Below are 57,671 nucleotides of genomic sequence, written 5' to 3'. Positions count from 1 at the left end.
GTCTATTTCGCTATTTGTTTGATTTTGGGTAGCACGCTCCAAGGCGTTTTCGTTAGCAGTTATCATTTTGTTTGTTATTTGGTGTGAAAAAAAGTCAAATGGGCGCGTTTTTTTTGTTAAGTTGGGAACTGTTGTTTAAAAGCTCGTTTAATTTAATAACGTGGTCGCTTGGAAGGCTTCAATAGATGTTTGAAGTTATTTTGCATTTGTCAAACTTACTGATGGTGGTTGCATTTCTCGTACGCTCCATCCTGCCCTTGCGTTTACTAGCCATTGCCGGTGGGTTAACCGGAATAATCTATGACTGGCACATAGGAGAAATGGGAATGGTTGCCTGGGAAGGTCTGTTTACGCTTGTTAATGTTGTCCAGGGAGGGATCCTGATCTACGAAAAGCAACGAGCTAAACTCACGGCGGAAGAAAAGATTCTCCACCAGACTCAATTCAGCAAGCTTAATGTGGTTGACTTTTACCGATTAATTCGGATTGGGAAATGGGTTACATCCGGAGCCGGAGATATTTTGACAATACAAGGTAAGCCGGTTGAAAAAATCATGTTGCTTACTGACGGAGCTTCGTCTGTAGAAATCGACGGCAGAATCGCAGCCTACTGTAAGCAGGGTGATTTTGTTGGGGAGATGGCGTTTGTTTCGGGTAATCCTGCTTCGGCGACTGTTCAGACTGTTGTACCGTCACGCTACCTTATGTGGAACTTTAATGACCTAAAACATCTATTAAAGAAATATCCGGAGCTCACTAGTGCACTCCAGGGAGTTTTTACAAGTAATTTGGTAGATAAATTGCTACGAGATCAGACTACAAACAATGTTTCTGCCGGGTGAGGTTTTTGTTCCACTTAATTTTAAACCCTAAATGAACATAGTTCCACTTAAAGGTCCATTGGCGTTAACGAATTCAGGAGCACTGGAAGTAGTTTTTCTGGGAACGGGAACAGCGTTTGCGTCAGAACTCAACCAGACCAACTTTTTAATTATCAAGGGTGATACTCATATTTTGGTTGATTTAGGCATGACCGGACCTAAAGCCCTGGCAGAAGTCGGGTTAAAGGCTGAAGATATTACAACGATTTTGCCCACACATTCGCATGCTGACCATATAGGCGGTATTGAATATTTGGCATTGAGAAACCGGTATGTTGCTATTCCCAGTGGCCGCCCGAAGATCACCATGGTTTCAACGGATGAATACCATACAATCTTATGGAATGAAAGTCTTCGTGGCGGACTGGAGTATAACGAAATAACATCAGAAGGTAAACGATTAACTCTGGAAGACTACTTTAACCTGCAGCTGGCCACTCCCGTGCCGGGAACTCTGAACCGTCCGCTATATCGGATTGAATATGGAGAGATTGCACTTGAGTTATTCCATACCAATCACATACCGGGAGCAGCTGAATTTACACGGGATGCATTTATTACCTACGGTTTAATGATTGATGACCGGGTGTTTGTTAGCGGGGATACAAAGTTCGACACTGACCTGATAGAGCACTATGGCCCTAAAGCTGAATTTATTTTCCATGATGCGAGCTTAATGCCCAACGCAGTCCATGCTTCGATAAACGATCTGAAAACTTTGCCAAAATCTATCAGGGAAAAGATGATGCTCATGCATTATCAGGACGAAACCCGGGATGAACATGCCTCGGATTTCTCGGGACTTGCAAAACAGCAGGTGCGCTATATCTTCCCGTAATAGTTTGGTTTGTTGTTATTTGCCTTGAGTGAGTGCATCATACATGGCTTCGTACATCGGTACAATCGTGCTGCTGTCGAAATTTCGTACCGCACGCTCCCGTGCAGCCGTTTTAAAAGCTTGCATCTTGCGTTTACTGGTGAGCAGGTCAAGACAATATTTGGCCATCCGCTGGACGTCACCCAACTCTGCAAGGTAGCCGCATTCTCCGTGCTTAACAACTTCGCCAATACCACCAATGTTAGTGGCCACAACAGGAACACCGCATGCCATTGCCTCAAGGGCCGACAAACCAAAGCTTTCCTGCTGTGAAGGAAGAAGGAAAATATCAGCAGTACTGAGGAGCTGAGGCAAGGCACTTTGTTTTCCCAAGAATGTAACGTGGTCCGCCACTCCCAATTCTCTTGATAAGCGCTCAACCTCACTCCGTTCCGGGCCGTCACCTACAAGTACAAGGCGTACATTTACAGTTGCAAGTAACAGTGCAAGTACCCGAACACAATCCTGAACCCTTTTTACTGAACGAAAGTTCGATACATGCATCAATACAAACTGGGAATCCCGCTTAATTTGCCTTGATAAATCAGTGCAGGAGTCCGGCTTATAAACTTGTGTATCAACAAAGTTTGGTATAATTTGAATTGATAAATCAGCTCCAAAATTCTGAGTGGTTCGCTCAGCAAGGAAATTTGATACCGCTGTAATTCCATCAGATTTCTCCAGTGCAAACTGGATAAGCGGATGGTAGGATGGATCAAGGCCAACCAAGGTGATATCGGTTCCGTGCAGCGTGGTGAGAAGCTTGAACGGATATTTATCCTTCAGAATAAGCGAGGCTAAAAATCCGCTTACAGCATGAGGGATTGCGTAATGAACATGCACTACGTCGAGAGATTCATATTTTGCAACGTCGATAATCTTCCCTGCAAGGGAAAGAGTGTATAAGTTGAATTCGAATAACGGATATTGAGGTGACTCTACTTCATGGTAGTAAATGTTTTCCTGATAATTATCAAGCCGCATTGGTTGTGCATACGTTATAAAATGCACATGGTGTCCACGCCTTGCTAAATGCGTTCCCAGTTCTGTTGCAAGTACACCACTACCACCATAGGTGGGATAACAAACCATTCCAATATTCACGTATGAATCTCCATTATTAAAACTATGAGTACAGGCAAGCAGCCATTAATAACTCTGGATACAATCACGGAGCAGGTTTCAGCCACTCTCGAGGTTCGCCGTTCGTTATTTATCACGTACTTAGCACCTGTTCAGAACAAGGAAAGTGCACTCCAATATCTTGAAACACTACGAAAAAAGCATTGGGACGCAGCTCACCATTGTTATGCATGGCGGCTTGGACATCTTGGACAAGACTACCGTCTTGCAGACGATGGCGAGCCGGCCGGAACTGCTGGAAAACCAATCCTGTTCGTGCTACAACAGGGCAATTTTACCAATATTATCGCAGTTACTGTGCGATACTTTGGTGGCGTGAAGCTTGGAAAGGGTCCGTTGGCCCGTGCATATGCAGATTCCGTCCGCGAATCAGTAAGTATGGTTACAAGATTACCCGTAGTGGTCCAGGAAAATATCGTTGTACATTGCCTGTATGACGATGTTAGCCGTGTTATTCCGTTGCTTGAAGAGGTTCAAGCTGAATTTTCAACCGAATATTCTGACAGCGTACGCTTTCACGTCCAAATTGCCAAGCCAAAGCTGGAGTATCTCGTGACTGAGCTTACAACCAGAACAAATGCCCGTGCGGGCTATTCAAAAATCTCCACCAAGGGAGAATAAATAATACGGACTTGACATTCCACCTGTGGGCTCATGGCGCCAAGCCACGTCAAAGCGTAATGGTAATCCAAGTGCAAGGCTTCTAATACCAAATCCTGTGCTATACAGTATTGGGTCAGGTGCTGCTATTCGAATATTGTCGACACTAACTCCAGGGATACCATTATTGTCCCATGCACCACCTGCATCAAAAAAAATCTGACCTTGCAATCCCTGAAGAAGTGATGGTAAGGGGCCTGCCTGAAATGCAAAGAACAGTGGAAACCGAAGCTCGGCATTGGCCACAAAATACTGCGAACCATTTCGTTCGTTCAGGGCATACCCACGCAATGGCCAACCTGGTCTGGTAAAAGCAAAATCCTCGGGATTTTGAAAGGGCCAGCCGGCACTGCTAAAAAACCGGTTGAACCAATTGTCAACACCACCAATAAAAAACTTCTGTGGATCACGTCCTAAGCTGTATCCCCCGCTTCCGCGCAATGCAAGGGTGTACATCCCCCCAAGATGCATATACTGCCGTGCATCGGTTCTTAGGGTCCCAAACGATAAACCGGTTGTTCCAATCTGTGGTGACCCCTCCAGAGTAACATTAAAACGCGTACCTTTTATCGGGGCCCAGAACCCCCAAATTGCATCGTCAACAACGTAGGATACCGAGGGTACCGTAACAAATCGGGTTAAGCCGGGCATTCGCGGATCATCAATGTTTTCACGGCTCATTGCCTGGACTTGTAAACCAAAATCGATGCGGCTGTATCTACTGAAGGGAACCGACATCGATGAATACATGCCGTAGGTTCTAAACCTGTTCAGATATAGATACGATGCATTTGCAACGTACGAGTACCCCGCATTATGGAATACTGCGAGGCTGTAGTCAACTACTAACGGTTTATAGTTATACTGAACGTAGAAGTTACTGTTCTCTAAATCCAAAAACAGGTTAAGCATTACGTAGAGTTCGTGGTCACCCAGCATATCAGAAAACAACATCTGCGCTACTCCCTGTGCGCCGAACCAGTTACTGTAACCTGCAGCACCGGTTATGATGTCCGGAGAGAAAGCCACCTTGTAATCCTTAGCGGTAAAATCCACTGTGCTATCCTGAACACTAGAGTCAGCTGGCAAAGGCTGGATAACACGTGTGTTGGGTTGAACGGTATTTCCGGTGCCAAAGTCAACGTCGAACGTACCGTAGGCAAATTCGGCCGTGTTGGTTGTATCCGCCTGGTGATCCATAATTGCTGCCAAGGAGTTCTTTTCTTCAAGCTGCAGACTCCTGTACTTTGTTAAGGGTAATGTATCATGCTGTGGTAAATCAAATGGAAAGGTGACCAGGAACAAATCATAACCAACACGGTTCTGTGATGAAAAAAGAAGTTTTGTCCCATCACTACTGAGCGATATTTGACTTACTTCCTGAAGTGAGTTGGAGCGTGCCCTTCGTTCACCAGTGGTAAGGTTTATTTCCCACAGGTTTGTGATACCATTGTAGTCGGCGGTATAAAGGAGCGACGCGTTATCAGGGGCAACGGCAAGTGAGTACTTACCTACTGTGGGGTCGGTGGTAATACGCTGTAATGAATCGCCATTTACAGAGATAGAGTAAATGTCTTTTTGTGCAACATCGTAGTCCCACATTTTAAAGTTTTCTGAGGTTTCGGTACCGGAGAGTCGACTGCCTCTGTCCGATAAAAAATAAACTCTCTTACCATCTGGAGACCAGACTGGTTCCGTGTCGGTAAAAATATCGTTGGTAAGCTGCCGAACGTCACCTGTAGCAAGAGTGTACAGAAAAATATCGTTTTGCACGTTCTTAAATGTTGCGTCGAACGCCAGATATTGTCCGTCTGGTGACCAGTGAACACCGCCAATGGTGTTGAATCCAAGAGAGAGTGTAGTATAGGTGTTAGTCTTAGTATCAAAAATGTAAATTGCATCTTGCCCGCCGGCTTTTGCTCCCACGGCCAGTTTTGTGCCTTCCGGGTTCCAGGAAATTCCTGGTGTCAGAAAATTCAGTTCTTCAAAGTCGGTAGTTCGGTTACTACTGACCAGTTTTTTAACATCCTTGGTAGCAAGGTTCATTACATACAAACCAAAAACACCATCTGAACGATCACTGATAAACGCAACCTGCTCGCCATCGGGTGATATGGCGGGAGAGGTATTGTAAAAATTCTCTTCCTTTTGATGATTTGTTAACCGTGTAGCCCAGTCTTCAACGTATTCGTAGCGGTCAACATCCGGGAAATAAAACTTCTTGGTATCCTTGGCCCACTGGTCTGACATGTCTTCGAAATTTAATCCAAATGCCGCAACAAAGGTCTGGTTTACATCTCCAAGAGTGCGGAAGCGGTTTAATACCTCACCAACTTTTTCAGGGCCGTATTTCTGAGCTACGTAACTCCAAAATGCTTGTCCACCGCGGTAGGCAAAGTATCCGTTTAATTGTTGGAGCCCTTTTAGATATTCGCTAACAGCAACATCGCGCATGAACTGATCGGTTTTTACATCAAGGCCACCAACGCTACTGTATTCCGCAAAGCCTTCATTCATCCATAAAGGCAGCATGGCTCTTGGGTTATTACTTACAAGGGACTGCACAGACCCACCGTAGAACATGTCGTTAATAACAGCATGAACAAGCTCGTGGTGAATCACGTGAGCAAATTTCGCGTAGTCTCCCTCGAACGGGATTACAATTCTGTTTTTGAAGAGCTCGGTTACGCCACCGATACCCTCGGACATAAATTCGTCAATGACATTTGTTTGTTCGAACTGATTATGTGATCCGTACACAATAAAAGCAATTCGCTTAGTGATTGAAAACGATAGTTCATGCTGGATTTTACGTAGGGCTTGTTCGGCCATCATTGCTGTGAATCTGGCTGTATAATCACCGTTTTCATGAAAGTATACGTCAAAATTGTCCGACTGGATATATTTCCAGCGGAACCGTTCATATTGAACTTTATTCTTGCCAAAGGCCAGTTCACCGGAGAACTGTGCACTCCCGGATGTTGTAGTCAGTAAAAGCAGGATCACAGAAATCGTGCGGAGCAGAGGTCGGGTACCGAGTATATACATTGTGTTTAGAAGACGTTGAAAAGGAACTTCTGTTACACGGCTCCTCGATTTAGTTTTCTGTCCTTGGACTGAGTAGCCTTTGCTGTAAATACCTCCAGGGCCTGCTTCGCGGCATGCTGTTCGGCCTCTTTTTTATTCCGACCACTACCAACTCCAAGGGATTTTTCAGCAACAATTACCTCGACTGTAAACGTTTTATCGTGGTCCGGACCAGATTCCGCAATCACGTTATACCGAGGCCCTGCTGTACCGGTTCGCTGCACAGCTTCCAGAAGTAAACTTTTATAATTAGTGTCATGAATCAGGCTTTCGCGCACCATTATTGGCAGCAGCTTATCAACGATAAATTTGCGAGCCTCATCGAACCCCGAGTCCAGATACACAGCTGCAATAATCGCTTCCAAGGCATCGGCCAGCAAACCATCATTCCCGTTATCAAGTGACTGACGTGCGCTGTAGCTTAGAAATATCAGCTTGTCAATTTCGAGTGACCGGGCACAGATTGCCAGTGATTTCTTATTGACCAGCCAGGAGCGCATTTTGGTTAGCTCACCTTCGAGCACCTGCTTATGGTTATAAAAAAGGTACTCAGCGGTAATAAAGCCAAGGATGGCGTCGCCAAGGAATTCGAGTCGCTCGTTTGAGCGATTCCCGCCCTGATGAACAACCTGAAGATAGGATCGGTGGGTCAGGGCCTGTTCGTAGAGGGCTCGATTTTCAATGGCAATACCCAACAACTCTTCAATCCGCTCTGCTCCTTCATCATTCAGGATGTTTAGAGGCGGGAAGAGTTCCCTCATTTCCTGGAGTTCACCAGACGTACGCTGACCTGTAAGCCGAAGGAGATTGTCGTATAGATTCCGTACTAAGTCACGCATCGGCTAACCGATTAATCTGTGTATTACGGCTCAAAAGCTTTAAAGCAGAGTGTTGCATTATGACCACCAAAACCAAATGTATTGCTCAGTGCTGCGCGAATCGGGCGTGCCTTGGGAACCATGGGTACGTAGTCCAGGTCACAGTCCGGATCAGGAGTAATTTGGTTGATTGTTGGCGGAGCTGTTTGGTGATGTATTGCAAGGGATGTTGCAATTGCTTCAATGGCACCGGCAGCACCCAGAAGATGGCCTGTCATAGATTTTGTTGAAGACATACTGAGCTTAAAAGCATGATCGCCAAAAACGGTATGTACGGCAGCGGTTTCACTCTTGTCATTATACGGAGTGCTTGTTCCATGGGCATTGATATAGTCAATGTCGGCAAAGTCCAATCCTGCATCTTGGACTGCAAGACGCATTGAGCGGACAGCTCCTTCACCGCCTGGTGCAGGTTGGGTTATATGGAAGGCATCATCCGTTAGCCCCAGCCCAACAATTTCGGCATAAATTTTGGCACCTCTGTTCATTGCATGTTCTAGGGTTTCGAGCACTAGAATCCCACCGCCCTCGCCCATCACAAAGCCGTCTCTGCCAAGGTCAAATGGGCGGCTTGCAGTGGCCGGGTCATCATTGCGGGTAGAAAGAGCCTTCATTGCATTAAAGCCCCCTATCCCCATTGGACAAACAACGGCCTCTGCTCCTCCTGCCAGCATCATATCAGCCATGCCACGCTGCATGAGCATGAACGCATCACCAATTGCATGTGACGATGTTGCACATGCCGAAACAGTTGCATAATTAGGTCCCTTCAAACCATACCGAATCGCAATGTGGCCGGCGGCTATATCTGAAATCAGCATGGGTACAAAAAACGGAGAGATGCGGTCAGGTTTGCCCCCTCGCTCATACAAATTCTGCTGCTGATGGTGGTACGTCCACATACCCCCTATTCCGGATCCAAAAACAACGCCGGACCGTTCATGGTTGATTTGGTCAGGATTGATTCCCGAATCGTCAACGGCCATAACAGCAGCCGACATAGCAAACTGAGTAAAGAGGTCCATTCTCTGAACTTCTTTCCTCGTGATATGTTGAAGTGGATCGTACCCTTTCACTTCACATGCAAACCTGGTATCAAAATCAGTTGCATCAAATCGTGTGATCAGATCAGCTCCGCTTTTGCCCTGCATCATACCTTCCCAAAACTCGGTAACCGTGTTACCAATTGGGGTTACAGCTCCAAGGCCTGTTATTACGATTCGTGGTCGTACCATAGAAACAATATTAATGGAGGTTATGCTTTTTTCGATTCAATATAGGTTATTGCGTCGCCTACAGTTTGAATTTTCTCTGCATCCGAATCGTCAATCGTTAGATCAAATGCTTTTTCAAACTCCATGATAAGTTCTACGGTGTCGAGCGAGTCTGCATTTAAGTCATTGGTAAACGAAGCTGCTGCTGTTACCTTCGAAGCCTCAACCCCAAGTTTGTTTACGATGATTTCCGTGACCTGTTCGGCAATTGTTGACATACAGTGTTCCTTAAAAAATAAAATAAGTAATTGATTTCAAAAGAGTTAAACAGCAAGTCCGCCATCGACATTAATTACCTGACCCGTGATGTACGATGATGAATCACTAAGAAAAAACGAAACAACACCGGCAATCTCAGAGGCATGTGCCGGTCTCTGCAAGGGGATCGTGCTGAAATACGCCTTTTTTTGTTCTTCTGTTAGTTTATCTGTCATTTCGGTTTCAACAAAGCCCGGAGCTAAGCAATTTACTAAAACGTTCCGACTGGCAAGCTCCTTGGCTAAAGACCTGGTTAGCCCAACCACACCGGCCTTGGCAGCACTGTAGTTCACCTGCCCGGCATTCCCGGCAAGTCCTACGATGCTCCCAATATTAAGTATTCTGCCATGTTTTTGCCGTACCATGACCTTTGCAGCAGCTCTGCACATATAGAACACTCCGGAAAGGTTGGTGTTTACAACGTCATGCCAGTCCTTTGTTTGCATGCGCAATATTAGCCCATCCCGGGTTATTCCCGCATTATTTACCACACCATGTATGGTGTTTGCAGCTTCACGAACGCGTTCGAACAATGTTTCCACATCCGTCTCACGTGTGATATCGGATTTTACATAGGTTACCGCTCCGCCACCCTCAGTTATCTCGCGTGTCAGGCTGGCCGCCCTTTCATCCGATGAGTTATACGTTGCGAAAACGGTAGCCCCCTGACTACATAAAAGGCGGACAATGGCTTCACCGATGCCTCGGGAACCACCGGTGACGATAAATGTTTTTCCGGTATGAGTATTATTCATGGTTCTCCCTGCTAGCGATATAGCGTTCACAGTCTGATACCTTGTCGATACCCTCTGTTATCACGTCTGTTAGAGTTCTCTTTGCCAGACCTTGAAGCACGGTTTGCGGTCCAACTTCCACAAAGTGCGTAATACCTGTCTTAAACATGTTTTGCATTGTTTGAGTCCACAACACCGGACTTGTCATCTGCTCAATTATCGCACGCCTGAGTTCCTGTCTGTCAGTCGTTGCCTTAGCCGAAACATTGACATAAACCGGAACGTGCGGATCGTTAAACTGAGTTGCATTGACGGCAGATGTCCATTCATCCTGAACATTTAACAGCAGGGGGCTATGAAATGCGCCACTAACCTGCAGTTCCTTCACCATTCGAGCCCCTTTTTCCTTAAATACGGGAAGAATGCTCCGCAGTAGTTCACGAGATCCCGAAATCACGACTTGGCCTGGTGAGTTGTAATTCGCAGGTACCACAATGTGGTTGTCTTGCCTTCCAAACTCTTGGCAAATGTTGGCAACCACGTCGTCGTCTAACCCAATTACAGCTGCCATCGTACCAGGAGTTGACTCACCGGAGGCAAACATGAGTTCACCGCGAATCTTTACAAGGTTCAACCCATCGGCAAATGATAACACTCCTGCGGCATACAAAGCACTAAATTCTCCGAGAGAGTGTCCGGCAACTGCCTGCACCGTCTGCTGGATATTTGTTACTTCTAATACCATTGCTTCGTGCAAGAACAAAGCAGGCTGTGTGATTTTTGTTTGAGTAAGGAGATCTGCCGGGCCCGACGACATAATTTTAAGCAGGTCATACCCTAAAATTCCGTTTGCATGCAGAGCTAATTCACGGGCTCCCGGAAATGCACCTGCAACGTCGGCACCCATACCCACGTACTGCGAACCTTGGCCGGAAAATAGAATCGCTTTCATGAATTCTGTACCTCGAATGACCAGCGTATCAGGATACTCCCCCAGGTAAAGCCTGCGCCAAAGGATGACAGTACAATCAAGTCACCTTTTTTAAGTTTACCCTGCAACAGGAGTTCCGACAAGCAGATTGGTATTGTTCCGGCAGTCGTATTCCCATATTTGTCAATGTTGACCATTACTTTTTCGGGAGACAAATTCATGCGTTTTGCCGTGGCATCGATAATGCGGAGGTTGGCTTGATGAGGGACAAGCCAAGCAACGTCGTTACCCGACAAACCGTTTCGTTCAAGGATTTCGTAACTCACATCAGCCATTCCAACAACCGCAGCTTTAAACACAGGCTGACCATCTTGGAAAATATAGTGTTCCCGATTGGCTACAGTTTCAGCTGTGGGCGGAAACATACTGCCTCCGGCTTTTTGGTGCAGGTACTGCTCACCGTTACCATCCATTCGCAAAATAAAATCCAGAATACCCAGTGATTCGTCAGTGCTTGGTTCTACGAGCACGGCACCTGCTCCATCTCCGAAGAGGACTGCAGTTGCCCTGTCCTGAAAATCAACAATCGCACTCATTTTGTCGCCGCTGCACAGCAATACGTTTCGTACGGCCCCACTTTCTACTAACTTAGCTGCCGTGATGAGTGCATTCAGAAAACCTGAGCATGCAGCAGCAAGGTCAAAACCCCAGGCGTTTTTCGCACCCAATTTACGCTGAACAATTGCGGCTGTTGACGGAAATATCCTGTCGGCCGTAACCGTAGCAACGATAATGCAGTCAATTTCTTCGGGTGCTAGTCCACGCTGCTGCAGGCACTTTTGGGCTGCAGGAACCAGCATTTCGCTTACTCCCCCTTCGCGCAGGAAACGTCGTTCCTTTATCCCGGTTCGCGTCTGAATCCATTCATCCGAAGTATCGAGCCTTGATTCGAACCAATGATTATCATATACATCATCAGGTAGAAAGTGTGATACTGCTGAAATGGTTGCTCTCATTGTGCGTGGCTTTCCTGTTGTTGTGGCATTAGGGCCTGACGGATGTTTCCGTTAACATCATTTCTGACAACTTCGAATGCTTTAATAATCATGTTTTTAATTGCTACCGGTGACGACGATCCGTGTCCGATTACCACAACGCCATTAACACCTAAGAGAGGAACGCCACCATAGGTTTGGTAATCCATATCTTTCAGAACAGATTTCAATACTGGCTTTAGTGCGGCCATTCTAAGTTTATTGACGAGTCCCTTATTGGCGTAATTCATAAATCGATGTCGCAAAAATCCGAGGACGCTTTCCGCGAATTTCAGGATAATATTACCCTCGAAGCCGTCACACACAACAATATGTACCTTCCCGTTAAGGATGTCCCGACCTTCAACATTTCCTGCAAAATTGATATTGGCAGACTCAAGGAGGCTGAACGTCTCCTTCACCGTATCGGTGCCTTTCCCATGTTCTTCTCCAACGTTAAGCAGCCCTACAGTTGGCGAGGGTTCGTTCATCATTAGCCGGTAGTACACACTTCCCATCACGGCATAGTCATGCAGGAATCGCGCCTTGCTTCCAACGTTGGCTCCAACGTCGAGGACCAAGGTTGGATGGCTCCCGGACGTTGGGAAAAACGATCCAATCGTTGGACGGCTTACCCCTTCAATTCTACCGCACAGCATGGTTGCCGTTGCCATAACAGCCCCTGTATTTCCGGCAGAAACAAAGGCCTGTGCTTTTCCGGCACGTACCATGTCTAACCCCACATACAGCGATGACTCTTTGCGTGACTTTACAATCGTTGATGGTTCATCGTCCATCGTTATCACATCGGGTGCGTGGACAATGGTCAGGTCAGGAGGAGCATCAGGTAGCTCCATTTTTAAATTGTCTTCCTTTCCAACCAGCACGATTCTGGCCTTACCGCGCAATTCACCGATAGCAAGTAATGCTCCCTGAACTTCAGGGTGCGGTGCTTGATCGCCTCCCATCGCGTCAAGGACAATAGTTGGGAGTGCAGACTCGTTGTAGCCTGGTAACTGGGCGTTCATCGGGCGCAATCGCACGACTGCGGCGGCATTAGTCAATATTTAAAATCTTACGCCCGTTATAGTAGCCGCACGTATGGCAAACCACGTGTGGTTGTTTTGATGAACCACAGTTAGGACATGCTGTTACCGTTGGTGCGGAGGCTTTGTAGTGGGTGCGTCGTTTGGCACCGCGTGTTTTGGAATGTCGTCTTTTAGGATTTGGCATTTGTGTTCCTCTGCTCTTTTATGCTATTTTTTTAATTGTATTTTCTGTAATGATGCCCACCGCTCGTCAATTTCACTTCCGGAATCCGGCGTGGTATATTCCCGAGGAAGTTCGGTTTCCCGAAACTGTGGTGCCACCCTTTTCATCGGAAGTGCCACCACAAGATCCTGGCGCACATCATCTGTTATGTCAATCTCCTGGGCATCATCTCTGAGCCCCCTAACATCATCCGGATCAAGTTCTAATCCTTTTTGCTGAAAGAACAAATCTGAATCTAACACATAGTTTAATTCTGTGTTTACCGTGATTTGCTCATCGTACTCCTCCACAGACCGGTCGCAAACCAAGCGTGCAATTGTAGAGACCGTATAGGTGACATGCAATTTTCTGCCTCGCTTTAGCACTTTTCCATACACATGGATCGGTGACATGTACTCTGCAACCAGGTCAGGTATTTCTGTACTTTCAACGTGAAGATCGAACTCACGCTCGCCTGTTTCCATGCCAGCAATCCATACGGTAATGCCGGGTAGTTTCCGTGAACTCATTTCCACAAGACTACAAATATACGGTCAGATAATCGAAAAATAGCGAACAACTGAGGGAATGGTAAGGGGCTGAAGCAATTCCTATCGAGTCAGTTCCGGTTTAGCAGCCAAGGGCTTTCAGATTTTTCCTGGCTGTATCGTTGTTGGAATCAATTTTCAGAACTTCCTTATACCATTTGCAGGCAGCATTAGTGTCGCCGCTACCCTGATAGCCGATGGCAAGGTAGAGGTTCAACCACTGATTTTTGCCGTCAATTTCAAGGCCTGCCTTGCTCCGCGTGATAATAGCATCAAAATTCTTTGCAGTTAAATCAAATCCGTTAAGCCTCAATATCGCCTGAACTGCTCCTTGTTTGTCTGCAGTTGAGGCACCCGGAGCTGCACCGGCAGTAATCACACGTTCATAAATGGTTCTGGCCTGTTGTTCATCTGCCAGTGCCGTGAATGTTTCTGCAAGCCTGTTCAGCGTGTAGGGAGCCGGATCAAGGTTTACCGACTTTTCGTAGTAAACCCGTGCGCTGTCAAGAACGCTGTCAGCATAAAAGTTATTACCAAGGAACAGATACACCTTTGCGTCAAGTGAATCCGAGCAGTTCAGTAAACGCTGTCGAAAGATTTGATTTGAATGTTCTCTCATGTTTTTGCCCGACAGCAGCAAACCAAACCTGAACATAAAGCTGCAGTTACCAGGCTCCTTTTGAGAAGCTTCAGTCATGACGGAAATTGCTTTTGACGTATCGCCGGCCATGACAAGGGCGGTACCAAAGTACCACAGGTCGGTAGGTTCCCATTGGTTAAGGGAACGCCCGGCTGTAACCGCCTGGTTATACGAGTTCACGGCAGCAGACCAGTCTTTGGAATAGACACCACACTTACCTAACATCATGTAAGCATTGGGTTTGAGTGTATCAATTGACTCAATAACCTGGTTTAAATAGACCGTTGCCGAATCAAAGAGATGGAGCTCAAAGAAAGCGTCACCAAGGTACCAGTTTGTAATAGAGTTCCCAGTTTTGCCTGGTCGCAGCTCCTTATACCGCTGGAGCGCTCCAACTGATTCACGGAACTTCTTTGCCAGGTATAGGATTTTTCCTTGTTCAAACCAGGCACGTGCATTACGAGGGTCGAGTTGCCCTACCTTATTCCACTCCAGCAGACACCGCTTAAACAGTTCATTGCTTAGGTCCTGATCAGATTCACGGTTGGCCATCCTCCAGTAAACCTGAGCCAAGGCGAAGTGGGCATCAAGATTGTTTTCCTCCAACTCGATGGTTTTTTCAAGATTGTCCTTAGCCAGTTCATACACTGGCTGAGGTTTGTACTTCATGTATAACAACCCTACGGCCAGGTAGGCATCAGGACTCTTGGGGTAATTCTTCTTTGCTGTTGTGGCTACCAGTTCAGCAGCCTGGATACTATCGGCTTCCACGAGGGCTTCCACAAGGGAGAGCGACGTCTCAACATCTGCGTTTTTCTGTGTGATTTTCCGTAGGATCCGTACGGCTTCAGTTGGATTACCAGCGCGAATAAGTGCAGTAGCATAGGTACGAACGGCAGAGGGAGTCGAGGCATTCTGTTCGTACAAACGTCGGCCGTACAGAACTGCAGTATCAAGAATCTCAAGTTCAGTGTAAATACGTGTTGCTAACTCGAGTACTTCTTCGTCCTTAGGCTTCTCACTTACAGCAAGCCTGATTAGGCGCCCTGCTTCTACGTAGTCTGATACGGAGGCAGAAGCTTTTGCCTTTTCAAAATAATCTTCGGACCTGCCGTTGGATGGTAAAGTTGCTAAAACAACGGCAACACAAATAATTAATCGAATCATGTTCTATTCAGGAGTGTGAATAACAATCTTGGCGAACCCAGGTTCAATCCCCGCATCAAAGAATGAGCGCTGAGCCTTACCGTCACGTGCAAGATAGAGTGCAAATCCGCTTGGCAGACTGTACTGGTTTGCACGATCGCGTAATACAACGTATATGGGGACGGGAAATGGATACAATCCTTGTACGAGATTACCGGCATGAACCAGCCGGGGAAACTGATATTGTCCGGTAGAGTCGGTCCAGCTCAGCCGTAACATTTTAACCGAGGTATCTCTTACCAGCCCGGATAAATAGCCAACGCCGATGTAATGAACGTTTCCATGAACACCGGCTTTAACAGAATCAGTGGTGCCTAGTGAATGAATGCAGTCAGTGCAGGGCTCTGTGCCATTCAAAACAACAGTGCGCAGATTGCCATAGACCGACGACGCAGAACCCGGAACAATCAGAATAGGCTTCTTTTTCAGTTGAGGATAGGAAGAAAGTGGGAACTTCCCCGTTCGGACCCATTCACGAATATGATCTGCATGCATCGTATCGTACGGAAAATCCTTGTTTGCATAAAAAACAAGGGCGTCACGTGCTATTAACGTACGGGGGTATCCATCATCACCCTTGGTTGCTTCTGCTTCCTGTCGTTCCTCAGGGAACCAGTCTCTGGCAACCACAATGGCACGTGCCTTGTGTTGCATAAGCTGCAATACGGCTTCATTGGCAGGAACTGGAACCAGTGTTATTGTTGCCTTGGGGGTTACGCTGTCAAAAAGTCGTTGTGCTGGTTGTATCAGGTTAACAACTTCAGCATCGCACAAAACCTCAGCCTGACCAGAGATAGCCGTTTCTGCGTTCTGGTTTGTTTGTTCGGCCGGGTTACACGCAGCCAGAACACAACAAACAAACAGGAGAAGGACAATGTTCATTGATGGTACTTTTTTTTAGCCTGGTAAAACATCAAAAGTCGGTATATGCCAAACAGAATGCACAGAGCACCAAATACCTCTCTGATTGGTGATGAGATTCCTGCTCCCAATCCGGTAAAGAGTATGCCAAAACCAAGAAGAAGTACTGCTGAGCGTATGGCAACATTGAGTATCGTAAAGAACACGATTACCGAAGTTTAAATGCAATTGGAATACGTACCCACACTCTGACAGGAACACCGTTATTTACTGCCGGGGTGAAAATGGTTTCTTTTACTGCATTCACAGCACTTGCATTAAGTATTTCGTTCTCTGAGTCAATTATCTGGGTTTTTTCAACCCGTCCATCCTTGCCAACCAATGCTGCAACAAGCACCTGACCCTCGATACCATTTTTTAGAGCAAGCTCAGGGTATTTAACTCTACGCTGCAGGGCTGCATAATCAAAGTCAGGTTCCTTTTCTACTGCAATAAAATCTTCAACATTCGGCTCTTCTTCCTTGGTTTGAATGTTCAGGGTGCCAACATCATGTCCGATATTACTTGCAAAGTCTCCGAAATTCGATCCGTCTCCGCCAACGGCAGATGCCACATTGATGTCCTTAACAGTAGCAAAATCCTTTAGGTCCTCAGGGAGTAATGCGTCGGGTACGGCCACCGGCATTCCGGCTCTGACGGCCGGGCCGCTAACAGGTGGAACAACGGTAGGTGGTGGTGGAGGCGGCACATCCTGATTTTCAGAGGGCGGCGGTGCCAACATATCCAGGCTTACCTTGGCAAGCTTTACTCTAACCACCTGTGGTGGAGGGAACATCCAGTTTTCGATGTAACGATACGAACAGGACGACATCCCAAATAGAAGCAGAATGACAAGTGTTGTATAAAATGCCTTTCGGGTATTCTTCCGTATCAGGTCCTTAAACGCTGAAGCGCCAAAGCCAGGAAGCGTTGCAGGGGTCTGTGCTACTGCTGTTGTCATAGTCCATTTACCTCCTTAGCATCGTCCGCAGTAAATGGTGAAACTGTGAAAATTCGCTTTCGTTCATTGATTCCGGCTCTACGTAATCCGTCGATGATCAGCGGTTCTGCCTGGTTGAGGAGGTCCAAGACTTCAACTGCTAAACCATACGGAGCATTATCTGCCGTTTTGAGGGTTACAATGCAGCGATTTTTAAGTGCCACGTTTTGATCAACAACCACCTTCAGTAATTCGTCCTTTTTCACAACTGCTGTTGGTTCGTCTTTCCCGATGTTATAAAAAATCTTGCCATCGTTTCGTATACGAATCGTAAACAGTTCAGACTCACGTACTTCTACCGGTTTATCGATTTCAGGCGGAACAAACATCTCCATGGTTTGCGGTGTAATCATGGATGTTGTCAGCATGAAAAATGTTAGCAGCAGGAATGTGATATCCACCAGGGGCGTCATATCCATTCTGAAACCAAGACGCTTTCGCGCCTTTCTTTTTCCGGCTTTCCCGCGTTTTTGTTTTGCGCCTCCTCCAAGCGCTTCACCACCGCCTGCCATTGTAATCTCCTTTTAAGTAGGCACTAAGGCTGAGACGCACTGTAGTGCTTTTTAGTTACAAGTTATTGTCGCTTTTCGGTTACGAAGTTGAACGTCGTTGCCCTCTTCTTGCGCAATTCGTTTATGGTTTTATCAATCCACCAATACCTGAGACCTCTGTCAGCATCAATAGCGTACCGAGCTTGAGTATTGATAATGCGAGTGCGTTCAATGATCTTGCCCAGCCACGTTGTGTCAGTGATCTTGAAGCTGACCGACGACTCATTTGCATTTGGATAGTCCATAGCCATCATCGCCTTGGACAACTCGGCAACATCCTCTTCGTTTAACATCGATACATACCAAGCCGTATCGCGTGCAACTGAGTCAACGCCAATCTTAATGAGAACAAGATCTTTCTCTGGAAGTTTTGCAGTATCAGCAACAGTCTGTGGACGTTTAATAGTAAATTTCTGCTCGCTTTCGGCTTCACTTCGAAATTTAGCTGTAAACATGAAGAACGTCAGTAGCAGGAATGTAATGTCCACCAAAGGCGTCATATCCATCACAAAGCCAACGCGTTTCTTTTTGATTTTAGGCATAGGATGTACTTCCAGTTACAGGAATTATGCTTTCGAACCTAAACGAATGCTGAACGTTTCATTTAAACTTAGAATTGCCTCATCCATTTGATAGGTGAAGTTATCAACCATTGTTGTAAACATGTTATATGCAACAATGGAAATAATGGCGGCCAGCAGTCCGCCTGCCGTATTATACAATGCTTCTGAAATCCCGATTGAAAGCTGCTGTGCACTTACAGTGCCACCGGCTCCGAGAGCTGCAAAGGCACGGATCATCCCAACGGTCGTGCCAAGCAAGCCGATCATCGTTGAAATCGAGGCTACGGTTGACAAGATTACCAGGTTTTTCTCAAGCAACGGAGTTTCCAGATTCATGTTCTCATCAATAATCCGCTGAACTTCGCCCAAGCGTTGCTCAACGTTCATTGACGAGTCGTTCTCAACGTGCTGAAACCTGAGAATTGCTTCGCGAAGAACATTGGCAAGGCTTCCTCTCTGATTTTCACATGCTTTTACGGCATCCCCCAACTTATTACCTTCGACCAACTTTACAACTTCTTTTGCAAATACATCCATACTTGCCTTGCCCTTAGCTTTAGATATTGAGAGCCAGCGTTCAACGGCATACGTAATTGCTAAAAGCACACAGGCGATAAGCAGGCCTACAAGAGGACCACCCGTAAAAACCATTCCCATAGCATTCTGTGGGTTATGGAAATCCACAACTCCGGTTTTGGGGTCAGTGAAGTTTGCATCGGCACCCAAGACCATATAGAAGAATACATAGGCCACAATCAGGCAAAGTGTGATTATGAGAAGATTGGTTAGGTTCTTCATACTAAATCCAGTTGGTAAAAAAAGTTGTTCAAATTCAAAAAGTCAATGCCCGATTATCTGATTTAGACACTGACTGGTTTAATCAATAACTGAGTCAAGAATTGCTGGTCTTAACAAATCATCAAATTCAAGTTACTGATAAATCGAGCCGAAACTACAAAAAAGTACACACAAAACGGGGTATAGTTGCTTTGGGTTGGCATAATTTACGGCCCTGCTCTGCTTATGACGGCTATTCGCGGGATCCTGTCAAGATCTTCGATAACTGAAACACCCCATGCTGGTGCAAAAAGATCTACAACCTTCGTAAGCAAACCATGGCCAAGTTCAATAATGCACAGCCCCTTTTCTTCCATTAGTCCTTCCAGGTTCTGAGAAAGCCATCGGTAGAACGTCATACCGTCAGCATCGTCGGTAAGCGCCTGATGGGGTTCGTAATCCCGGACATTGGGATCAAGGTGCGAGACTTCGCTGGCAGGGATATATGGTGGGTTCATCACGATTAGTCTAAAACGTCCTTCGGGTATGGATTTCAGAATATTGCCGTGCATCCATGTACAACGGTCGTCAACACCGTGGGTGCGTGCATTAGAGCTGGCAACTGCTAAAGCTTTTGCCGAAGAGTCGGCACACGTCCACTGAGTGGTTGGTGTATGTACGGCAATGCTGATAGCTATACAACCGCTGCCGGTGCCAATATCCAGACAGTGGAATGCTCCGGACTCCCCTTTTGACGTTTCATCTTGAACAAACTGAATTGCCTGTTCTACAAGGAATTCTGTTTCCGGGCGTGGAATAAGCACATCAGGTGTAACTGCGAATCTCAGACTGTAGAAGTTTGCGTAGCCAAGTACGTATTGCAAGGGTTCGTTATGAGCTAAACGTTTCACCATGGTTCGCAGACGTGCCAGTTCAGGTGGTAACAATGGACGGTCGAACTCAGAATACAGCTTGATTCTTGTAACGGCAAGTACATCACACAGGCACAGCTCCATTGTAAGACGCGGACTCTCGATCTCCCGTTCGCGGAAATACTCAGTTCCCCATTTGATAAGGTCGATCACCGTCCACACTCTATCAGCATTGTTCTTGGCCATACCTGTAGGGTGTACTAGGCGGTCGACACCGCGTCTGCGTAGTGTGATTGTAGCGATTGTACAGTAGTAGTACCAGTCCTCAGTGCCTTTATTCCGTGTAACGAAGCCTCAGCGGCAGCAATGGTAGTAAAAAATGGTACGGTGTACCGCATTGCAGTTCTTCCCATGATGGCTTCGTCATACCGGGCACTCTCACCCAATGGGGTGTTAATGGCCAGTTGGATTTTACCGTCAGCAATTAAGTCAATGATACTTGGTCGTCCTTCGTAGTGTTTAAGAACACGTTGGGCTTGTACACCGTTGTCTTCCAGGAACGTAGCCGTCCCACCGGTTGCCATGATTGTAAATCCAAGGCTGGCATAGCCCCTTGCCAAATCAATTGCACGCTGAGTTTTATCATACGAGCTAAGCGATATAAAAACATTGCCTTCCAGTGGCAAGGTATTTCCGGCTGAAATATGACTCTTAATGATGGCTTCACCAAAACTGCGGTCCATTCCCATTACTTCACCGGTTGACCTCATTTCAGGTCCCAGGAACAAACTTGCATGTGGGAACTTCATAAATGGAAAGACCGATTCCTTAATGGCAACTCTGCGGTTCATTTCCGGCTTCTCAGGAAACTCGTCCGGGTTTAGTGGTTCACCCGCCATCACGCGTGCTGCAACCTGTGCCAAGCGTATTCCGGTTGCTTTAGAAACAAAGGGGACGGTGCGTGAAGCACGCGGATTAACTTCCAGGACGTAAACAACACCATTCTGTACAGCAAATTGCAGGTTAATTAAACCCACGACGTTTAACTTCAGGGCCAGCATTCTGGTGTACCTGATCATGGTTTCCAAAACCTCTTCAGAGATATCGTACGGAGGCAACACACTCGACGAGTCACCGCTATGTACGCCTGCTTCCTCGATATGCTGCATAATGCCTCCGATAACAACGGTTGTGCCGTCGCTGACCGCATCAACATCAAATTCGGAAGCATTTTCAAGAAAATGATCAATGAGTACCGGGCGCGTTGGATCCTGGGTGATAGCCTCTTCGATATATTCTCGAAGGCGCTCCTCCCGAAAGCATATCTGCATGGCACGTCCACCAAGTACGTACGATGGGCGTACCAATACCGGGTATCCAATCCGACGAGCAATGTTGGCTGCTTCATCGGTGGAAAGTGTTGTTCCCCAAGGTGGACACGGGATGCCAAGACGGGAAAGGAGATCTCCGAAGCGTTGGCGATCCTCGGCAAGATCAATGCCATCGGGCGATGTTCCAATGATTGGAACACCAGCATCAGCCAGGCGTTGTGCAAGTTTAAGGGGCGTCTGACCTCCGAAGGTTACAACAACACCGTAGGGTTTTTCAAGGTCAACAATATGCATGATGTCTTCGAACGTAAGCGGTTCAAAGTACAGTTTGTCAGTAGTGTCATAATCAGTGGAAACCGTCTCGGGATTGCAATTAATCATAATTGTTTCAAATCCCATTGCTTTCAAGGCGAAAACCCCCTGAACACAGCAGTAGTCAAATTCAATGCCCTGCCCAATACGATTGGGTCCGCTGCCGAGAATAATAATTTTTTTTCGGTCAGTAACGGCAGACTCATTCTCTTGTTCGTAGGTGGAATAATGATACGGTGTTGAGGATTCGAACTCAGCAGCACATGTGTCAACGGTTTTGAAAACCGGGATTACACCAAGCAATCGGCGATGACCTGCAACAGCCGCCTCGGTTGTATTATACAGAACTGCAAGCTGAACGTCACTAAAACCCATGCGTTTCAGGTGGCGCATCGTGGCAGCATCTACCTGCTGGAGTGTGGTCCCGGTGTTTGATGCTTCTATGATACTGTGCGCCGTATCAACAATTTCCTTGCACTGGTGTACAAACCAGGCATTATAGCCCGTGATCCGTGAAATTTCGTCAACAGGGATACCAAACCGCAGAGCATCGCATAAATCAAAAATCGATTCACTGTGTCTGATACGGAGTTGTTGTTTTAACGGGACAAGCTCCTCTTCGGTACGGTGTTCGATCTGACGATATGAATGGCTGTCGAACCCAAAACCATAACGTCCGCGCTCAATCGATCGCAATGCCTTTTGCAGGGCTTCCTTGTAATTTCTACCAAAGGCCATTGCCTCGCCGACTGACTTCATTTGGACGCCCAACGTTGTATTGTGTTCATGGAATTTCTCAAAATCCCAACGTGGTACTTTGGCAACAACGTAGTCAATAGCAGGTTCAAAGCAGGCGGGTGTTTTCTTTGTAATGTCATTAGTCAACTCATCAAGAGTATAGCCTACGGCAAGGAGTGCTGCGATTTTGGCAATCGGGAAGCCGGTAGCTTTAGAGGCTAGTGCAGATGATCGCGACACTCGTGGGTTCATCTCAATGACAACCATCCGTGCCGTTTCGGGATGGAGTGCAAACTGAATATTCGAGCCACCAGTTTCAACGCCAATCTCCCTGATGATTGCCAGTGCAGCAGTACGCATTTTCTGATATTCGGCATCAGTAAGTGTCTGTGAGGGGGCAACCGTAATAGAGTCGCCGGTATGCACTCCCATTGGGTCAACGTTTTCGATACTACAGACGATCACCACATTATCGTTTGAATCACGCATTACCTCCAGTTCAAGCTCTTTCCAGCCGATAATACTTTCTTCCACAAGAACCCGGTGTACAGGACTTGCCAAAAGACCGCTCCTGAGCAGTTCACGGTATTCTTGCATGTTGTAGGCAATGCCGCCCCCGGTACCTCCAAGAGTAAAGCTTGGTCGGATAATCGCCGGGAATCCCACGGTGTCAATTATCTCCATGCCGCCTTCTTCTGAATGGACAAACCCACCCCGTGGCATGTCCATTCCAATCCTCTTCATAGCATGCATGAAGCTCTCTCGATCTTCAGCTTTTTGAATTGAATCAATCTGTGACCCAATCAGTTCGATATTATATTTCTTTAGGATGCCGCTCTCATGCAATGCAACAGCAGCGTTTAAAGCTACCTGGCCGCCCATTGTTGGAAGAATTGCATCCGGCTTTTCGATTTGGATTATTTTCTCAATGTACTCAGTTGTTATCGGTTCTACGTAGGTAGCATCAGCTGTTTCGGGGTCCGTCATGATGGTAGCCGGATTGCTGTTTACCAACACCACCCGATATCCCTCCTGCTTTAGCACCTTGCATGCCTGTGTACCGGAATAATCAAACTCGCATGCCTGTCCGATTACAATTGGGCCTGATCCAATAACCAGTATGGTGTGTATGTCTGTTCTTTTGGGCATAATTATTAGCTTAACATGTGTTGCAAAACAGCCATCCGTACAGCCACTCCATGAGTAACCTGCCGGTGTATCAGTACATTTTTGTGGGTTAACAACTCACCATCGATTTCTACTCCTTCGTTAACCGGGCCTGGATGGATTACTAAGGTAGATGTCAACTCTGCAAGGTGCTGTGATGTAAGTGCGTACTGCCTACGGTAATGTTCTATACCGGGAACAGCGTCTGTACCAAGCCGTTCATGCTGGATTCGTAGCATACTCACCACAGTACCCCATTCAAGAGCATCAGAGACAGACTCGAGTGTAGGGATGTCTCTGAACACTTCATCGTTGGCAAGGGGCTGAAATTCCGGTGGTGCGCACAGCGCTACCGTCGCCCCCAGACGAATAAAAAGTTCAGCCTGCGAGCGGGCTACTCTGGAATGGCGCACGTCGCCTACGATGACTATACGTTCCCCATGGAGGGAAGAGCCGCGTGCTTCCATTATGGCTGACGCATCCAGCAGCGCCTGAGTTGGATGAGTGACGGTGGTTTCGCCACCACTCAGTACGGGTGTAGTGCCCAGGGTTGCGGCATAATCAGTTAATCCGTCCAGAGCACTACGGATCACCAACAGGTCAAATCCCATGTGCGAAACAGTGGCAACAGTTTCGTTTGCCGATTCGCCTTTTGAGATGCTGGAGCCAAGCGGAACAAAGGTTGATACCGTTGCTCCGAGACGATGCGAAGCCAGTTCAAATGACATGCGGGTTCGCGTGGATGGCTCAAAAAACAGAAGGCAGATATTGTATCCGGCCAGGCTCACTGGCAACTTCAAACGATGATCATCTTTCTTAAGGAATACCGATGCAGTACCAAGGATGGCATCAATATCATCGTCAGTCAAATCGGTGATGCGAACAAGATTGTTCTGTTTCATTCAAAGCAAAGCTATGGAATGGCAAAAAAAAAGGCTCACAAAAATGTGAGCCTCGTCGTACGTGAGCCGTCACTTCTTCTTCTTTGCTGCGGCTTTCTTAGCTGGTGCTGCTTTCTTTGCAGAAGCGGCCTTCTTTTCGCCGTTGACAATGGCTTTCAGTTCGGCGCCCGGCGAGAACTTAGCAACCTTACGAGCTGCAATCTTTTGCGGCTTGCCCGTTTGCGGGTTGCGCCCCATGCGTGCAGCACGTTTGCCTACCTTGAAGGAGCCAAAACCAATTAAGGAAACATCATTCCCTTTGCCCATCTCAGTTTTAATAGCCGTGAGTGTTGCGCTGAGAGCTGCATCGGCCAGTGTTTTACTGAGGCCGGCACCATTGGCAATCGCTTCAACTAGCTCTGCCTTGTTCATACAAACCTCGTATGAGTGTGATGAAGATGAATTAATTACAGTTCGAACATAGCCCATAACCATGCGGGTTAGCAAGGGTAATTTTTCCACAATGACCGTATTTACAAGGTTTTCAGAGCAAAAGGGGTCAATTGAACGAAAAAATTAATGCAGTACACCACTACAATGGTATAAATGGAGGCAATCACATCGTCGGCAATTACTGCCCAGGCTTCGGTTCGGTTGTTCAGTGTAGAGGCTGGAACGGGCTTTGCAATATCGAAAATCCTGAATAACAGGAACCCGCCTACGATGTACCAGACACTGGCGGTCATCATTGGTACTGCATAAACTACACACATTCCAATTGCCTCGTCAATAACAATTCGACCCGGGTCTGGACCCCACGACGGCTGAAGAGTTTTAATTGCCCACAGTGCTGGAAGGGCTAGTGCACATGCCGCAATACAGAACCAGAACCAGACGTCGGCTACTCCGGTAGTAATGAGCGCAATAAACATGAACACAAGGCTGCACCACGATCCGGGTGCAACCGGCAGGTACCCAGTGTATCCTACGGTGGCAATGGTGACTGCAATCTGATGGCTGCTCATGATTGGTCTGGAAAGCAGGTTACGGTATCGAACTGTATAGTCAATACCGGTGATCAGGGTGTAAACAGTGAGTACAAGCAACATCCACCATACCAATTTTGAATACAGTATAGAAACAATATCGGTCGTTGTACCTAAAACCATACCTGAGAGTTCAAACCCGGGATCGGTGATCGAAAGCCAGTACAGGAATAAGACGCTGATGATGACAACCATTTGCAGAGCAGTCTTCCATTTAGCAAGGCGGGTAGTTTTAACAGATGTTCCACGCTCTTCAGCAATGTTGCGTAAAGCAGTAACAACAAAATCACGAATAACATTAACCAGTACCATCCAAAGCGGCATGATTCCGATAATATAAAACGTTACGAAGGCAGAAATTGTTAGCACTTTATCTGCCAGCGGATCAAGGTATGCTCCCATATCCGTTACCTGTCCGTAGGCTCTGGCAAGATACCCGTCAAGCCAGTCAGTCAGGGCAGCAGCAATAAAGGTAATGCAGGCCAACGAAACTGTAAGTGGTGTACCGGCTACAGCGAGTGCAAGAACAATTGGCGCAAGAAACAGTCGCGTTAGTGTAAGAATATTGGCAAACGTAAGATTCATCAGGCACCGGCAGCAATGGCAATGGAAAGAAAGTCACTGCTGAGCGAAGCTCCTCCAACAAGTACTCCGTCAATGTCAGCCATCGATATAAAGTCTCGCGCATTATCAGACGTAACGCTTCCACCGTAAAGCACGGGCAATTGTTTGCCGCAAATGATCAGACAGTGCTGCTTGACTGTTGAATGTACACTGGTAGCCTGGTCAGATGTTGCAGCGTTACCTGTGCCGATGGCCCAGACAGGCTCGTATGCGATCACGCATTTCTGAAGTGATTCAGGACCAAGTTCCGAGACGATTCCGTCAATCTGCTCTATCAGCACCGCCTCTGTTCTCCCCTGCCGACGTTCGTCCTGGTTTTCTCCGATACAAACGATCGGCGTTAATCCGTTCCTGAGAGCTGCAGCAGCTTTCTTTCCAATGACCTGATTTGTTTCGGAATGGTACCGACGTCGTTCACTGTGTCCGACGATCACCCAGGTGCATCCAAGTTCAGCCAGCATTGCAGGACTTACGTCGCCTGTAAAAGCCCCCTTGTCATGATAGTGACAGTCCTGTGCACCAACGTAGAAGCGTGTACCATGAAACAGTCTGGCAACTTCGCTTAAAACCGGAAAAGGCGGACATATCACAATTGGAACCAGGTCGCGATTGTCATACTCGATGTTGTCATCGCCTAAAAGGTCCAGAGCTTCCGAGCTGGATCCGCTTCGTAAGAGTCGAGCAAGGTTGATGCCTTCTGATCCGCTCGCAGTCATTTTCCAATTACCAATAACATAGGTTTTTTTCATCGGCGGTGTACTCCTCTCACTCGGAATATCGTATAATTAATTAGCATGTGATCTGATACAAAACCAATGCCGTCTATCTCTTCTGTAGGTGTGGTAATCCGAACGGCATCTGAGGTTTTAATTTTCTCGTCACCCTGATCCCAGTTAAGTGTTGCTGTTTTCAGCGTAGTATTGCTTGAATCCGAGTGTACGACTACGTTTCCAATCGCAGTCATATTTTTTGTTCGGTCATCAATCACTGCACTGTCTGCCACAAGAGTAGCAACTTCTTTTACGCTGTTTTTTTCATAAAACACAATTCGGATTCCCTGACCGAGTAATGTTTCCATTCGTGTTTCATACACTTGAGCTTTGCCTGCTTGCAGAACAGCTTTTGTAAATGAACTGTCCTGAAACCGTACCTGAATATTGTAGCTAACATGAAGTGGTGCCATCAAGTAAGGATCATTATCAGAGCGTTTATACTGTTGATGCTGGGAACTAGAGGTAAGTAATACCATTGTGGCAGCAATGCTGAGTGCGTAACCTATCGTACGGCATTCCATACACGCAAAATGGAATGTAGAAAGTTCTCAACCAAATGCAGAGGCATTTGTGTGGCTGCGTCACTGAGTGCACGAGGCGGATCCGGGTGTGTTTCAATGAATAGCCCTCCAATTCCGGTAGCCATCGCTGCGTGTGCCAGCCCGGAAATAAACTCCGACTTCCCGCCGCTCTGCGTTCCAAGACTGGGCTGCTGCACACTGTGCGTGGCATCGTAAATCACCGGTAAGCCTGAGGCTTTCATTGTAATTAGACCTCTCATGTCAACCACCAGGTCATGGTAGCCAAAAGTTGTACCGCGCTCGGTTAGCCATACATGGCGATTGCCGGTTGCCAGCACCTTGTCAGCCGCCCTGATAACATCCTCTGGTGCCATAAACTGGCCCTTTTTAATATTTACGACCTTACCGGTATTAGCGGCAGCTTCAAGGAGTGACGTTTGTCTGCTGAGGAAGGCAGGTATCTGAAGAACATCACATACTTCCGCGGCAATGGCAGCCTCGTGGTCTGCGTGAATGTCAGTAAGAACAGGTATGCCAAAAGCCCCTTTCACTCTGGCGAGAGCCTCTAGCGCTTTTGCATCTCCGATGCCGGTAAACGACGTGTGACTTGTTCGGTTTGCCTTGCGGTACGAAGATTTGAAGACAAGATCAATTGGTAATCCGCTGGTAATCTGCACGAGGTGGCGGGCTACGTCCATGACTAATTCAGCACTTTCAACAACGCACGGACCGGCAATTAGGAGCAATCGGTTTGGGGAGTATATCATACAGACCGCAAATTATCCATAATTTTCAGCGCAGCGAATTTTACTTGAATGAGGAACTGTGTCGACAATACCAGATCATTTACCCCCCAGACGTTCAGCAAGGAGACGCATCGTTGAGTCCGAGCCGGTCCCCGATCCTACGATTGTGGAGCAGGCTGCGCCAGGTATGCAGGTCCGAAACATCAGAATCGTGGCTTTTCTGCTGTCACTTCTGTGCTTTCTGATTCTGCTGGCCTTGCTTTCGTACACTCAACGCGACGAGGCAAATGCCCAGCTTACAGCCCGTGATCTTTTTGGAACACTGAAAGGAACAGACGATTTACGACTACGGTTCGAAACAACACATAACTGGCTTGGTCTGTTAGGTGCAGTTATCAGCCACTGGCTGTTCACAAATACGGTTGGCATCTGGTCAGTCGCATTCCCCATTTTGGGATTGCTGGCAGCATGGGACTTATACCGTTTTCAGAAGATTTCACCGTTGCTGACAAAACGTTCCGTTGCAACGGTACTCTCTACAATTATCGTGTCGTCCATTGTTGGTACAGCACAGCTGGTGTCTTGGTTGCCCGAGATAGGAACCATTTACAGTGGCGCCGTTGGACAGTTCTTCGCCGGTGTATTAACACCAATCATCGGATCAATCGGAAGTTTCCTGTTCTTTTTCACTGCTCTGTTCTTTACCGTATCATTTGGATTTACAATTCCTGTTGACTCACTGACTGCACTTGCCAGGCGGGGGGGTGAAGTTCTTATGAATGTAGTCCGGACAAAGGCCACTAAGCGTCATGATCCCGACCAGACAGAATCGATCGCCGGTGTTGCAGATACCGTCTCCGAACGCTCTTCCGATGATGGTTCGGTCATCGTCCGGCCGGCACGATCATCGGCGGACGGTGTTACGATCGTTCGATCCGGTGCAGAAGCTGGTATAGCATCTAAGCCCGTGGTTCCATCGGAAAAACCGGTTGACGCAGCACTTGGAAAACAGGATAAAAATGTGCGCTACGGGTTGGATGAAGTCCAGCGGCGGTCAGCAACCACGTCTCTGGACTCGAGTATTTTAAACCCGATTGAGAAAGGACCATCCGATCCGGGTGATGTGCCGGAGCTGCCGCTCTTTTTAAATGATGATGATGAAACTGATACCAACACCAACACCCCCACCGAAGAAAGTGGTGCTGAGCCCACGTTAATCGTGAACGTTGAAGAGAAGGTTCACAGGGAACCCGAGGTAGAACTCTCCAACGTTACGCTCTACGATGAAAACATTGTGTATAAGCCACCTCCAGCTTCTCTCCTGGTGGAAGGTACGGACGAAGTGTCGGTTAACGAAGAAGAGCTTCGCACGAATGCAAAGATCTTGCAGGATAAGCTTGAAACATTTCGGATTAAAATTGAAAACCTGACGGTGCAGCCGGGTCCTGTTGTCACTCAGTACGAGTTTGTGCCAGCAAGTGGTATCAAGGTTTCACAGATTGAATCCCTAGCTGACGATATTTCGCTTGCCCTTAAAGCACCAGCTGTACGAATTCAGGCACCTGTCCCCGGCAAGGGTACGGTAGGTATCGAAATACCTAATCTCAATCCGTCCCTGGTACGATTCAGTAGCATTATAAAAAGTAAAAAATACCACAATCCCGATATCAAGCTCCCAATTGCATTAGGAAAAACTGCCGTTGGCGATGTTTACTGTGCTGACCTGACAAAGATGCCACACCTCCTTATTGCCGGCGCAACCGGGAAAGGCAAATCTGTTGGCATTAACACGCTGATTGCATCACTGATTTACAGGATGCATCCCCGTGATTTGAAGTTTGTGATTGTTGACCCTAAACGGGTTGAGATGAGTCTCTACCGCGAGCTGAAGAATCATTTCCTTGCCGTATCGCCTGATATCGACGAAACCATTGTTACCGAACCTGCCAATGCCGTAACCATCTTGAAAAATGTTGTCGAAGAAATGCAGCTGAGGTACAATATTCTTGCAGGATGCGGGCAGCGGAATATTGCCGACTATAACCGCAAGGTTAAGGATGGCAAGATCAAGGATAAGGATGGTATTAAACACAGACCAATGCCCTATATCGTTGTCATTATTGATGAGTTGGCAGACCTGATGATGACAGCAGGCAAGGATGTAGAAGAACCCATTGTACGCTTGGCCCAGCTGGCTCGCGCTGTTGGTATTCACTGCGTGGTGGCTACACAACGTCCGTCTGTTGACGTTGTAACCGGTCTTATCAAGGCAAACTTTCCCGCTCGCATTGCGTACCAGGTAAGTGCCCGCGTTGATTCGCGGACAATTCTTGATACCAGTGGTGCCGAGCACTTGATTGGTAACGGTGATATGCTTTTCGCTCCTGGAAATACACCTAAGCCAATTCGAATGCAGAATGCTTTTATTTCTACCGAAGAAGTTGAAGCCCTTTGTGAACACATTGGAAAACAAAAAGGATATAAAACACCATATATTTTGCCATCAATTGCCCAGAAACGTCAGGGCGGCACCAGCACCAGCGATGATGTTGACGTGTTGTTTGCTGACGCCGCCCGCATTTTTATTCAGCTTCAACAAGCATCAGTCAGTACGTTACAGCGGCGCCTAAAAATCGGCTATGCCCGTGCAGCCAGGATCGTAGATGAGCTTGAAAGCGCCGGCATCGTGGGTCCACCGGACGGCAGCAAGGGCAGATCAGTTCTACTGCAAAGCGAGAGTGAACTTGAAGCCTATCTGTAGCGTTTGTCGGACGTTTCTTCTGAAAAAAGCTCCTTACGAACTTTGCCACCATGGATGCCGTATGGTTTTGATACTCCTGATTCCACAAACAAACACCATTAACATCCCTGTACCGATAACTGGTAAGCCATGACAACGGAATCGAATCTCACAACAATACAGATACGTGGAGCACGCGAACACAATCTTAAAAACATTAGCCTGGATATACCACGTGACCAGCTTGTAGTAATCACAGGATTAAGTGGCAGTGGCAAATCGTCGCTAGCGTTTGATACGATTTACGCAGAAGGACAACGCCGATATGTAGAGTGTATGAGTGCCTATGCACGTCAGTTTCTCGGGATCATGAAAAAACCCGACGTCGATCTGATTGAAGGTCTTTCGCCTGCCATCAGTATTGAGCAAAAAACTGTTGGACACAATCCACGCTCCACTGTGGGTACCGTTACCGAAATCTACGATTATTTACGACTTCTGTATGCCAAGGCTGGCATTCAGTACTGCGTACACTGTAACATTCCGGTTATGCAGCAGAGTCCTGATCAGATCGTTGAATCGGTACTGATTCATGCCAAAGACATGCCAGAAACTGCCATCTGTTACGTGTATGCACCCCTTGTGAAAGGCCGAAAGGGTCACTACCGCGAACTTTTCGAGCAGCTCCGACGTCAGGGCTACACCCGGGTTCGGATTGATGGAGAAGTGCAGGAGATTTTAGAAGGGATGCAGTTGCGACGATACCAGACTCACGTAATTGATGTTGTGGTGGACAGGCTGCAAGTAAATGAGGGACAACAGCGACGACTCACAGAAAGTATCGAAACAGCCTTGGCAGTCGGCGAGGGAAACGTCTACATTGAGTTCCTGCGTAATAACACCTCGCTACAGAAATTAAACTACAGTACCAGCCTTTCATGTCCGCAGTGTGGTTCCAGCTATAGCGAACCTGCACCCAATAGCTTTTCGTTCAACTCCCCTTTTGGCGCCTGTACTGCCTGCGAGGGCCTCGGGCAGACTCGCAATTTTGATCCTGCACTCATTATTCCTGACACATCCGTCTCGATTGCTGACGGCGGGATAGCTCCGCTTGGTAAAAAACGCGAAACATGGTTGTGGCAAATTGCAAGTGCCTACTGTCGCGAAACCGATATCAATGTCTCGAGTCCGATTGCCGACATCCCTGCTGAGAAGCTTCACCTGTTTCTGGAAGGAGGTGATAACATCCGTGCAAAAGTTTCGTATAAACAACGTAGCGTATTTCACCGGTTTATCGGATTATTACCAGCCTTACGACATCAATACGAGCAAACAACATCGTCTACAAGCAGAAAACTCATTGAACAGTACTTTTCTTCAAAGCCATGTAGCGAATGTCACGGAGCACGCATCAGGTCCGAAAATTTGTTTATCCGGATTAATGATAAAAATATCTATGAAGTCACGACTCTGGATATCGAGACTGCTGAAGCATGGTTCAGAGACCTTGCCAACCACTTGTCTAACAGGCAACGCATCATTGCCGGAATTATCATTAAGGAAATTGTATCGCGGCTTCGTTTTTTAAATCAGGTCGGTCTCAGCTATTTAACACTTAGCCGTTCATCCAGAACCCTGAGCGGTGGCGAAAGCCAGAGGATTCGTCTGGCCTCACAGATCGGCAGTCAGCTTGTGGGAGTTACCTATGTTCTTGACGAGCCGAGCATTGGGCTGCATCAGCACGACAACATGAAACTTATTCAATCACTCAAAGAATTACGCGACCTGGGCAATACCATCATCGTAGTTGAGCATGATAAGGAAATGATTGTTGAGGCCGACAAGGTAGTGGACATCGGTCCGGGTGCAGGGATTCATGGCGGGTCAGTCACCGCACAATTTTCAATGAGACCTGACGCTCCAGCACCGGAATTTTCTGGTAAGTCATTAACCTACGACTATCTATCAGGCAAGAGCAGCATTCCAATACCTGCCGTCAGGCGAAGCAATGCAGGAAACGAACTCGTCCTCACCGGTGCATCCGGGAACAACCTCAGGAACGTCACACTGAGGTTACCGCTTGGAACATTTACGTGTGTAACGGGCATGAGTGGTAGCGGCAAGAGTAGCTTAATCAATTCAACACTCTATCCAATTCTTGCAAAACATTATCACAAAGCGGAAACGAACCCGCTACCCTACGATTCGATTACCGGGCTTGAGTATCTGGACAAGGTAATTGAAATCGATCAGGCACCAATAGGCCGTACTCCAAGATCAAACCCGGCAACCTACACCGGGCTCTTCACCCATATCCGTGATTTTTTTGCAGTACTACCTGATGCTAAGGTACGCGGGTACAAAACGGGACGGTTTTCTTTTAATGTTGCAGGCGGACGTTGTGAAGAGTGCGAAGGGTCAGGGCTTCGGCGCATAGAAATGAGCTTTCTCCCTGATGTTTATGTGAACTGTGAAACGTGTAATGGCAAACGGTATAATGCCGAGACCCTTGCAGTTCAGTATAAAGGAAAGTCAATTGCCGATGTTCTTGACATGTCGGTCGATGAAGCACTTGACTTTTTCTCCAGTATCCCAAAAATCAGGCACCGGCTGCAAACATTATATGATGTTGGCCTGAGCTATATCCGCCTGGGTCAGCAGGCGCCTACGCTTTCTGGTGGTGAGGCTCAAAGGGTTAAGCTCGCCACCGAACTGGCAAAGGTAGGTACGGGTAAAACACTCTACCTATTAGACGAACCTACCACTGGACTGCATTTTGATGACATCCGGGTTTTGTTAAAGCTGCTCGATACCTTGGTGGACAGAGGGAATACAGTGCTTGTGATTGAACACAACCTGGACGTTATTGCACATGCCGACCATATTGTTGATCTTGGTCCGCATGGAGGCAGACATGGCGGTATCATCGTGGCTTCAGGAACTCCCGAGCAAATTGCTGCTCACCCAATGTCAATTACAGGGCAATACGTACGGAGCATGCTTACAGGTGCATAACCCCGCTTGGTTAGAACCACGGTTTCACAGGTTCCGATGCATGGTAGGCACTGCAAGACTAGAAAATTGATTGCGGTATATTTGTTCTTCCAATTTCAACCAATCATTGTATACCATGAATATTTTAGTGTGTGCATCCCTGGTTCCAGATACATCGGCGAAGATCGGTGTAGCGGACGATGGAAAGAAAATCAATCCACAAGGGGTTAAGTTTATCCTTAATCCATATGACGAGTTTGCAATTGAGGAAGGCCTTCAGCTTAAGGAAAAACATGGCGGCACGGTTACCACGGTAACAGTTGGTACTCCTGCCTCCAAAGAAGTGCTCCAACGAGCGCTGGCAATGGGGTCCGATGCAGCTGTGCTCATTAACGACCCACATTCCTCTGACTCGTTTGTTGTTGCAAGCAGCATTGCAGAGTATGCCAAGGAACTGTCACCCGACATTATCATTTTTGGAAAACAAAGTATTGACTTTGATTCGTTTGCCGTGCCTGGAATGGTAGCGCAACTCCTGGAACTGCCTAGTGTATCGATTGTAAGTACACTTACAATTGATGGAACGACCGTTACTGCTGAGTGTGACATCGAAGGAGGTAAGGAAAAAGTAACCTGTTCCCTGCCCTGCATTGTCAGTGCTCAAAAAGGACTGAACGATCCTCGATATCCCAAACTGCCTGACATTATGAAAGCCAAAAGCAAGCCCATCACCGAACGGGCAGTTTCATCGGTTCAGTCAAGGACGGAAACTGTATCAATGACTCTTCCTGACCTGAAACGGTTAAATAAAATATATTCTGACTCTGACGCAGATATCGCAGAACTGGTACGGTTGTTACACGAAGAAGCAAAGGTGATCTAAATGTTAGTGTTTTTAGAAACAGGAGTAAATGGATTAAAGCGTTCCTCTTACGAAGCAATTACAGCAGCACGTAAGGTTGCTGGCGGAAAGAAAGTCTGCGGGGTAGTTTTTAATGCAAGCGCTGAACACATAGCTGCTGCAGGTGCCTACGGTCTTGAGTCGTGCATCAACGTTATTGGTTCCGGAGTAACGGAATACGCCAACGGTGTATGGGCACGCACGATTGCAGATGCTGCCAAACAATGCGGCGCACAAATGGTATTGTTTTCTGCTAATGCACATGGCAAGGACTTGGCGCCGCGTGTGGCCGTACTCCTGGAAGCTGGACTACTTGTTGACTGCGTAGAACTCGACGGTGCACCCGGCAATATCGAAGCCGTACGCCCAATTTTCGGTGGAAGGGTTTTACAAAAAGTACGGTCCACCACCCCTGTTACGGTAGTTACCGTACGTCCGAATGTTTTTACTGCAAGGACGATTGAAAACGCAACACAGCCGCAGGAATCTCAGATTAGTATCTCGGATAGCGCACAAGTGCGTTCTGCCGTCGTAAAAGAAACGATTGTAAATCAGGGACGACTGGATGTATCGGAAGCTGATATTGTTGTCAGTGGTGGAAGGGGGCTTAAGGCTCCTGAATATTTCGAATTAATCGAGAACCTTGCCCGTGTTCTTGGTGGTGCTGTTGGTGCGTCACGTGCAGTAGTTGACGCCGGATGGCGGCCTCACAGTGAACAGGTAGGCCAAACCGGTAAAACCGTCAGCCCAACGATGTATGTGGCTTGTGGAATTAGTGGCGCCGTTCAACATCTTGCAGGAATGAGTTCCAGCAAGATCATTGTTGCCGTTAACAAGGATAAAGACGCACCCATCTTTAAAATGGCCGACTATGGGATTGTTGGTGATGTTTTTGATGTCCTACCAAAGCTCACGTCAGGGATTGCCACGATTACTCATAAAAATTAACTGTGATTTCCAAGTGACCGTATGAAGATCGTACCTTCCCCAAACCATCACACTTACAAATTGCTTCAGTAACTTCCGAGGAACCATGGCGCGTATCCAAATGGACATCTTTGGTTTAACAGACCGTGGCATGAGCCAGGGTGCTTATGCCCTGATCTTAAAGGAAGCCGATGGACAGCGGAAGATGCCGATTATTATCGGTATTCACGAAGCGCAGGCTATTGCCAGCGAGCTGGAAGGAATTCATGCACAGCGTCCGCTTACGCATGACCTGATGCGTTCAGTGATCGAAGGCCTTGGAGCACACCTCAAAGAGGTAGTAATTCACTCGGTTCATGACGGGACCTTCTATTCATCACTGATCTTCGAGAATAGCAACGTTGAAATCGACGCACGCCCAAGTGATGCCATCGCTTTGGCAATTCGCTGCGGAGTCCCCGTGTATGTTACCGAAGAGATACTATCACAGTCTTCAGATGAAACCGAAGACTCAGGTACCGATGGTTCTGCTGCATTTGGTTCTCTTTCGCAGTCGGACAGCGATGATCCCCATGCGCTTAATCCGGAGCTAGGCAGGAAGCCAGCCAGGCCTCTGACAGCGCGAGAACGTCTGGAACAGGAATTAGAGGATGCTGTTCGGCTGGAAGACTACGAGAGAGCCGCTCAAATACGCGACGAACTGAACAAGTTGCACGATTAGGTGCCTCCGGTCTGTTGTTATTAAGTGCTATCTCTTATCTTTGTGGCTCTGCCGGAGTAGCTCAGTTGGTTAGAGCAACGGAATCATAATCCGTGTGTCGGGGGTTCAAATCCCTCCTCCGGTACCATTCGGGTACACATATCTGGTACAGAACACGTCAGGTGTACGACCTTCAGATACCTTCTGCAGGTATTACTTTTTTGACTGATACAATAATTCGATCTGACTGCTATACTTTGCTAACACAGCATTACGCCGAACCTTTAGCGTAGGCGTCAGTAATTCATTTTCAACCGTAAATGGCTCACTTAGCAGCAGAAAACGTCGTACCTGTTCATACTTGGCAAATCCGGTTTGCAGTGAACCAATTGCAATTTTGATTTCGGAGAATAATTCTTCACTCCTCACCAGCTCGTCCCAGTTCTGAGTTGGCAAATTGCGCCGTGCTGCCCATTCAAGCACCGCGTCCTGATCAGGAACGATAAGCGCTGTACAGTATTCACGTCCGTCGCCAACAAGCATGACCTGATTGATATATTTACATTCTTGTAGTTTACTTTCAATTGGTAGAGGGACAATATTCTTTCCGCCGCTTGAAACGATGAGGTGCTTTTTCCGGTCTGTAATCCGTAAGCGTCCATCCGTATCAATCACACCGATATCGCCTGTAGATAACCAGCCCTCGCAATCGATCATTGCCCTGGTTGCTTCCTCATCAGCCCAGTAGCCAGCCATGACATTGGGTCCCCTTGCAAGGATTTCCCCATCCTCTGCAATCTTAATTTCTACGTTAGGAAGTGGTGTTCCCACTGTACCGAGTTTTTCCTCGCCTTCTCGATTAACCGTCAGCACAGGCGACGTTTCCGTTAATCCGTATCCTTCAAGAATAGGTATTCCGAGTGCCTTAAAAAAAATACCATCCTCATATCGAAGAGCGGCTCCTCCAGAGATGAAGAAACGCAGGTTGCCTCCAATCCGATTTCTAATCTTTGACAATACAAGGGTACGTGCCACCCTAAATGTCAGGGTGCTGGCAGGTGTATGATTTCCGGCTGCATATCGTTTCCCGGTATTCAGAGCCCACATTCCTAGATGTTTCTTAACTCCCGATTCCCTGCTAACTGTTTGCTCGATTCGTATCCGGATGCGCTCGAACAGCCGTGGTACCGATGTCATGATCGTTGGCTGTACCTCCTTCATATTCTCTGCAACCGTTTCGATGCTTTCGGCAATAAAGGTAGTGCCACCAACGGCAAAGGCCAGATAGTAACCGCTCATGCGCTCATAGCTGTGACACATGGGAAGATAGCTCAGAAAAGTGTCCGTAGCCGATAGGTTAAATACAGACAACGAGGCCTTTATGTTTGACAACAGGTTGTCGTGCGTAAGCATGACTCCCTTAGGATTGCCCGTTGTTCCACTCGTATAAATCAGCGTCAGTATATCTTCGGGTTGTACGTTTGACGTATGGTCATAAAATCGTTTAACTCGCTGCTTCTCCGGGATTCTCTGTCCAAGTTCAGCAACATCTGAAAAGTGCAACATACCGTGTGAAATTGGAACATCAGCGTTCATCACGATAACAACTTCCAGCGACGGGATAGACGCACGTATACGCTGCAATTTCTCGGCAATAAGCGTATTGGAAACAAAAACAGCACGAGTTTCGCAATTGTTAAATACGTAAGCCAGTTGCTGCTCAGAGAGCGTTGTAAAAACGGGAACGTCAATGCCTCCAATACCCGTAATAGCAAAGTCTGCGATGATCCACTCCAACCTGTTCTCACTTACAATTCCAACACGGTCTCCGGCCTTTATTCCAAGTTCCAGCAATCCATTGGCAAGATCACACACATCGTTGAACAACTGAATGTGGCTGACGTGTTGCCAGATTCCGTTAACTTTTCTGGAATATGCAATCTTATCAGGTGAAGCACTGAACCTGTTACAGACTTCCAAAAACATCCCGGGTATTGTTGTTGCCTGCATTGCTGTATGAGCGATAGTGGATCCTGCCTGTAAATTTAGCAAGAATATGCATTTATCGTCGTATGGCACTAAATAGCCAGGACTATTCCGGGATTACGCAGTCTTCGGCAATTAATCCAGGAAATTCCAAGTCAGGCTAAGTCTGAAGTTACTTGGCACCGAAGGTGTAACCCAGGTAGAATACCACCGTTCAGCCAATATATTTTCCCAGCTGAGCCGAATTGCTGCATTACCAACAAAGGCGGTGATAAAGGCATCAATCCCATTGTACACAGCTTTTTTATCATCACCGGGCGGCTGAACACTCATCCATCGAATTGGAACGAACTGGAGTACCGTGCCAGGTATCAGTGCAGAGATATGAATGCCGCCCGTAATTGTATTCCGCCCTAATTGATAGATCCCTGCAACCTGAACGTCTCCTGAGAGTGGTGGCAGAAGGTTACTCCCTGTTATGGCTGTGTGAGTGCGAACGGTTGCCTGTGTTTCAAGTAAGCCATGTCTCACGGTGCCTGACAGAATCGTTCCCACCATACGTGCAGCGTCTTGCCTGTTCGAAGCACGTATATCACCGGCCAGACCAAGGCTGTCATACACCAGATGGCTCGAAATCATGTTGGTGGTTGATGTAAAAAACAAACTTCCCCGAACCTTAAAATTTTTTCCGGAAAACGCATATTCACCCAGTGCCAACAAAACGTTTTCAGGTTTCAAACCAAGCTGTGTCTCGGCCGGCGTTGGAAGCGTGGTTACATAGCTTACGTCTGCAAGTACCCTTGATACTGAACCTTTCCATAACAACCCGGCACCGGCGCCATAGGCTGCTGTACTCATTGCATATTTCAGGTGCGACGCTGCCTGAAGGCTAAGCTGGGGGGTTATGGTGTGATGCAAATGCAGGAACAATTGCGGCTGAATTTCACTGACGGCATCTACAATGTGGTTGCCAGTGTTTTGCACATATTCGGTAACGGCACCAACCCGAATCAATGTGTTTCCAAGCTGATGCGATGTTCTAAGCAGCATACCCGCCTGACGGCCTTGAAAAAGGACCGGTTCTGAGACACCCGACGCTGAGTCTGGAGCCAACACGGTGTCCTGCAAGCGGATAAGGTTGTCATGAGTATAGTACAATTGTGCGGTCATCGTGTGAAGTGAGTCGCGGGTGAGTAAGGTCATAAATCCAAGTTGAAGATCATGCCTTCGTTGCAGGTCGCGTAATGAACCAAATACAACCGGTGTATCAAATTCTGATATCAATGGATTATGAGTACCCGTTACAATGCCGCCCCATAAATCGGTGTTGTGTGAAGTGAGGTCATACGAGAAATCAAGAACGGAATTCGAATCTGGCATATACCTGTATCCAAGGCGTACATTCCACACATCATAATCTGTTTGAAGATAGCTTCCTTCAGCTCCATTGCGCCGAATTCCAACATTGATGTTCGTGCCCTTTGCAATATTCTGTGTAAACAATACATCGGTACCGATAAAATTACCGCCACCCTGGCTGTACCATAATGCCGTATGTGGCGTTTTTGAATCGTACCGTGCTTTCTGCAGGTTCATTGCGGCCTGCCCGATACCCGGTGCAAGACCAATGGCAGCCGTGCCGACAAGGATTTCAACAGTTTCAAGTCCTTCTACTGCAATTGCACTTAAATTGATACTATTATTCCATGCAGAGGAATACGGACGTCCGTTCAATGACGTTAGTAAATTTGTTTGCAAACTCCCAAGTACTGAGATCGCATCAAACTGTCCGAGCCCGCCTTGCGACAAAGGCTGATACGGTGTACTACGCATAAGGAGTTCCCCTAGCGTCTGATACTGTACAGATAGCCGGTCGGTCTTGGAAATACTATCGGCAATATCCAATGGCAAACGCCCGATGCGCCCATACCCTTTGGGCATCGGTCGTGCTGAATCAATGTCTTTGACGTCGTGGCTGTCCGAACTATCTGCATGCAACAAGACGGGGACAAAAGGAGCAAGAAGAACAAGCTCATCAGACTGTTGTACTGTTGCCTGTACGGGGCATACCATAAGGAGTGCCAAGGCAAGCACAATATAAACAGCCTGACGGTTCATATTATGAAACGGGTGTTTCGCTTTCGGTATCGTCCTCTTCCTCAGAATCCCTGGTAACGGTAGTAATTGCGGCAATGCTATCACCTTCTTCAAGGCGGATAAGCCGTACTCCTTGTGTGTTACGGCCGATAACCCTGATATCCTCTACATGCTGGCGGATAAGGATACCGTTCACCGTCATTACAACAAGGTCTTCGGTATCAGTTACTTCAAGGATTGCACAGATTGGACCGGTTTTCTCCGTGATATTCATTGCAATCACACCCTTTGCTCCGCGTTTTGTTCTACGGAAATCATCAACCTTGGTACGCTTACCATAGCCCCTTTCCCCTACAACAATTACTTGAGCATCAGAATGACGTACAGCAGTGAGTGAGATGACTTCAGCACCCTCGGGAAGGTCAATGCCGCGAACGCCTGCTGCAGCGCGTCCCATTGGGCGCACGTCGGTTTCGTTAAAATGCACGGCAAGTCCGTGGCTGGCGCCAATAAGAATATTCATGTGGCCATCGGTTAGTCGTGCACCAACCAGCCTGTCATCATCCGCAAGATTAATTGCGATGATTCCCGTAGAGCGGACATTGGCGTAATCATTCAGTGCTGTCTTCTTCACGGTTCCATTTTTAGTAGCAAAGAATACGTAGGCGTTTTCCTGATCGATATCGGTAACCGGTAAATACGCGGTGACCTTTTCATCGCTTTGCTTTTGAATTACATTGGCGATTGACCGACCTTTTGCATTTCTGGATCCCTCCGGAATATCATATACTTTTATTCGGTAAACACGTCCCCGATCGGTAAAGAACATTAGGTAATGGTGGGTAGAAGCACGGAAGACCAGTTCTACGTAGTCATCGTCATACATACCCTGTCCGGCTACACCACGTCCTCCCTTATTCTGTCTCCTGTACGTTGTAACCGGTGTACGTTTAATGTAACCGTTATGGGTAATAGATACGATCACCTCTTCATTGGCGATCATGTCTTCCAGAGTAAAGTCGCGGGCATCATGAACGACTGCCGTTCGGCGTTCATCACCATGCTTTTCAGCAAGTAGTGTTAGTTCCTCGCCGATGATGCTCATCTGAAGCTCCTTACTGGCAAGGATGGCGCGCAGACGTTCGATTGTTTCGATAAGTTCACGATATTCTGCCTGAATTTTATCGCGTTCCAGTCCGGTAAGGCGTTGCAGCCTCATATCGAGAATGGCCTTTGCCTGAATCTCCGACAGCTCGAACTTGGTTTGCAGAGCAGCCGACGCTGTGGGAACATCTGCACTTGCTTTAATTGTTGCAATTACGGCATCAATATTATCGAGGGCAATAATGAAGCCCTCCAAAATATGTGCACGCTTTTCGGCTGCCTCAAGATCGAACTGAGTTCGTCTAACAACAACTTCGTTACGATGACTGATAAACTCAGTGATCATTTCCTTAATCGTCAGGATCCGTGGTCTGCCGTTGACCAGTGCAAGCATAATGGCACCAAACGTGACCTGCATTTGTGTATGCTTGTATAGGTTGTTCAGTACAACCATCGGTACGCCATCACGTTTAAGTTCGATTACAATACGGATACCTTCCCTGTCACTTTCATCTCTGATATCAGAAATGTCTTCAAGCGATTTTGCTCGTACCAGAGCGGCAATTTTCTCGATAAGACCAGCCTTGCTCACCTGGTATGGAAGTTCGGTAATTACGATGCTTTCCTTACCCTGCTTGTTGGCTTCGATATTTGCCTTTGCGCGGACAATGATTTTGCCTCGGCCGGTGGTATAAGCACTGCGTACACCCTCGTACCCATAAATAATCCCTCCCGTTGGGAAGTCAGGAGCTGTGATGTACTTAAGAAGTTCTTCATTGGTGACATTCGGGTCTGCAATTACGGCCTTAATTCCGTTTACAATTTCGCGAAGATTATGCGGCGGAATATTAGTGGCCATCCCAACGGCAATACCATTTGCTCCGTTCACCAGGAGTGTTGGCAGTACTGTTGGCAGCACCGTTGGTTCCTGCAGCGAGTCATCAAAATTCGAACGGAAGTCAACAGTATTCTTGTCGATATCGCGCAGCACTTCCATAGCCAGTGAATCCATCCTGGCTTCAGTATATCGCATTGCAGCCGGTGAGTCGCCGTCAACAGAGCCAAAGTTTCCCTGTCCGTCAACTAACTCATAGCGCATAGACCACGCCTGAGCCATCCGAACCATAGCATCATACACGGCACTGTCACCATGGGGATGGTACTTGCCGAGAACTTCACCAACGATACGCGCACTTTTTTTATAGGCACGGTTTGGCGTCATCCCCAATTCATACATAGCATACAGTATGCGTCGGTGTACGGGCTTTAATCCATCGCGGATGTCCGGAAGTGCCCTGGAAACAATAACCGACATTGAATAATCAAGATAGGAATCGCGCATCTCGTCTTCCATCATGACCGGAAGAATGCGTTCGCTGTGTAGTGCCATAATACCTTTGAGCTGTACGGAAACAGTAAGGCACCGAGAGTATTCGGCGCCGGAATAACAGGTGCAAAAATACGGATTTCGGGCCTATCTGAGGCAGAGAATCAATGAACTATTATCAACGTTCCTGTACGGATTGCAGGAGAAGCTGAAGGGGCGATCGCAGCACGGATAATCCAGCAATAGACGCCTGAGCTAACACTGTTGCCTGAGTCCGTCAGACCGTCCCAATACACCGTATTCACACCGTTCGTCAGGGTAATTTCAAGTTGCCGTACCTGCCGTCCCTGCATATCATGAATCGTTAATGTTCCCGGGGTTTCAGGAAGGGGCGACTGAAAGCGGACAACGAAGTCGGTTCTGCCGTGTGATGGGCTGGGGTGGACTTCAACGTTTGCCAGTGCAGGCATAGTTGACAAATACAAGGATACTTCCTTTTCAATTGGGTTGCCGGTAGCGTCTATTCCCCTTATAAGCAGGTTGTTCTGTCCTTTCTCGAGCGGCGTTTTAAACTTTAGTGCCGCCTTCACTGTTTCATCGGTATAGTAAATCCTGCAACTGTCCGTTGGATAAAACGCATAGTCAGTTACGGATTCTTTTCGAATTCGTAAGCCATTAACAAACACTACAAGCCGGGATGCGTCGGTAATCGGTATTCTGCTGTTATCGGTAAGCTGAACTTCGATCAGAGGTTCGGGTGCAACATAGTCGCCACTTGTAACCCGATTTCCATCGGCATACGTCAGGATGTTGGGTGGAGTTGTATCGGTTGATACATTGAGCAGAGCTGCACCGGTATTGTTAAACGAATAGAACTCCTGACGTTGCTGGTTGGAGTTAATTCTGGCTGTTACCGTTGTAGTACCCGATAAATTTACGGTTGATAGTACAAACGGGATCGTTGCGTTCCGGTTGGCCGCTAAGGTGACTGACAGCTGTGCGACAGGGGTTTCCGGCTGAGTTCCGGTTAGAATCTCAACCAACATTGTGTCAGTGCCCCACCTGCGATCTGCATTCTGTACAGTGACGTGTACAACGGCAGAATCCCCTTGCAATACCGTTGTGTCTGCAAGTACGACTCCTAAGGTATCGATCAGAACCTCATGTGCGGGCTGGTAGTGTACAAGCGCATTCCTAACCCAGGTATTGGGCATACTGTCTGAACGATGCCGAAGATTCCACTCAACTTTAACAAAGGATACGTCTGAGGGTAAATCCGACAAGTCATAAAGTATACTGTCTGCAGTCACTACAGGCAGGCTATACTCTGTTCCATTATGCAGTTGTGCTTTAAGAACAGCATCGGTTCCGTAGGTATCATACGAAAGTACAGCGTGATCCCATGAGCGTGCGGGTCCGATCCACGGCGTGCTAACCGTGGCGTCGTCAGCATAAAACGACATCGTATCGTTAAGGGTTACCAGTGTATCCGGAGCTCCTTTCCATGCTTCGGGTGCCTGGCCGGGAGTCAGACCCCGCCGTCCAATCATAACCCATGAGCTGTTGGGGGCAAGCGAGTCTGAATACCGTGATCCGTATTCTTTCAGAATTGTGGCAAGAGTATCCAGGTTGTTGTCTTTCACAAAACCAGAGAAGCTTTCATCACTCGATGCAAATAAAACATACTCTCCCTGCTGCACCGAATCTTGCAAAAACGCGATAAGCTCTCGGGAATATCCGTTATGGTTGCTTTCTGCCGGAATAGGATCCTTCCACGTATCGTATCTGCGTATTGCACGTGGCACTGTGTCGCTCGTACTTAAAACAACAAGATTAATGCCACGAAAGAATGGGTTCTTAACATACGTTATTGAACCAACAGTGATTTGAACTGGCGGATTATTCTCGTCCAGTGAAGTTCGCAGTCCGTTCGACCGTAGGAAAATCGGAAGCGTAGTATGACGTAATTGAAGCGTCCCGTTAATCTGGTTAAACTGAACCCGAGATTCGTCGTAAGCAACAAGGCCGGTAGCTGGTACATAGGCCCTGGCAGAGTCATCCGCAATCATGAACGGCACCCAGAGTCGTGCGCTGGTGTCCACGCCGGGTGTAATAATCCTGGAGCCAATCCAAAGTTGGATGTTTTTTAATGAATCCGGAAGTGCCGACCACCAGTTTACGATGGTACCCATAACGGAAACCTGCTCTGGAGTGGACACGGCAACAGTGGATGAATCCGGGTTACGAGTGTTCGTACAGATCACAAACTCAGCATGCTGATTTGTTGTGAAGTAATGGGGAGATATTTGGCGTACATGGACTTCTGTACCGGATAATCGTTCATAGGGCACAGGCTCCAAGGGAAGCAGTGACTGTGGCAATACCGTAAACTTACTTGCGATCGAGTTATCAGTACTGTCATCACCGTAATATCCGTCGGGATCTGCAGTAATTACCAACTGATGATCACCAGCCATATTGGTCACCGGAATCCTGAACAAAACCGTCGGCGAAGCACAAATGCCGTCACGTACATCCACGAACAACGTATCAGTGACTGACTTGTAGGTGCGTATCATTCTGATACGCAGTGGTATTGTTGTTCCCACACCCTGATTAAGGACCGTCAGGCTGGCGATGGCTACCGAGTCCCTGTCCGTTATCTGTCGTTCACCCAGCTCAGAGCTGATTCCAAGATCACCGGGGCGCAGACGAATATTGGGTTTATTATCAATTTTGATTCTCGAATACGGATCTCCAAGCAGGCAGTACTGCATTAGCACATTATAGGATGCCTGATTATCGGTAAAGCCAATCGATTTTTTTGCCTCATACATAATCAGACCAAGAGACCGTGCGCCTTCCATCATGATCTGGTGCAGGCGGAAGTGCAGGTAGTCAGCCAGAAATACTTCCTGCCAGCCCGTAGCGCCCATGCTTGCAACAAAACCCTTACCGGGATGGGTAATGTATTGTGCATTCTTGCATGGAACACTCGGGTTTGAGAAAGCTCCCGTCTGACAAGCGAACGTTGCAAGTACGCCATACTTCCCGGCATTGTCTAACTCCGACGGCTCCCACCCGTTGATGTCAAATAATTCAGTAGCTCCGTGTCCTACATAATTCATCCACTGAACGCCAGCGTTAATTGTTTGCGTGATAAAATATCCGGCGTTCTTAGGCGCAGTGCTTTTACAGAGCGTTATTGTGTCGGCGCAGAACGGACGTTCGGTGATTTTTACGCCCGTACCCAGTGGATCTGACAGCATCGTTTGATAGATGTTGCATAACCCTTCGTTTTCTGTTCCTCCGCCAACGAAATACCAGGTCCGATTCCACCTGTCAGCCGGTACGGTGTCGCACTCAATGATCTTGTCAACAATTGCCTTACCATCCGCAGCTGATATTGCTGGAAGCCTGCCAACAAGTATCTCAGGCGAGATAAGATCGTCAGGAGAATCAAGCAGACTATAGTAGTAATCGGAACTTGGCCGTCCGTATGTAGGAACCTGATCGGGCATGCGTGCCTGTACATTGCCTCCCTTTACGGCAAGCCGCGGATCCCAGGAAGCATTTCCAAACAAAATAGCAGCTTGAATCGAAGGGGCTTTTGCATGCGAAAAATGCCAGGCAAGGTAACTTCTGACGGCTTCAGCATTCCTCATTCCGAATCCAAACTCTGCCAGGATATTATCAATATCAACGATTTTAACTGTTAGCCCGTTAAATTTTTCCCTATGCTGTGCCAGACGGCGGGCCTGTTCCAGATGAGTACGATAAGCAATGATGATAACATCTGCCTGCGACGTATCGGCACGAAGGTTGGCAAGAGCAGATGGCAAAACCCGTGCGGGTTCAACAGCAGCTGCGTCTGCAACGTAAACTACCGTTTGATCACCTTCCGGAAGGATGGTTTCAAAAACGAACCCGGGTGCTGTATCCCACTGATGCCTAAACAAACTCCCGTATGCCCTCCTGCTATCCCCTTCCTGTACTCTCCCGCCTGTATCAAGAATTCCACACAGTATCCAGTGAGTGGAAACGGGAACGGTAAGACTTCTGCTGTTCAGTGCATTAGCAAGTACATTCCCGGGGGGAGTGTTTGGCCCCCAAAGTACAAATGCCGTCGAAGTTGGCAACTGTCGGATTTTGTCAGCAACCGCTCCTTCAGTTGCGTTTTTTATAATAGTGCTATTGCCTGTATTATCTGTCCAAGCAAGGGTAAGTCCGGTAATTGTATCCGGGGATACTTCAGCCAGGCCTATCAGGGCAGATGCTCTCCAGGTATCAGTCGATGGCGCAGAAGTTGTCCAGTCAGGTTCAACCGGCGTTAGCCCACCGCGAATGACAATTCCCCTCCCCGATGGTGTAGCTTTCCCAATCGTTCTGCTTGTGGTATCAATCCACCAACCCTTGGATGTTTGCGCATTATACCACGATATGCTGCTTACGCGTGACCGTGCAGGAACCTGAACGATACGTGATCCTTTTTCAAGCACCGGCACAATATCAGCACTCACCTCGATTGCATCTATAGCCAGTTGCGATAAGTAGTCTTTATACTTCCGTAATGAATCAATCCCTGTTGCGTAATACTTAACAAGCTGGTATCCACTCGGGCACTCTGAACCGGGAAGTTCTGAAACAAGTGTCTGCAACCCATACCCATTGTATTCGCGGTTTTGCAGAACCGAACCATTAAAGCAAACGTCCAAACGTCCGTCAGGCGCATACTGCGCAAGGCCCGTTGTAGAAGCAAATTTGGTTGTAATTCTCACTGTTCCGTTTGGGTCTGGTGCGAGCGGAAACTTCCATTCAGCTCGGGTATAATCTCTGGCATTCAGAAAAAACCAGTAGTAACCCTCCAGATAAACAAGATTAGAATTAAAATCACTGTAATCCAGATTGTCGGCATTCCCCAGGTGGTAATATCCTGTGTCGAGTTCAAAATGCTGTTCCAGTCGTACTGACGGGATGCTAACAGGGGTTCCTGAAGGAGATGCGTATGTTAATCGAGGATTATCACAGTTGGGACATACCGATAAGAACATCACCGCAGTGGTATCCTCCATGGACAAAAAGGATGTATCGCCTTGCGGGCGGTGTGCGATGAAATAAATGGTATCAGTGTCTGAAAAAAAATCTGTACCCACTTTCCCATCAACATACAGCGGTTGCTTTTTCCCCTTCCAGTATAGCACGAGATCACGAATCGGAGCCCCCTGAAAACGTGGTTCGGTGGTCATCACCTGCCCAGCGCTGATACTTCCCACACCATCGGCGGATGTTTCGATTCGTACGTACGGCTGCTGTGGATCGTACCAAGAATAATCTGACGCCACAACTTGCGGAGAATCGTACACTGAGCTATGGACCGTGCGCTGCAACGCTACCTCCACTGAATCGGCAATCTCGATCTGGCCATTGCTGATGCGCCACGGCCAAATCTGTATAACGTGCTGTGGAACCCATGCTTTGTAGCCTGCACTTCGTACGCGGGTAACCGGGCTGGCCTGCAAATGGGAAGGGGCTTGGGCAACGGTACGCCACCGGAAATACCGTGCTAAAGCAACAATGCTGTCTGTACCAACTTGCAACGGGTCTGTTAGTATCGTGGGGAGTGGAACAGTGATATCAAGTGGTGGCCCTGCGTCGTGGCGACGGAATACCATTGCCGGAATCTCACCAGATGCCGAGATAACATGCAGCGAGCTGGAAAGATTTGTTACCTGTAGCGTATCCCTCAGAGCAGCATTGACACCGGTGGAACAAAACAGGGCAACGGCAACGATAGAATAAACAAAACGCATGGTTAAAAATAAAAATGCCGTGAAGTGTAGAATACACCATCACGGCATAATGACAATTCTATTTCACGTCGGTTACGACCGGTCGGGGAACGCCTGCCGCATAGCAACAATTATCTTCTCTGCAACCTTATCGCTAACCACTTTCTTCACATTTTCATCGCTCGCCAGCGCATCCTGAATTGCAATTTCAACCTTTTGCTTAATGATTTCGCTTGTTTCACCAACAAGGGCATCAGCAAGTGAGTGCATATCCACCGAAACATCCTTCATTGTTTCAAGCTGGTTCTTGTTGGCATCTTCCATCTTCTTCATCAGCTTGTCCATTCGTTCTTCTTCTTCGGTATACAGAAGTGTAAAGGCCAGAAGTGCAAGCATTGAACCTTCGAGAGAAATAGCAGCGAGGATCAGCGATGGTTTTGTTGCAGGAATAAATTTCAGACCACGAATACCAATGATAACAATCAGGATAGCTGCGCCACCGTATGCCAATCCTGTCACATTATTCGAGTACTTTTCCGTGAAGTGGTGGCTCATGTAAAGTTTAAGCCCCTTCATGAACTTCATTCGGTTACGTGTAAACTCAATTCCGCCCTTGGTATCGATTGTCTCCTTAACCACGAAGTCCGAGAAGAACTCCTGGATCCTGAGGAGCAGAACTTCCTGGCGGAACACAGACAAGCTGACGTCATTGGTAAACACCTGATCGAATGTTACTGCGCGCCGGCTGTTCTTCATCGGAGAGTCCGGATCGGCTGTTTCAGTACGATCCCACACAATTTGGAAGGCTGAGCGAACCTGATGATGTTCCAGTGCATCCAGGTCATGGTCGGGCATCGTCAGTAAGTCAACGATTTCATCAGCGAAACCGGTTTGAAGCCGGATTTTTGCCTTGTTATGCACAACTTCACGGTCAACCTTTTGTGCCATATACCCGAAGCTGCTGGGCATAAACATCGTTAATGCAAGAGCAAAGGCAAGGCCAAAAACGATAGCAAGAACAGCAAAACCGATAGGCGGCTCTAGAATAATGGCGGCTTCGCCCAAGCCCCCTTCACCATTTGCCTTTACAACCCACTCACTGGCAGCCTTGGTATAGCCGTCCTTCTTTTCGGTCCGGGCTTCGCTGGTAAAGTCGAAGATATAATCCGTCTTTATCAATGGTTTTAACGCCGTTCCAGGGGCAACTTCACCTGAAAATTTATCCGTGGCAACTGCATGCAGTCCGGGCATTATTTGTTTAAAATTAGCTGCCAGCCGGTCATCATGAGGCTTAAAAATCGAGATAACACCGGCCTGGACCGCCGACGGTATTACGAATTTGTAAAAGCCGTATGACCCAACGATGATGAGCACTAACAGAATCAGATAGTGCTGCATTCCTGTGTTTTTATGCGATTGCTGTTCGCTTCCTGTCATATAACTCCCTCTTCCCTATTGAGAAATGGATACTCTTTGCTGTATTAAAGTCCGAATATACCAAGAATTATCGTTGAATCTACATCAAAATGCATGGTACAAAATCCACACCAACCCACCGGACAGTCTGGGGCAGACCGCCAAGCCATGTTTTTGATGTTCCGTATCTTCGTTGAATTAGAGTTCAGGAATGAGTTTTTATACATTACTGCGTTGATACTATGAATTTACAACCAAAATACAAACCCCGCTTCTCAGTTACGTCGAACCAGGCAATTTCTTCAATGCGCCAGAACATGTTGGTTGATGGATTTGACGTCGTCGTTGATTTAGATCGCAGCCATGGCAGCTTTTTTGTTGATGCCCGTACCGGTACTGAGTATTTGGATTTCTTCTCATGTATTGCCTCGATGCCGATTGGATTAAACCATCCCAAAATGACGGATCCCGCATTTGTGGAGTACCTTGGTACCGTTGCCCTAAACAAGCTATCGAATAGCGACATCTATTCCGAAGCCATGGCAACCTTTGTTAAAACATTCTTCGAAATTGCCGTTCCCAAGCCTTTCGTCTATTCATTCTTTATCGAAGGTGGTGCCCTTGCCGTTGAAAATGCTATTAAAGCCGCTATTGACTGGAAGGTCCGCAAGAATTTTAGAAACGGCTGGCGAAGTGAACGCGGACACAAGGTGATTCACTTCCAGGGTGCTTTTCACGGACGGAGCGGGTACACCATGAGCCTAACGAATACCGATCCTACAAAAACAGACTTGTTTCCAAAGTTCGACTGGCCGCGTATCTCCCACCCATCACTGCAGTTCCCAATCAGCGATGCAGAAATCACCAGGGTTACCGAGTTGGAAGATCTTGCCGTACGGCAAATCAAAAATGCATTTCAACAGAATCCGGATGACATTGCATGTATCGTTCTGGAGCCTATTCAGGGTGAAGGGGGCGACAGGTATGTGCGGAAGGAATTTCTGCAACAACTGCGAACCCTTGCCGATGAAAACCAAGCCCTTCTCATCTTTGATGAAGTTCAAACTGGGGTTGGTATTACGGGACACTGGTGGGCTCACCAGGAATACGGAGTCACACCGGATATTATGGTTTTTGGTAAAAAAATGCAGGTATGCGGTATTATTTCTACAAACCGGATCGACGATGTTCCTGACAACGTTTTTCATACTCCAAGCAGGATTAACTCTACGTGGGGCGGAAATCTGACCGATATGGCCAGGGTTACCCGCTACCTTGAGATTATCGACGAAGAAAAACTTGTTCAGAACGCAGCTACTCAGGGCACCTACTTACACAACAAGGTTCTGGAGCTACAATCGAAACTTGGAAATACCATAAGCAATGTTCGCGGATTGGGGTTGTACAGAGCGTTTGATCTTCCAGACACTGCAACCAGGAACGCATTCCTGTCCAATGTTTTAAAACAGGGTGTTATTATGGTGGGCAGCGGTCAGCGTACGGTACGTTTCAGGCCACCGTTAAACATCAGCTCTGAAGAAATCAACATTGGTATTGAGCGGATTGCCCACGCTCTTTCGTAAGGGTTGGTTTATTCTTCGCCAGGCACTGCATTTAAAAGTTCGCCGAGCTTCTGGTGCATAATGCCGATGACTGTTTCAAGAGGAACTCCCGGAACCCTGACACCGGCAGCATAGTTGTGGCCCCCGCCGCCCATCGATGCAGCCACGTCGCGGATAAAGACGTTCTGTTTTGACCGTAGGGAACACTTTATCTGATCAGGAAGCTCAACAAACAGGACGCCTATGCGCACCCCTTGAATACTTAGCGTGTGCTGCACAAGGCCATCGGTTGCTTCTACCGTACACCCGGTTTGCTTCAGGTCATCCGCTGTTACCACCATGAAACACACTCTTCCATCGTGAAAGAGTTTCATGCTGCGTAAAGCATTGCCAAGAAGACTGATGGCAGCCGGCTGGTGCGTGTTATTTGTTAAATCGTACGCCTTTACGGGGTCGGCCCCACATTCTACAAGATTTGCAGCAAGGCGCAGCAGTGCCGGTGTTGTCCGCGGGAACCTGAAACCGCCGCTGTCGGTCATAATTCCAGTGTACAAACACTGGGCAGCACTCATTCTGTGTTCCGATCCCTCGCTACTTTTTTGGATTCCTGACGGAGTGCCCTCATCAAATGAAAATAATTCTGCTACCATCTGGCATGTAGCCGCTGCATCAGTATCAATCAACTGTAAATGTGCAAATGTCTCCGGCTGTACATGATGATCGATATTGATGATTTTGGCACTGCTGCCTCTGATTTCCTCCCCTAAAGTATGTAGTCGCTCAAGGGTATTTAGGTCAAGCACTACGATACAGTCTGCGTTCCGAACCAGATTCTTCTGCTCAGTGCTATTCTCCCACACCTGCAGCGCTGATGCTCCGGGCAGCCACTGCAGGTTATCCGGACACCGCGATGGAAGCAGTAACGAAAACGTCACGTCTGATGCAACTTCATCCTTTAAAAGATGATACAAGCCCAGAACAGATCCAATTGCATCGCCATCAGGGTTAATATGAGAAGTTATTACAAAACTGCGGCTATTTTGAAATTCAGCACGGATCGTATTCAATAATTTTGACCGGTCGTTGTTCTTCATGTCATAAATTAGCTAAATCATGGTGCGCAAACCCACAACATGGAAAGGATTCCTGGTTTACTGTGCAATACTTATTGCAAGCATAGTTTTTCTCGGCATTGTTACTGACAAGCTGATTTTACCAGCAATTTCAGATGCTCGCGCCACGATCGTTGTCCCACTGGTTGAGGGGCGAACGGTTCAGGATGCTATTGTCATGCTTGAATCCAGGGGGTTAGTTGTTATGCCACCTCATGAGCAGTTCAGTTCTGAGGTGAAAGCCGGTGTTGTGTTTCAGCAAATGCCGTATGCGGGCGCTACCGTAAAAGGTGGGCGTCGTATTTACCTAACGGTAAGCAAGGGTGTGGAAACGGCAACAATGCCGGATCTGAGAGGTAGGACAGTACGTGAGGCCCGCCTGCTTCTTCTTCGATCAAACATGCAACTGGGCAACATTACGTATACCTTTAATGACAGTATTCAGGCTGAGACCATTATGCAGCAAAGTATAGCGGCCGGAACCAGGGTAACCTCACAAATGCAACCATCGGTTATTGTTAGCCAGGGTCCGGTAACAGTTCTTGTTCCGGACATTATCGGTACCACGCTCCAGCAGGCAAAACAGCAGATCGAACTGGCAGGACTGAAAGTGGTGGCAGTACGAAAAATGGCCAGCAGCATTTTTATTCCTAATACGGTTCTTGATACCGACCCGCCCGTTCTTAGTAGAGTTCCGCCGGACTCCGGAGTCGTGATCACGGTATCAGAGTAGTTCTTCGATCCATACAAACCCGTTGAACTCTACAACCTGATACGTCATTAAACTTCCTCCGCTCCCGGTATTCCGACCACTCCGGAGATCAAAGCACCAGCCATGCATGGGACAGGTGACGGTTCCGTTTTCAACAACGCCCTTGGAAATTGTCGGAAAATGCTGATGGGGGCATACATTGGTAACTGCACAAATCGTACCGTTCACTTTAAACAGAGCAAGATCACGTTCAAAGTCAATGTAAATATGCTTACCGCTTTTCTCGGGAATCTCTGATATTCTGCACAGTTGTCTGTGAAGTTTTCCGTTAATAATGCGCAGAATCGGATCAGGCATTATCCACCGTAACAATGATCGGCCCCTTGGGTCCCATACGTAAACGTGCATGTGATACAAAGGCATCGTGCTCAAACACGATGGTCCAATTCTCATCAATGATCCGACTATGAATTGTCTGTTTCTCCTGCACTGTTACTAACGGCTGGTTATCGTAGGCCATACCATAGGCTACAGGAATATGAGCTGCTGTTGGAAAAAGGTCTGCCGGATAAAACAGTGTCCCATCGGTGGTTTGTATGATAACACTCTGCATGAACGGCGTATGGCCATGGAACAACTCCAGATCAACACCGTCAAACAATGTCCCCGGTCCGTCGAGCAGCTCAAGAACTCCGTGTACTGCCAACGGTTCGTACATATATGATTCAAACGAAGCACGGTCTTTCACACTCGGATTTCGCGCCCATTCCAGATGGTGTTTTTGCACGTAGTACCTGGCATTGGGGAATGCAGGCTCGCCATGGATAACTGCCCCGCCCGAATGGTCGAAATGAAGGTGCGTAAGAATCACATCCGTCACATCTTCCGGACGTATGCCTTGCAAAGCCAAAGCCCCCTTCAATGAATACTCCGAAAAATCAATTCCGTAGATATCAAGAAGTTTTGGGGGCATCTCCGTGCTGTTTCCGGTATCAACAAGTATTGTTTTCCCGTTTCCCTGCAGCAAAAGGCACCTGGCTGCCATAGGAATCCGGTTACGCTCGTCTGCCTTGGCATAAACACGTTCCCATAGTGGTTTGGGAACAACCCCAAACATTGCTCCTCCGTCCAAACCAAACCGGCACGTTTCGAGTGTGGTAACCTGATACATACTGTTGCTTCAATTTCTAAATCAGACAAACTCATAGGAACACCAATGGTGTCTTCACAAATTTAGGCTGTGCAGCCGACTCCTTCATTGGCCATACCCCACCTGCCATCCCGTGGTCACCGCCAGAAAATGCGGACACCCCGCTGCAGACAAGGCATCATTAGGAGCGGGTATTTAAAAAAGTGATTCGTGTGGATACAATAGCAGACCGCCATTCTACAGAATTGTAGGGTTCATTTATATCTTTGTGGTTTCGTGCAACACCTTACCTAACCGTTTGGGTTGTTCAAGCAATCAGAAATTCTACATCATCGAGGTCGAAGTCTTATGGGTGCTATCACCCGAATCCGTCAGTTAAGCCCGTATTTCCTTGCAGTTGTTGCGGTGCTGTTCATTGTTTTTATGGTTTTGCAGGACAGCAGTTGCAGCTCTATTCAGCAACAGCAGCGCAATCCCGAGAACATTTCCATTGCCGAAATTAACGGTGAGTCAATCTCCCAGGCCGAATTTGAACGGCGCGTTCATGATTATAGTGAACGTCTGCGTCAGCAAAATGCCCAAATGACTGCTCAGGGGCAGACCCCACAGGAAATTGATGATGAGCAGGTGCGTCAGCAGATCTTCGACCAGATGGTAGAAGAAATCTTACTCAAGCAGGAAGCAGATAAGCTTGGAATCGTAGTTACCGACGATGAAATCGTAGATGTCATGCTTATTAATCCGCCACAGGAACTACAGTTCTTTAAAGACAGTACAGGTAAGTTCCAAAAACAAATGTACCAGGAGCTTGTAACCAATCCTCAGCGGTATGGCGAGATTTTGCAAGAGCAGGGTATGCCTCAGGAGCAGGTTGACCAGCAGCAAAAAGTATGGAATGAAACTCTTCGCGACATTGAGCACAATCTGCGTACGATGAAGCTGCAGGAAGCTGTTGCCTCAACCGTAACAGCTGCCGTATCAACAGTAAGTCCAACATGGGCCGAAATTGACTATCGTAACAGCAACAGCACTGCTAATATCCGGTTTGTTGCCGTAACCCCCGGGCAGGGAGCAGAGCAAGGAATTAAACCTACCCAGGATGAGCTTAAGGCCTACTATGACCAAAACAAACAGTACATGGTTCAAAAACCAACCCGCAAGATTAAGTACGCGGTCTTCCGTCAGGTAGCAAGTAAAAAAGACTCCGCAAGGGCACAAAAACTGAGTGAAGACCTCATGAAGGCGTTCGCTCCTGTTACGGATGTAGCCCAGCGCGATAGCCTGTTTACTGAAAAAATGGGTCAACTGGGCGGGACAACATCTGACTATACGCGGGTGTCGAATCTGGACCCAACTATCTCGATGGTCTTAACCACAACTCCCGTTCGCGATGTTTTTGGGCCACTCAATACCGCAACCGGAATTAAATACCTTCGCGTTGACGATAAGCGAGCCGGTGTTAACGAAGTGGTACGAGCCAGCCATATCCTTATTCCTTTTGAAGCAAATAAGGACAGTGCGCGCACTGTAGCCGAGAATATCATCGCCCGTGCAAAAAAAGGTGAAGACTTTGCAACCCTTGCAATGCTAAATTCAAAAGATCCGGGCTCAGCTCAGAACGGTGGCGATCTTGGATACTTTGAAAAAGGGAAAATGGTACCTGAATTCGAAAAGGCAGCATTCGGTGCTCAGATCGGCGACATCGTGGGACCGGTAGAAACTCAGTTCGGTTTTCACATTATTAAAGTGACCGACAAGCAAAGTACAGAGATTAAATACAGCGAAATTTCAATTGCACCCAAAATCAGCACCACCACAAAGCAGTCCATTATCTCGAATGGACTCAAAATGGAGGAAATGCTCAACAACGGTTCTGACTTTGATACCGTTGCCAAGAAATTTGATGTTAAGGCAATGGAATCAAACTTCTTCAGTTCACGTACTCCGGTGGTTGGCTCACATGAAATTACAGCATGGGCCTTTGCTGCTGGAAAAGGCGACATAAAACGCTTCGATGTTAACAACATGGGCCTCGTTGTTGCTCAGGTAAGCGAAATCCGAGAACAAGGAATAAAGTTGTTTGAAGACGTTAAGGAAGAAATTGAACGGGTTGTTATTCAGAACAAAGTATTGGATCAGCTAAAGTCAAAAGCTGAGAAAGTTGCACAGGCTTGCACAGCAGCAGGGTCTCTCGAAGCCGCTGCCTCCATAGACTCTGCTCTGACAGTCCGCGTTCAAACGGCATTACGTAATAACGGACAGCTCAGTGGTTTTGGCGCTGACTTTGTGTCGACCAATACTGCGTTTACCACACCGATTGGCAGTATTACAGGACCAATTCGTGGTAAACGCGCATGGATTATCATGGTTGTTGACAGCCGCACACCTGCCAACATGGATGCCTTCAACAAGGATAAGACCAGTCAGATTCAAAACCTGATGTCAAGGCAGCGTTCAAGTGCATACTACTCCTGGCTCCAAAGCATTAAAGACAACGCAACCATCGTGGATAAACGCTGGGATCGTGACTGACCCCCCTTCCAGGATTGGTCGTACACAATCAGGAGAAGTTCCCCTTGTGTCGTCTTTGGACGATGCTTACTCCTGGTGTCTGAAGTTTGCTAAATCACATTACGAAAATTTCCCTGTTGTTTCTGTTTTACTTACCAAACAGGCACAACGTGCATTAGCTGCCGTTTATGCAATTGCACGAATCGGTGACGACATTGCCGATGAACCCTTTACGGGGAACCGCCTGGAAGCACTTGCCACACTCGATGCTGTAGTGGACAACCGTATTGAGCCTGGTGGACACCCCGCCTACATGGCAATCCAGGACACGATCAGCAAATTTCGTCTGCCGACTGACCCCTTTCACCGCCTGTTTATGGCTTTCAGGTTTGATGCAGAGAATTCGGCTTCAGGCACTGCACAGCCCCCTACTATCCGT

General features: G+C 47.5%; 47 protein-coding genes and 1 tRNA gene (1 of these 48 running past the window's edge). 14 read left to right on the top strand and 34 right to left on the bottom strand.

The window, feature by feature from the left end:
- A protein-coding gene (locus HRU79_00240; GenBank protein ID QOJ25147.1) for a dipeptidase crosses the window boundary here: on the bottom strand, nt 1-66 show its start. 1,317 nt of this gene lie to the left of the window's left edge; the window shows 66 of its 1,383 coding nt (coding positions 1-66); the start codon lies at nt 64-66; the stop codon falls past the left edge of the window.
- Nucleotides 67-221: 155 nt separating this feature from the next.
- Between HRU79_00240 and HRU79_00235 the strand changes: the two genes are divergently transcribed.
- A complete protein-coding gene (locus tag HRU79_00235) occupies nt 222-842 on the top strand; it encodes a cyclic nucleotide-binding domain-containing protein (protein ID QOJ25146.1) in 621 nt (206 codons plus the stop codon).
- A gap of 31 nt (nt 843-873) precedes the next feature.
- Complete coding sequence (locus HRU79_00230; protein QOJ25145.1) at nt 874-1,719, top strand: MBL fold metallo-hydrolase; 846 nt, start codon at nt 874-876, stop codon at nt 1,717-1,719.
- Between the two features lie 15 nt (nt 1,720-1,734).
- Here HRU79_00230 and bshA read toward each other — a convergent pair whose 3' ends face one another.
- Complete coding sequence (gene bshA / locus HRU79_00225; GenBank protein ID QOJ25144.1) at nt 1,735-2,862, bottom strand: N-acetyl-alpha-D-glucosaminyl L-malate synthase BshA; 1,128 nt, start codon at nt 2,860-2,862, stop codon at nt 1,735-1,737.
- Nucleotides 2,863-2,886: 24 nt separating this feature from the next.
- Between bshA and HRU79_00220 the strand changes: the two genes are divergently transcribed.
- The gene (locus HRU79_00220; protein QOJ25143.1) at nt 2,887-3,522 is read left to right on the top strand and encodes a YigZ family protein; all 636 of its coding nucleotides are present in this window, start codon (nt 2,887-2,889) and stop codon (nt 3,520-3,522) included.
- Here the strand turns inward: HRU79_00220 and HRU79_00215 are convergent.
- The 12 genes from HRU79_00215 to HRU79_00160 form a co-directional block, all read right to left on the bottom strand.
- Entirely contained in the window at nt 3,496-6,609 is a 3,114-nt protein-coding gene (locus HRU79_00215; protein ID QOJ25142.1) for a PD40 domain-containing protein, read from the bottom strand. The two genes, HRU79_00220 and HRU79_00215, sit on opposite strands and share 27 nt — an antisense overlap.
- A 32-nt stretch (nt 6,610-6,641) precedes the next feature.
- A complete protein-coding gene (gene rnc, locus HRU79_00210) occupies nt 6,642-7,487 on the bottom strand; it encodes a ribonuclease III (protein QOJ25141.1) in 846 nt (281 codons plus the stop codon).
- Between the two features lie 23 nt (nt 7,488-7,510).
- Nucleotides 7,511-8,761 carry a beta-ketoacyl-ACP synthase II gene (fabF, locus tag HRU79_00205; protein QOJ25140.1) on the bottom strand — a complete coding sequence of 417 codons (1,251 nt, stop codon included), beginning with the start codon at nt 8,759-8,761 and terminating at the stop codon, nt 7,511-7,513.
- 20 nt (nt 8,762-8,781) lie between these two features.
- A complete protein-coding gene (locus HRU79_00200) occupies nt 8,782-9,018 on the bottom strand; it encodes an acyl carrier protein (protein QOJ25139.1) in 237 nt (78 codons plus the stop codon).
- Between the two features lie 45 nt (nt 9,019-9,063).
- Nucleotides 9,064-9,813 carry a 3-oxoacyl-[acyl-carrier-protein] reductase gene (fabG, locus tag HRU79_00195; GenBank protein QOJ25138.1) on the bottom strand — a complete coding sequence of 250 codons (750 nt, stop codon included), beginning with the start codon at nt 9,811-9,813 and terminating at the stop codon, nt 9,064-9,066.
- Entirely contained in the window at nt 9,806-10,744 is a 939-nt protein-coding gene (gene fabD / locus HRU79_00190) for an ACP S-malonyltransferase (GenBank protein QOJ25137.1), read from the bottom strand. The genes fabG and fabD overlap by 8 nt, the downstream gene beginning before the upstream one ends.
- Complete coding sequence (locus HRU79_00185) at nt 10,741-11,739, bottom strand: ketoacyl-ACP synthase III (protein QOJ25136.1); 999 nt, start codon at nt 11,737-11,739, stop codon at nt 10,741-10,743. The genes fabD and HRU79_00185 overlap by 4 nt, the downstream gene beginning before the upstream one ends.
- Nucleotides 11,736-12,785, bottom strand: coding sequence for a phosphate acyltransferase PlsX (gene plsX / locus HRU79_00180; GenBank protein ID QOJ25135.1), 1,050 nt, complete (start codon nt 12,783-12,785; stop codon nt 11,736-11,738). The genes HRU79_00185 and plsX overlap by 4 nt, the downstream gene beginning before the upstream one ends.
- A 28-nt stretch (nt 12,786-12,813) precedes the next feature.
- A complete protein-coding gene (rpmF, locus tag HRU79_00175; GenBank protein ID QOJ25134.1) occupies nt 12,814-12,990 on the bottom strand; it encodes a 50S ribosomal protein L32 in 177 nt (58 codons plus the stop codon).
- Nucleotides 12,991-13,013: 23 nt separating this feature from the next.
- Entirely contained in the window at nt 13,014-13,538 is a 525-nt protein-coding gene (locus tag HRU79_00170) for a DUF177 domain-containing protein (protein ID QOJ25133.1), read from the bottom strand.
- Between the two features lie 100 nt (nt 13,539-13,638).
- Nucleotides 13,639-15,363 (bottom strand): hypothetical protein, encoded by a 1,725-nt coding sequence (locus HRU79_00165; GenBank protein ID QOJ25132.1) that lies wholly within the window; start codon nt 15,361-15,363, stop codon nt 13,639-13,641.
- 3 nt (nt 15,364-15,366) lie between these two features.
- Nucleotides 15,367-16,284, bottom strand: a complete 918-nt coding sequence (locus HRU79_00160) for a hypothetical protein (GenBank protein QOJ25131.1) — start codon at nt 16,282-16,284, stop codon at nt 15,367-15,369.
- A gap of 57 nt (nt 16,285-16,341) precedes the next feature.
- On the opposite strand from HRU79_00160, the gene HRU79_00155 reads away from it, so the two are divergent.
- Nucleotides 16,342-16,485, top strand: coding sequence for a hypothetical protein (locus HRU79_00155; protein ID QOJ25130.1), 144 nt, complete (start codon nt 16,342-16,344; stop codon nt 16,483-16,485).
- Here HRU79_00155 and HRU79_00150 read toward each other — a convergent pair.
- From HRU79_00150 to kdsA, 12 genes are all read right to left on the bottom strand, one after another.
- Nucleotides 16,472-17,263, bottom strand: coding sequence for an energy transducer TonB (locus HRU79_00150; protein ID QOJ25129.1), 792 nt, complete (start codon nt 17,261-17,263; stop codon nt 16,472-16,474). The two genes, HRU79_00155 and HRU79_00150, sit on opposite strands and share 14 nt — an antisense overlap.
- Nucleotides 17,260-17,814, bottom strand: a complete 555-nt coding sequence (locus HRU79_00145) for a biopolymer transporter ExbD (GenBank protein QOJ25128.1) — start codon at nt 17,812-17,814, stop codon at nt 17,260-17,262. Before HRU79_00145 ends, HRU79_00150 begins: the two co-directional genes overlap by 4 nt.
- A 62-nt stretch (nt 17,815-17,876) precedes the next feature.
- Nucleotides 17,877-18,395, bottom strand: coding sequence for a biopolymer transporter ExbD (locus tag HRU79_00140; GenBank protein ID QOJ25127.1), 519 nt, complete (start codon nt 18,393-18,395; stop codon nt 17,877-17,879).
- Between the two features lie 24 nt (nt 18,396-18,419).
- Complete coding sequence (locus HRU79_00135; GenBank protein ID QOJ25126.1) at nt 18,420-19,214, bottom strand: MotA/TolQ/ExbB proton channel family protein; 795 nt, start codon at nt 19,212-19,214, stop codon at nt 18,420-18,422.
- A gap of 206 nt (nt 19,215-19,420) precedes the next feature.
- Nucleotides 19,421-20,311 (bottom strand): peptide chain release factor N(5)-glutamine methyltransferase, encoded by an 891-nt coding sequence (gene prmC, locus HRU79_00130; GenBank protein ID QOJ25125.1) that lies wholly within the window; start codon nt 20,309-20,311, stop codon nt 19,421-19,423.
- Between the two features lie 14 nt (nt 20,312-20,325).
- On the bottom strand, nt 20,326-23,595 hold the full coding sequence (gene carB, locus HRU79_00125) for a carbamoyl-phosphate synthase large subunit (GenBank protein QOJ25124.1): 3,270 nt from the start codon (nt 23,593-23,595) through the stop codon (nt 20,326-20,328).
- A 5-nt stretch (nt 23,596-23,600) separates the two neighbouring features.
- Complete coding sequence (locus tag HRU79_00120) at nt 23,601-24,515, bottom strand: aspartate carbamoyltransferase catalytic subunit (protein QOJ25123.1); 915 nt, start codon at nt 24,513-24,515, stop codon at nt 23,601-23,603.
- 69 nt (nt 24,516-24,584) lie between these two features.
- Entirely contained in the window at nt 24,585-24,926 is a 342-nt protein-coding gene (locus HRU79_00115) for an HU family DNA-binding protein (protein QOJ25122.1), read from the bottom strand.
- Nucleotides 24,927-25,027: 101 nt separating this feature from the next.
- Entirely contained in the window at nt 25,028-26,125 is a 1,098-nt protein-coding gene (gene pgsA, locus HRU79_00110; GenBank protein ID QOJ25121.1) for a CDP-diacylglycerol--glycerol-3-phosphate 3-phosphatidyltransferase, read from the bottom strand.
- Nucleotides 26,125-26,913, bottom strand: a complete 789-nt coding sequence (locus HRU79_00105) for a triose-phosphate isomerase (GenBank protein QOJ25120.1) — start codon at nt 26,911-26,913, stop codon at nt 26,125-26,127. Before HRU79_00105 ends, pgsA begins: the two co-directional genes overlap by 1 nt.
- Entirely contained in the window at nt 26,910-27,458 is a 549-nt protein-coding gene (gene lptC, locus HRU79_00100; GenBank protein ID QOJ25119.1) for an LPS export ABC transporter periplasmic protein LptC, read from the bottom strand. The genes HRU79_00105 and lptC overlap by 4 nt, the downstream gene beginning before the upstream one ends.
- Nucleotides 27,440-28,225 carry a 3-deoxy-8-phosphooctulonate synthase gene (gene kdsA, locus HRU79_00095; protein QOJ25118.1) on the bottom strand — a complete coding sequence of 262 codons (786 nt, stop codon included), beginning with the start codon at nt 28,223-28,225 and terminating at the stop codon, nt 27,440-27,442. The genes lptC and kdsA overlap by 19 nt, the downstream gene beginning before the upstream one ends.
- Before the next feature lie 166 nt (nt 28,226-28,391).
- Between kdsA and HRU79_00090 the strand changes: the two genes are divergently transcribed.
- From HRU79_00090 to HRU79_00065, 6 genes are all read left to right on the top strand, one after another.
- Nucleotides 28,392-30,965, top strand: a complete 2,574-nt coding sequence (locus HRU79_00090; protein QOJ25117.1) for a DNA translocase FtsK — start codon at nt 28,392-28,394, stop codon at nt 30,963-30,965.
- 129 nt (nt 30,966-31,094) lie between these two features.
- Nucleotides 31,095-33,959 carry an excinuclease ABC subunit UvrA gene (gene uvrA, locus HRU79_00085; GenBank protein QOJ25116.1) on the top strand — a complete coding sequence of 955 codons (2,865 nt, stop codon included), beginning with the start codon at nt 31,095-31,097 and terminating at the stop codon, nt 33,957-33,959.
- Nucleotides 33,960-34,074: 115 nt separating this feature from the next.
- Nucleotides 34,075-34,821 carry an electron transfer flavoprotein subunit beta/FixA family protein gene (locus HRU79_00080; protein QOJ25115.1) on the top strand — a complete coding sequence of 249 codons (747 nt, stop codon included), beginning with the start codon at nt 34,075-34,077 and terminating at the stop codon, nt 34,819-34,821.
- Nucleotides 34,822-35,787: an electron transfer flavoprotein subunit alpha/FixB family protein gene (locus HRU79_00075; protein QOJ25114.1), complete on the top strand. Its 966-nt coding sequence runs from the start codon at nt 34,822-34,824 to the stop codon at nt 35,785-35,787.
- A gap of 85 nt (nt 35,788-35,872) precedes the next feature.
- Nucleotides 35,873-36,487 (top strand): bifunctional nuclease family protein, encoded by a 615-nt coding sequence (locus HRU79_00070; protein ID QOJ25113.1) that lies wholly within the window; start codon nt 35,873-35,875, stop codon nt 36,485-36,487.
- Nucleotides 36,488-36,537: 50 nt separating this feature from the next.
- Nucleotides 36,538-36,614 (top strand) — tRNA-Met (locus HRU79_00065).
- Between the two features lie 65 nt (nt 36,615-36,679).
- On the opposite strand, the gene HRU79_00060 is transcribed toward HRU79_00065, so the two are convergent.
- The 5 genes from HRU79_00060 to HRU79_00040 form a co-directional block, all read right to left on the bottom strand.
- Nucleotides 36,680-38,476, bottom strand: coding sequence for a long-chain fatty acid--CoA ligase (locus HRU79_00060; protein QOJ25112.1), 1,797 nt, complete (start codon nt 38,474-38,476; stop codon nt 36,680-36,682).
- Nucleotides 38,477-38,587: 111 nt separating this feature from the next.
- On the bottom strand, nt 38,588-40,570 hold the full coding sequence (locus HRU79_00055) for a hypothetical protein (GenBank protein ID QOJ25111.1): 1,983 nt from the start codon (nt 40,568-40,570) through the stop codon (nt 38,588-38,590).
- 1 nt (nt 40,571) lies between these two features.
- Nucleotides 40,572-43,043, bottom strand: coding sequence for a DNA gyrase subunit A (gene gyrA / locus HRU79_00050; GenBank protein QOJ25110.1), 2,472 nt, complete (start codon nt 43,041-43,043; stop codon nt 40,572-40,574).
- Nucleotides 43,044-43,144: 101 nt separating this feature from the next.
- Entirely contained in the window at nt 43,145-48,790 is a 5,646-nt protein-coding gene (locus tag HRU79_00045; protein ID QOJ25109.1) for a hypothetical protein, read from the bottom strand.
- 72 nt (nt 48,791-48,862) lie between these two features.
- Nucleotides 48,863-50,206: a hypothetical protein gene (locus HRU79_00040; GenBank protein QOJ25108.1), complete on the bottom strand. Its 1,344-nt coding sequence runs from the start codon at nt 50,204-50,206 to the stop codon at nt 48,863-48,865.
- A 221-nt stretch (nt 50,207-50,427) separates the two neighbouring features.
- On the opposite strand from HRU79_00040, the gene HRU79_00035 reads away from it, so the two are divergent.
- On the top strand, nt 50,428-51,768 hold the full coding sequence (locus HRU79_00035) for an L-lysine 6-transaminase (protein QOJ25107.1): 1,341 nt from the start codon (nt 50,428-50,430) through the stop codon (nt 51,766-51,768).
- Between the two features lie 8 nt (nt 51,769-51,776).
- Here HRU79_00035 and HRU79_00030 read toward each other — a convergent pair whose 3' ends face one another.
- Nucleotides 51,777-52,841: a bifunctional oligoribonuclease/PAP phosphatase NrnA gene (locus HRU79_00030; GenBank protein QOJ25106.1), complete on the bottom strand. Its 1,065-nt coding sequence runs from the start codon at nt 52,839-52,841 to the stop codon at nt 51,777-51,779.
- A 19-nt stretch (nt 52,842-52,860) separates the two neighbouring features.
- Between HRU79_00030 and HRU79_00025 the strand changes: the two genes are divergently transcribed.
- Entirely contained in the window at nt 52,861-53,592 is a 732-nt protein-coding gene (locus HRU79_00025) for a PASTA domain-containing protein (GenBank protein QOJ25105.1), read from the top strand.
- Here the strand turns inward: HRU79_00025 and HRU79_00020 are convergent.
- Both HRU79_00020 and HRU79_00015 read right to left on the bottom strand, forming a co-directional pair.
- The gene (locus HRU79_00020) at nt 53,584-53,928 is read right to left on the bottom strand and encodes a Rieske (2Fe-2S) protein (protein QOJ25104.1); all 345 of its coding nucleotides are present in this window, start codon (nt 53,926-53,928) and stop codon (nt 53,584-53,586) included. The genes HRU79_00025 and HRU79_00020 overlap by 9 nt on opposite strands.
- Nucleotides 53,921-54,742: an MBL fold metallo-hydrolase gene (locus HRU79_00015; protein QOJ25103.1), complete on the bottom strand. Its 822-nt coding sequence runs from the start codon at nt 54,740-54,742 to the stop codon at nt 53,921-53,923. Before HRU79_00015 ends, HRU79_00020 begins: the two co-directional genes overlap by 8 nt.
- 327 nt (nt 54,743-55,069) lie before the next feature.
- Here HRU79_00015 and HRU79_00010 point away from each other — a divergent pair, with 327 nt between their 5' ends.
- Both HRU79_00010 and HRU79_00005 read left to right on the top strand, forming a co-directional pair.
- Nucleotides 55,070-57,253 (top strand): peptidylprolyl isomerase, encoded by a 2,184-nt coding sequence (locus HRU79_00010; protein ID QOJ25102.1) that lies wholly within the window; start codon nt 55,070-55,072, stop codon nt 57,251-57,253.
- Nucleotides 57,254-57,299: 46 nt separating this feature from the next.
- A partial coding sequence (locus tag HRU79_00005; protein QOJ25101.1) for a squalene/phytoene synthase family protein occupies nt 57,300-57,671 on the top strand: 372 nt, incomplete at its 3' end.

It is taken from the genome of Ignavibacteria bacterium, assembly GCA_015709655.1.
Classification (GTDB): Bacteria; Bacteroidota; Ignavibacteria; order Kapaibacteriales; family Kapaibacteriaceae; genus OLB6.
Note: the sequence above shows the minus strand (reverse complement) of the source record. Positions and strands in the feature narration are given on the sequence as shown.

Coding starts and splice junctions, on each gene's coding strand:
- HRU79_00235 (QOJ25146.1), top strand. CDS start 222: ATGGTGGTTGCATTTCTCGTACGCTCCATCCTGCCCTTGCGTTTACTA.
- HRU79_00230 (QOJ25145.1), top strand. CDS start 874: ATGAACATAGTTCCACTTAAAGGTCCATTGGCGTTAACGAATTCAGGA.
- HRU79_00220 (QOJ25143.1), top strand. CDS start 2,887: ATGAGTACAGGCAAGCAGCCATTAATAACTCTGGATACAATCACGGAG.
- HRU79_00215 (QOJ25142.1), bottom strand. CDS start 6,609: ATGTATATACTCGGTACCCGACCTCTGCTCCGCACGATTTCTGTGATC.
- rnc (QOJ25141.1), bottom strand. CDS start 7,487: ATGCGTGACTTAGTACGGAATCTATACGACAATCTCCTTCGGCTTACA.
- fabF (QOJ25140.1), bottom strand. CDS start 8,761: ATGGTACGACCACGAATCGTAATAACAGGCCTTGGAGCTGTAACCCCA.
- HRU79_00200 (QOJ25139.1), bottom strand. CDS start 9,018: ATGTCAACAATTGCCGAACAGGTCACGGAAATCATCGTAAACAAACTT.
- fabG (QOJ25138.1), bottom strand. CDS start 9,813: ATGAATAATACTCATACCGGAAAAACATTTATCGTCACCGGTGGTTCC.
- fabD (QOJ25137.1), bottom strand. CDS start 10,744: ATGAAAGCGATTCTATTTTCCGGCCAAGGTTCGCAGTACGTGGGTATG.
- HRU79_00185 (QOJ25136.1), bottom strand. CDS start 11,739: ATGAGAGCAACCATTTCAGCAGTATCACACTTTCTACCTGATGATGTA.
- plsX (QOJ25135.1), bottom strand. CDS start 12,785: ATGAACGCCCAGTTACCAGGCTACAACGAGTCTGCACTCCCAACTATT.
- rpmF (QOJ25134.1), bottom strand. CDS start 12,990: ATGCCAAATCCTAAAAGACGACATTCCAAAACACGCGGTGCCAAACGA.
- HRU79_00170 (QOJ25133.1), bottom strand. CDS start 13,538: ATGAGTTCACGGAAACTACCCGGCATTACCGTATGGATTGCTGGCATG.
- HRU79_00165 (QOJ25132.1), bottom strand. CDS start 15,363: ATGATTCGATTAATTATTTGTGTTGCCGTTGTTTTAGCAACTTTACCA.
- HRU79_00160 (QOJ25131.1), bottom strand. CDS start 16,284: ATGAACATTGTCCTTCTCCTGTTTGTTTGTTGTGTTCTGGCTGCGTGT.
- HRU79_00155 (QOJ25130.1), top strand. CDS start 16,342: ATGCACAGAGCACCAAATACCTCTCTGATTGGTGATGAGATTCCTGCT.
- HRU79_00150 (QOJ25129.1), bottom strand. CDS start 17,263: ATGACAACAGCAGTAGCACAGACCCCTGCAACGCTTCCTGGCTTTGGC.
- HRU79_00145 (QOJ25128.1), bottom strand. CDS start 17,814: ATGGCAGGCGGTGGTGAAGCGCTTGGAGGAGGCGCAAAACAAAAACGC.
- HRU79_00140 (QOJ25127.1), bottom strand. CDS start 18,395: ATGCCTAAAATCAAAAAGAAACGCGTTGGCTTTGTGATGGATATGACG.
- HRU79_00135 (QOJ25126.1), bottom strand. CDS start 19,214: ATGAAGAACCTAACCAATCTTCTCATAATCACACTTTGCCTGATTGTG.
- prmC (QOJ25125.1), bottom strand. CDS start 20,311: ATGGCCAAGAACAATGCTGATAGAGTGTGGACGGTGATCGACCTTATC.
- carB (QOJ25124.1), bottom strand. CDS start 23,595: ATGCCCAAAAGAACAGACATACACACCATACTGGTTATTGGATCAGGC.
- HRU79_00120 (QOJ25123.1), bottom strand. CDS start 24,515: ATGAAACAGAACAATCTTGTTCGCATCACCGATTTGACTGACGATGAT.
- HRU79_00115 (QOJ25122.1), bottom strand. CDS start 24,926: ATGAACAAGGCAGAGCTAGTTGAAGCGATTGCCAATGGTGCCGGCCTC.
- pgsA (QOJ25121.1), bottom strand. CDS start 26,125: ATGAATCTTACGTTTGCCAATATTCTTACACTAACGCGACTGTTTCTT.
- HRU79_00105 (QOJ25120.1), bottom strand. CDS start 26,913: ATGAAAAAAACCTATGTTATTGGTAATTGGAAAATGACTGCGAGCGGA.
- lptC (QOJ25119.1), bottom strand. CDS start 27,458: ATGGAATGCCGTACGATAGGTTACGCACTCAGCATTGCTGCCACAATG.
- kdsA (QOJ25118.1), bottom strand. CDS start 28,225: ATGATATACTCCCCAAACCGATTGCTCCTAATTGCCGGTCCGTGCGTT.
- HRU79_00090 (QOJ25117.1), top strand. CDS start 28,392: ATGCAGGTCCGAAACATCAGAATCGTGGCTTTTCTGCTGTCACTTCTG.
- uvrA (QOJ25116.1), top strand. CDS start 31,095: ATGACAACGGAATCGAATCTCACAACAATACAGATACGTGGAGCACGC.
- HRU79_00080 (QOJ25115.1), top strand. CDS start 34,075: ATGAATATTTTAGTGTGTGCATCCCTGGTTCCAGATACATCGGCGAAG.
- HRU79_00075 (QOJ25114.1), top strand. CDS start 34,822: ATGTTAGTGTTTTTAGAAACAGGAGTAAATGGATTAAAGCGTTCCTCT.
- HRU79_00070 (QOJ25113.1), top strand. CDS start 35,873: ATGGCGCGTATCCAAATGGACATCTTTGGTTTAACAGACCGTGGCATG.
- HRU79_00060 (QOJ25112.1), bottom strand. CDS start 38,476: ATGCAGGCAACAACAATACCCGGGATGTTTTTGGAAGTCTGTAACAGG.
- HRU79_00055 (QOJ25111.1), bottom strand. CDS start 40,570: ATGAACCGTCAGGCTGTTTATATTGTGCTTGCCTTGGCACTCCTTATG.
- gyrA (QOJ25110.1), bottom strand. CDS start 43,043: ATGGCACTACACAGCGAACGCATTCTTCCGGTCATGATGGAAGACGAG.
- HRU79_00045 (QOJ25109.1), bottom strand. CDS start 48,790: ATGCGTTTTGTTTATTCTATCGTTGCCGTTGCCCTGTTTTGTTCCACC.
- HRU79_00040 (QOJ25108.1), bottom strand. CDS start 50,206: ATGACAGGAAGCGAACAGCAATCGCATAAAAACACAGGAATGCAGCAC.
- HRU79_00035 (QOJ25107.1), top strand. CDS start 50,428: ATGAATTTACAACCAAAATACAAACCCCGCTTCTCAGTTACGTCGAAC.
- HRU79_00030 (QOJ25106.1), bottom strand. CDS start 52,841: ATGAAGAACAACGACCGGTCAAAATTATTGAATACGATCCGTGCTGAA.
- HRU79_00025 (QOJ25105.1), top strand. CDS start 52,861: ATGGTGCGCAAACCCACAACATGGAAAGGATTCCTGGTTTACTGTGCA.
- HRU79_00020 (QOJ25104.1), bottom strand. CDS start 53,928: ATGCCTGATCCGATTCTGCGCATTATTAACGGAAAACTTCACAGACAA.
- HRU79_00015 (QOJ25103.1), bottom strand. CDS start 54,742: ATGTATCAGGTTACCACACTCGAAACGTGCCGGTTTGGTTTGGACGGA.
- HRU79_00010 (QOJ25102.1), top strand. CDS start 55,070: ATGGGTGCTATCACCCGAATCCGTCAGTTAAGCCCGTATTTCCTTGCA.